Genomic DNA, 57,671 nt, shown 5'->3' with positions numbered 1-57,671 from the left:
GCACGTCCACATGGCCGATCATCTCGGTGAAACCGGCCCGCACCGAGGCCATGACCTGCGCGAAGTCCCGTCCGGGCGAGGCGTCGAACTCGATGGGCATGGTGTTGACGAACCACCCCACCGAGTGCGTCCACGCGGCCCGGCCGCGTTCGCTCACGGGCATGAACCCCCGGTAGACGCCCGGCCCGCCGGCCTCGCGCAGGCAGACGGCGACGGCGGCGAGCACACCCATGAACGGCTTGCCGTCGACGGCCAGACAGGCCTTCTCGAACACCTCGGCCTCCGCGGCGTCCAGCAGCGGCGAGGCCTCGTTGACGATCGAGTACATCCGGCCCGGATCCACGCCGAGCTCGAGCGGGAAGCGCGGGAAGAACTCGCCGCCGCCGCGCGCGACGAACTCCTTCCAGTAGCCGAGCCGTTCGTCCCCGGCGTCGATGGAGAGGTAGCTGCGGCGCTGCTCCTCGGCGAAGTCGAGGTAGCTCGGCGCGGGCGCCGCGTCGGGCTGTTCGCCGCGGCGCAGGGCCTCGTACCCGCTCTGCACCTCCTGGACCACGATCGGCATCGACATGCCGTCGCACACGATGTGGTCGAAGGCGAGGTAGACGGTCGAGGACTCCTCGCGGAGCACCGCGCCCATCGTGAACAGGGGCCAGGACAGGGTGTCGATGCTCCGTTTGAACCGCTCGACGAGGAAGCCGGTCAGCTCCTCGGTGCGGTCGAAGGAGGCCACCTCCACGGTGTCCAGCAGGAGTTCGTCGGCCGCGATCGGCGCGCACGCCAACTCTCCGGCCAGGCGGCGGAACTCACAGCGCAGCACCTCGTGGCGGCGTACGAAGGCCAGCAGCGAGCGGGTCAGGGCGTCCTCGTCCAGCACGCCCGCGACCTCGAAGGTCACGGCGATCCACGAAGCGGTGGGGTCGTCGGCCGCGCGGCTCTCCTCGGCGACGGTGAAGTGCTTGTCCTGGTTGAAGGAAGCCCTCCTGTCCGCCGCGCCGCCCAGGCCGTCGGCCTCCGCCGCCGTGGACCGCAACCGCCACTCGACGACCCGTCCGGGTGCCATGTGGTGCATCTCCAGAGGAAACTGCCGCATTCCGTCATCCCTTCGCCCCCCGAGTCAACCCCCAGCCCCTAACGACACCCGGGCCACGGAAGTGACGCGCGCCGGACGGTTCACCGGTCGATTCACCGTGCGGGACGGGGCGCGCGCCCGGCGCCCGACTCGGGTCACGGGGTCACGGGGACACGGGGACACGGGGTCCCTGGGTCACGGGGTCCCCGGGTCACGGGGCGGCGGTCAGCCCGCGGCCGCCCCCGGCGCCGCGTCGCCTCCCGCCGTGCCGCCCCGCGGCGTGTCGTCCGGTGCCGCTTCGTCCGGTGTCGTGCCGGACGCGTCGTCGGGGCGCAGTTCGATGTGGTCCGCGGCGAGGTCCACCGCCACCCGGTGCTCCATGCCCAGCGCTTCCAGGAACTTCTGGGGGAGCTGCACCCGGCCCGTACGGTCCAGCATCACGTATTCGCGCTCGCTCACCGATTCGGCGCCGTGCTCGTCGGTGACCGTGCGCCGCAGCACCTCGCTGCTCGTGCGGCCGTCGCGCATCGCCACCGTGCGGCGGACCTCGCCGGCGACGAGCGGGTCGTGGGTCACGATGACCACGGTGGCGCCGAGCTCCCGGTTGACGGTGCGGAAGGCCTCGAAGATCGCCCCGCCCGTCTCGGAGTCCAGCTCGCCGGTCGGCTCGTCGGCGAGCAGCACCGCCGGGTCGTTGGCCATCGCCACCGCGATGGCCACGCGCTGCTGCTGTCCGCCGGAGAGCTCGGCGGGACGGCGGCCCGCCAGTTCGCCGATCTCCAGGGCTTCGAGGAGCTCCGCGGTACGGACCGCGTGGCGCTTGGCCGCTCCGCGCCTCGAGCCCTTCAACTGCATCGGCAGCGCGATGTTCTGAGCCGCGGACAGGAAGGGGAGCAGGTTGCGGGCCGTCTGCTGCCAGACGAAGCCGACCGCCTCGCGCCGATAGCGCAGCCGGTCGCGCGCCGACATCTCCAGCAGGTCGTAACCGCCCACGCTGGCCGAACCGGCCGTGGGCACGTCCAGGCCCGCCAGGATGTTCAGCAAGGTGGACTTCCCGCTGCCGGACGCGCCGACCAGGGCCATCAAGTCGCCCTTTTCCACGGACAGTTCCAGGCCTTGCAGGGCCTGCACCTCCACGCCGTCCGCGCTGAAGATCCGCACCAGGCGGTCGCAGGAGATGGCCGTGTCCGCCCCGGCGCGGCGGGGCTCGGCGGCGGCCAGGGCCTGCTGCCGCAGTTCCTCGTAGGTGGGCTGGTCGCTGTGGGCCGCTCGGTTCACCGCTGGTCTCCCGCTCTCAACTCGGTCGTGATCTGTCGCCTGCCGGATATCGCCGCTTCCGCGAGCACGGCCCCCGCGACCAGGGCCGCCAGGCCCAGCGCCTGGACCAGTACGGGCCGGGCGAGGAGCCGTATGCCGCTCGGCACCTTGGCGCCGACCAGTGTCGACATGTCCATGGCCGGCCCCAGGAGGGCAACGGCGCCCACCGCCGCCAGGGCCCCGCCCAGCGCGGCGGCCAGCGCCAGGGGCACCGACTCCGTCAGGATCAGCAGCACCGCCTGCCGGGGGCGCAGGCCCATCGTCCGCAGCCGGGCGAGCAGCGCCGCGCGGTCGGGGGCCGCCCGTACCAGGGTCAGCAGGACCGCCAGCACCGCGAAGCCGGCCGCGCCGGCCAGGGAGGCCCAGAACAGCTGCTCGGCCGAGCGCTGCAGAGGGTCGGAGCCCAGCGCGGCGGCCTCGGCGGAGCTGGTGCGGACGCGGTAGAGCTCGGCGGTCGCCGTGGGATTCGCGGCGCGCACCAGCTCCTCCAGCCGGTGCTGGTCGACGGAGCCCAGCGCGTACCAGCGGTCGGGGGGGCCCAGCTTGGGCAGGGCGGCCGTGACCGGGCCGGCCGGCAGCACCACCGTGGTGGACCTGGCGCCCGGCCGGGCGGGCGTGCCGTCGATCACGCCGGCGACGGCCACCTGGACGTCGCCGGCGTCCAGGCGCAGCACGTACGAGGAGATCTCCTCGGCGGCGAGGTCCCCGCTGACGAGCGCCGGTACGGGGGAGGCGGAGGCGCCCGCGGACGCCGGGGCGCCCGGCGCGCCGCCCCTGAGCGCGGCCGGGTCGAACGTGCCGCGCCCGACGGCCCGGGCCAGCTCGGCGTACGCCACCGGGTCCGCGACCACGACGCTGACCTGGGTGCTGCCCCGCTTGGTGCCGATCAGGAAGGCGTTGTCCTCGGTCCACACGTTCGTCGACGCGCGTACGCCGGGCAGTGCGGCCGCGGCCGTCGTCAGGGATTCGGGGAGCGTGCTGCCGGGCGCGCTGATCTGCGCGTCGCCGCCGATGGCCTGACGGACCACCTCGAGCCGCGTGTCCTGCACGGCGCTCAGCACGGTGGCGCCGAAGCCGCCGGTGGTGACGGCCAGCAGCAGTGCCACCAGCGGGAGGACGGACGGGCGTGACGTGCCCCCGGTGCCCCGCGCGGCGCGCGCCAGCCCGAGGAAGCCGATCAGCCCCGGGCCCCGCCCGGCCGCCCGGGCCAGTGCCCCGACCAGGAACGGCTGGACCCGGGCCAGCAGCAGCCCGCCGCAGAGCGCGAGCAGCAGCGGTGCGGCGACCAGCAGCGGGTCGACCCCGGAGCCGGCCGGGGCGATCCCGCGCGAGCGGACCTCGAACACGGCGGCCGCGGTGGCGGCGACCACGAGCAGCTCGGCGACCAGGCGGCGCCGGGGACCGGGCCCGCGCGGCGGCGACAGCAGCACGGCGGCCCGTACGGGGAAGGCCAGCAGGGTCACGAGCGTGGCGGCCGAGGCGGCGAGCACCGTGGCCGTCACGCGGGGGGTCGGCAGCAGCATCACGGCGAGGGCCGTCGCGAGGGCGGCGGCCGGCAGGACCGTGACGGCGCTCTCCGCGAGCATCCGGCGCACGATGCCGGCCCGGGACCCGCCGCGGGCCAGCAGCAGCCGCAGCTCGGACTCCCGCCGGTCGCCGGTGAGCGCGGCCGCCAGGCAGAACACGACGAACGCCACCCCGGCGACCCCGGCCGGGCCCATCGCGGCGAGGGGCGCGGCCGCCCGCCGCCGGGCCTCGGCCTGCTTGAACAGTTCGGGCAGGCCGGAGACGAATTCCATATCGGACTTGCGGGCCTCCCCGCGCAGGCGGGACGCGGTCGGGCCGGCCATGTAGGAGGCGATCTCCGAGGTCGTGGCAGGCAGCTGGTCGGCACGCAGGTTCGTGGTGTCGACCGGGATCCGCCAGAAGTCCCGGGCCTTGCCCTCGCCCCATTCGCCGAGCCGGTCCAGCGACTCCGGGCCGATGAGGCCCGCGGTCTGCCAGTAGGTGAGCGGCGGCTTGGAGGGGGTGCGGGAGAGGCAGGCCTCGGTCAGACAGGCGAGGTCGGTCCAGTAGACGTCGTCCTCGTCGTTCGCGGCGTAGAGCCCGACCACCTCGGCATGGAGCGTTTCGGACCCGGACGCGCCGGACTCCAGCACCATGCCGAGCCGGGCGCCGATGGACCGTGCGGCGCTCTGGGAGAGCGCGACGGGGATCGGCCCGCCGGGCGCGGGGGCCCCGGGCCAGCGGCCCTCCACGAGCCGGACGTGTCCGGCCGCCTCGCGCAGGTGGTAGAGGGCGAGCCGGGGAGGTACGCCGTCGGGGGCGGCCAGTCCGGGGTTGAGGAGCGACCGCGCGTCCGCCGAGGCGCCGTGGACGGGGCCGCTGGGAGCGACGCGGAACAGCGGACCGGTACCGGCGACCAGCGTGGCCAGCACCTCGTCCATTTCCTTGGTGGACTGCTGCCCGAAGTGGAGCGGCGCGGTGGCCGTCAGGCTCGTCAGACTCGGACCGCGCGACGTCAGGAAGGACCGCAGGGCCTGGTCGGAGCCCCGGTCCTCGGCCCGCGGCAGGGCGGCGGAGAGCAGGACGGCGACGAAGGCCAGCGCTGCCCCGAGCAGGGTGGCGAGCGGGGTCGCGCGCAGCCGGGTCCGCACCCAGGGGGCGGGCGGGGGTACCGCGCGCGAGGGGGCCCCGCCCCCGGCGGTCCCGGACGCTCGCACGCCGTCCGGGGTGCGCCGCTCGGCGCTCGTCGCGGCCGGCCCGGTCATATCTCCTCCATGTGCCGCAGCCGGTCGGCTGTCTTCAAGGTGTTCCGGTTGCGCAGGCCGCTGACGACCGCCGACAGCAGCGGCACCGCGGCGATGGCGGCGGCCAGCAGCAGGGTCCGCGCCGTGGGCAGGTCCACCAGCACCTCCGGCATCGGCCGCTCGGCGGCCGGCGTCAGCACCATCAGCGGCACCACGAGATGAACGATGACCGCGCCCAGCCCCAGCCCGACGGCCGTCCCCAGGCCGACGAGTACGCAACTCTCGGCCGTGGCCGTCCGGGCCAGGTCCCGCCGGCGTGCCCCCAGGGCCAGCAGCACCGAGAACTCCCGGGCCCGTTCGCGGGAAGCCGCCGCGGCCGAGGCCGCGAAGCCGATCGCCGCCAGTACCGCGCAGGCCACCGCCAGCGCGGCGAGCGCCCCCTGCGGCCCCGCGCTGAGCGGGTCGTCCAGCAGGGTCCGGGCCACCTCCTCGCGCAGCCGCACCTGCTGGACGCCCGCGGTGGAGCGCAGCTCGGCGGCGGCGCGCGCCGGCGCCGGGTCGTCGGCGGAGGAGGCCGGCATCCACCACTCGGCGGGCGCCGGAAGTTCCCGGCCGCCGGCCGCCAGTACCCGGCTCGCCGTGGCGAGGTCGACGGTGATCGCGGTGTCCCCGGCGACCGGCAGCGAGCCGACCGCCGCGGTGACGCGCACCGGCACGGTGGCGTCGCCCAGCTTGACGGGCACCACATCACCCACGGCGCCGCCGACCGCGGCCAGATAGGCCCGGGTGGCGATCCCGGGAACCTCGGGCTCCGCGGCGGCCGCCGGGGCCAGGGTGACCAGTACGCCGCCGGCCTCGAAGGGGCCCGAACGGTAGCGCAGCCGGGCCAGCGCCGGGGCGCCGCCCGCGTCGGAAGCGGGGAGCGGCTCGGCGGCCGGGGCGCCGCTCTTGAGCGGCGGGGACGTGAGTTTCCAGTCCGAGGTGGGCGCGACGACCGGAACCGCCGTGCCGTCGCGGGTCTGTGAGACCGCGATGCTCCGCAGGGTCAGTTCGTCGAACATCTTGTCCGGATCCACAGGGGTGTCCATGCCGTCGATGCCGGGGCGCCAGCGCATCCGGTCGTACATGATCACGAGCCCGGCCACGTGCAGCGGCCCGGCGGCCGAGCCGAGCGGAGCGCCGACGAGCGAGCCGAGGTTCACCGACACGGTGGCCTCGCCGTCCGCGGGGAGCTGGGCCAGCGGACTCCGGTACGTGATGCCGAACCGGTCGCGCAGCATCAGGCCCACACCCGGCTGCCCGGCCGCGCCGACACCCCGTACGGCGACGGCGAGATCGATGCGCTGCGGGCTGCCGGGCAGCGGGATGCCGGAGGCGGCGGACGCCCCCGACTGCGACGCGGAGGCCAGCGGCGCGAACAGCTCGCGCAGGGAGCGCCCGTCCCGCAGGTCGGACCGCAGCGGGACCCGTTCGGCGACGGCGGCCGCGTCCAGCGCCATCACCTGCGCGGTGCGCCCGCCCGGCAGTTCCTGCTTCGACCGCAGCACCGGGATCACCCGGTCGCCGCCGGGCAGGGCGCCGTAGCGGCCGCCCCGGCCCATCGGGGGCAGGTCGCTGCCGGATATCAGCAGGCCTCCGGCGGTGGTGAAGTCGGCCTGGTCGCGCTGGGATCCGGACCAGGCGGTGTGCTGGCCGAGGGCGAGGACCCCGCTGGAGACGGCGAGGACGAGTAGCAGCACCGGCCCGGTGGCACGGCGCGGCCGCCGGGCGAGCTGCCAGCCGACGAGCGCCGGGCCCAGGCCCCGGCCGCGGGAGGCGATCCGCGCGCCGAGGCGCGCCGCGAACGGCAGCAGCCGCAGGACCAGCAGGGTGCCCGCGCACAGCGCGAGCGTCGGGGCGGCGACCAGCACGGGATCGACGCCGAACAGGGCGCCGGACGGAGCGGCGGACGGGTCGGCGGAACTCGACGCCGGACCGGCTCCGTTGGAGCCGTACCGGGAGAGCTGCTGGTAGGCGAGCACGGCCAGCGCCACCAGCGCCAGGTCCAGCCCGGAGCGGGCGGCGCCGGCGACGAGCGCCTGGCGGCGGCCGGCCCGCCGCAGGGCGGCCGACGCGGCGCCGCGCAGGGCGACGGGCAGGGTGGTCAGGAGGACGCAGCCGAGGGCGCAGCCCGCCGCGACCGGCCAGAGCGACGGGCTGAGGGTGACGCTGAAGGGGACGTGGGCCAGCGAGCCGTATTGGCCGAGGAGGCGGAGCAACGGCAGGGCCAGCAGCGGCGCGAGGGCGGCGGCGGGCAGCGCGAGCAGCAGCGACTGGGCCGCCGTGAGGAGGGCGAGCCGCCGGCGGGAGGCGCCGCGGGCCGTGAGCAGGACGCGTTCGCCCTCCTGGCGCTCCGTCAACAGGTGCGACACGAGCAGCAGCGCGGCTCCGGCCAGGACGGCGAGCTGGAGCGCGCCGACCAGCAGGGTGGACCGGGCCACGGTCAGGCCGGACTCCAACTCGCCGAGCAGTACAGGGAGTTCGGTGTCCGGGCGCAGTCCGGTGGTGCGCTGGAACACGTCGGCGGCCTTGGTGGCCCGTGCCCGGACCGCCGCGGTCCCGTCGACGTCGGCGGTGGCGAAGTCGGGGGTGAGGAGCACGGCGCGGCTGTCCTGCGCGAGCCCGCCGGCGGTGAACACCGAGTCGTCCGCGAGCAGCGGGCCGTACGTGGTGAAACTGCCGATCTGGAGGCCGCGGCCGCCGAGCGGGTCGAGCTTCCAGTACGGGGCGTCCGGGTCGCTCGGCGCGTAGACGCCGGTCACGAGCACGGTCAGCGGCGCGTCGGCGCCGTACCGGTCGTCGAGGCGCACCTCGGCCGGCAGCGCGTCCTCGGCCAGCCCGAGCCGGTCCAGCTCCGCCTTCGGGACGGCCACGGGAACGCGGCTGCCCCGGCCGGAAACCGGCCCCGTCACGGGCTGCGGCCACGCACCCGCGAGGAGCCGTACGCGCTCCTTGGCGAAGGCCGCCACCAGCGTCAGGTCGGAGTCCTTGCTCTGGGCGCGCAGACCGGGCAGTCCGTACGAACGGCTGCGCGCCACGCTCTCGGTGGTGGACGGGAACGGCCCGAACAGCTTGCGCGCGAAGCCCCGTACCGCCTCGTCGTCCTTGGCCCGGTCGGCCGTCGCGTGACCGCCGGTGACGAGCACGGTGCTGCGCGCGTGGCCGGGTCCCTGGAGGGCCTGGCGCAGTCCGGCCTCGCCCACCCCCCGGGTGAACGCGAAGAGCGCGGTCAACACCGTTGTCGTGATCAGGACGGTGAGCAGTACGGCCGCTGCGAGGGGCAATCGCCCGCGCAGTCGGCGCATGACGAAGCCGAGCATGTGCCTGTTCCTCCCCCGCACCCGGACGTGTGATCCCGGATAGCGGACGATGTTGCCAGATTCGAACAGATAGCGGAAGGGACTTGCGTGAAAGGTGCATTGGATGAACAAATCGACGGGTGCGGGCGCGCAAGAGCGCTGTCTTGGACGACGTCCGGCGGCCGAATCGGGTCGAAACGGCGGCCGCATCGTGCCGAAACGGCTGCCGAACCGGGCCGGAACGGGCCGGAACGCGCCGGAACGCCTGCCGAACCGGAGGCCGGACCGGTCCGGGACGGGTGGCGGAAAAGAATTCCAGGGGGAACCGCAGGATGACGCAGCAGCAGGAGTCGCAGGAGCCGCAGGAGTCGCAGCCGCGGGAGACGCAGTCGCGGGAGGTGCGGTCGCCGGAGGGGTTCCCGCGGCAGGACGCCGGCACGACGGCGACGACGACGCCACCGATGGTGGTCGTGGACGGCGTACGGCGCAGCTTCGGCACCGGACCGCAGGCCGTCCACGCGCTGCGCGGCGTGTCGTTCGAGGTCCGCCGCGGCGAACTCACCGCCCTCAAGGGGCGGTCGGGATCCGGCAAGACCACCCTGCTGAACCTGGTCGGCGGCCTCGACGCCCCGACCGGGGGCAGCATCGCCCTCGACGGCACCGACCTGGCCGGTCTGGACGAGGAGGGCCGCCTCGCGCTGCGCCGCGACCGCATCGGCTTCGTCTTCCAGTCCTTCGGCCTGATCCCGGCCCTGACCGCCGCCGAGAACGTCGGGGTCCCGATGCGGCTGTGCAGGATCCCGGCCAAGCAGCGCGAGGAGCGCGCCCGTACGCTGCTCGCTCTCGTGGGGCTCTCGGACCACACCGAGCAGCGGCCCGGTGAACTCTCCGGCGGGCAGCAGCAGCGGGTCGCCCTCGCCCGTGCCCTCGCCAACGAGCCCGACCTGATCATCGCGGACGAACCGACCGGGCAGCTCGACTCCGACACCGGACGCCAGATCATGCGGCTGCTGCGCGCGGTGGTGCGCAGCGAGGGGGTCACGGCGCTGGTGGCGACCCATGACCCGGCCCTGATGGAGCTGGCGGACCGCGTGGTGGAACTGCGCGACGGCCGCATCGTGGAGGTGGAGGTGGAGGCGGAGGCGGAGGCGGGGGCGGACACGGCGTCCGGGACCTCGGAAGCCTAGGCCGGCCGGGGCGCCCGGGACACCGGCGAGGCCCGGGGCGCCCCGGCGCTCGTCGGGCGGCAGCAGACCCGGTCGGATCGTCACGGTCACGACCCGGCCTTCGTGGACCTCCGGCGGGCGGTCCTCGGACGCCTTCGCGTCGGGGTGCGCCGTGCGCCGTGCGCCCGCTGGTCCGGCGGACGACGGCCTGAACTGCGGTGTCGTGATGAGCCGTCAGGGCAGGTGGCCCGAAGGCGTGTGGGCCGCCGTGTGTCACCCCCGGGAGGTGAACGGGGGGCCGGATCATCCTGGGGATGTACGCCGACCGACCCGGGGGAGGGATGCGGACTACGAGGGAGCCCTGCGAAGCTTGTGTCGTTGGCGATCTTCGGTGAGGGGCTGGGGGGGGGAGAGAGATGGCGGGGGTGGGCTGGTCGCTCGGGGCGGTGGGGGCCGTGGCGTGCGGTGCGCTGCTCGTCGCGTGCGCGCTGGCCGTCGCGCTCGTACGGGCACGACGCGCGCACCGGGCGGCGATCGAGGAGCGCGGCTGGCTGCTGGAGCGGGAGCGGGAGACCGCGGCCCGGAGCGCCGTGGACGCGGAGCGGGCCCGGATCGCGTCCGAACTGCACGACATAGTCAGCCACAACGTCAGCCTCATGGTGGTCCAGGCGAGCGCGGCCCGTGAGGTGCTGGAGACGCTGCCGCAGGAGGCGGCGGCCGCGATGAGCGCCGTCGAGGGCGCCGGGCGCCGGACGATGACGGAGCTGCGGCACCTGCTGGGCCTGCTGGTGCCCGCCCAGGACGGCAAGGACGAGCCGTACGGAGGCGGAGGCGTAGGCGGGAGCGGGGGCGGCGTTCTGGACGCGGTCACGGAGTTGGCGCCGCAGCCGAGCCTGAGCCGGCTCAGCGCGCTCATCGACCGCATATCCTTCGCAGGGCTGCCGGTCGAGGTCCGGATATCCGGCGCACCGCGACCGCTGCCGGACGGGATCGACGTCACCGCCTACCGGATCATCCAGGAAGCGCTGACCAACGCGCTCAAGCACGGGGACGGGGTGAAGGCCGAGGTGACGGTGAAATACGCGGACCACGCGCTGCGGGTCGAGGTGCTCAACAGCGGGCCGAGCGTGCTCTCGGGTGACCGGTCGCCGGTGACTGCACGGCCTGCCGGGCCTGTTGGGCCTGCCCGGTCCGGTGGTTCCGCCGCGTCGCCCGTGTCTGCCACGCACGCCGTGTCTGCCGCTCCCGACGGGGCCGCCGGGCCCGGCGCGTCGGGAGGGCTGGCCGCGCAAGGGGTCCGGGCCGACGGCGCCGGGCGCGGGCTGATCGGCCTGCGCGAGCGAGTCGCCGTGTACGGCGGTGACTTCGATGCCCGCCGCCGGCTCGGCGGCGGATACCGGGTCCGTGCCCGCCTCCCCCTGGAGCGGCCGTGACCACGCCCGCCGCAGAGGGCACCCGGACACCCGGACCCCGGGTGGTCATCGCCGACGACCAGGAACTGGTGCGCACCGGCTTCCGGTTGATCCTCACGGCCCGGGGGATCGATGTGGTGGGGGTGGCCGCCGACGGGGTGGAGGCCGTCTCGGAGGTACGCCGCCTGCGCCCCGACGTCGTCCTGCTCGACATCCGCATGCCGCGCCTGGACGGGCTGGAGGCCGCCCGGCAGATCATCGCCGATGCCCCGGAATGCCGGGTGATCATGCTGACCACCTTCGACCTCGACCAGTACGTCTACGCCGCCCTCGCCGCCGGAGCCAGCGGGTTCCTGCTCAAGGACGTCACCCCGGAGCACCTCGCCAACGCCGTACGGCTCGTCGACACCGGAGACGCGCTGCTGGCCCCGTCGATCACCCGTCGGCTGGTGGAACGCTGCGCCTCGGCGGCCGCCCCGCGCGGCGGAGCCTCCCCCCGGGCACCCCACCCCGGCCTGGACGCCCTCACCCCGCGCGAGCGGGAGGTGCTCACCCTCATGGGACACGGGCTCTCCAACGCCGAGCTGGCCAAGGCGTTCACCCTCAGCGAGGCCACGGTGAAGACCCACGTGGCCCGCATCTTCGCCAAGCTGGCCCTGCGCGACCGCGCCCAGGCGGTGGTCCTGGCCTACGAGAGCGGCCTGGTGACGCCGGGGTCGCAGGTCTAGGCGGGTAGGCAGCTCCGGGCGGGGTCGCAGGTGTAGGCGGGGTCGTAGGTCCGGGCGGGCCGCAGGACGGGACCGCAAGGCTAGGCGGTCGCAGGTCCGGGCGGGCCGGACTCCTTCAGGAGGTGCAGCCGCAGGGCGAGCTGGAGTTCCAGGGCGCGGGCAGGGGAGTTCCAGTCCTCGCCCAGCAGGTGACGGATCCGGTCGAGCCGCTGCACGACCGTGTTCACGTGGATGTGCAGGGCGTCCTTGGCCTTGGAGAGGCTCGCGCCGTGCGTGTAGTAGGCGCGCAGGGTGTGGACCAGTTCGGTGCCGCGCTGGGCGTCGTAGTCGATGACCGGACCGAGCACCCGGTGGACGTAACCGTCGACGTCGCCGTGGTCGCCGAGCAGCAGGCCCACGAAGCCCAGGTCGGGGAGGGCGGCGCCGTAGCCCGTGTGGCCCAGGGCGTGGAGGGCCTCCAGGCAGCGCACGGCCTCCGCGTACACGGACGGCAGGCCGGCCGGCCGGTCGGCCGGCCCGGCGGAGCCCACCGTGACGGGCGCGCCCAGGGCCTTTCCCACCTCGGCGGCCAGTGACCGCGCGAGCTCCCCGGGGCGCCCGGCCGGGGCCAGGAGCACGATGTGGCCCTCGTGCGGTCCGGCCAGGCCGTCCAGGGCGCGGGCCCGTCGGGCCGCCTCCGCCGAGAGCCGCGGCCGCAGGGCCGCGTCGCAGTGCAGCACCAGGACGGCGTGCGGGCGGGCGAGGTCGACGCCGAGTTTGCGGGCCCGGATCGTCTGGCTTCCGGAGTCGCGGGTCCGCCCCGGGCTCTCCGGTGTCAGCAGGTCGCTGAGCAGTTCGCCGCGGACCCGGTCCTCGGCGTGGGCCACCGACCGGCGCAGCAGCAGGAGGAGCGCGGTGACCAGGCTGGTGCGCTCGAACAGCCGCCGGTCGGTGTCCGAGAGGTCCGGCCGCCCCGTCAGCGCGATGCTGCCGAGGAGTTCCGGCCCGGCCAGGACCGCGCAGACCCATACGCCGTCCACCGGAACGGCCCGGCCTCCGGACCGGGAGGCGGCCACCCCCTGCGCGGGAGGCCCGATCGGCTCGGTGGCGACCCGGGCCAGCTCGGCCCCGTCCGCGTCGTGCACGACCAGCCCGCCCCGCAGCAGCGCCGCCACCTCCCGGGCCACGTCCGTGACGTCCCCGCCGCGCAGGACCAGGTCGGTGAGGCGGTCGTGGGTCTCGGTCGCCAGCCGCACCGCCTCGCTGTGGGCGCGCGCCGTCTCGGTGGCGGAGTTGAGCTCGACGAGGGCCGTGCGCGTCTCCTCCAGCAGCCGGGCGCCGTCGATGGCGACGGCGGCGTGGTCGGCGAGCGAGGACAGCAGCGCGACCGCGTCGGGGGCGAAGTCGCGCACCGACCGGTCGGCCGCGTAGAGCACCCCGATGACCCGCGAAGCGACCCGCAGCGGCACGCCGAGGATGCCCCGCAGCCCCTCCTCGCCCACCCCGGTGTCAATGGTGCTGGTGTGGCGGAAGCGGCCGTCGGAGCGGTAGTCGGCGCTGGCGTAGGGGCGGGCCGTCTGGGCGACCAGCCCGCCGAGCCCCTCGCCCATGCCGAGCCGCAGCTGCTGGAAGGCGGCGGACACGGAGCCGTCGGTGACCCGCATGAACGTATCGCCCACGACGGGGTCGTTGAGCGTGAGGTAGGCGACGTCCGTGCCCAGCAGGGTCCTGGCCCGCCGCACGATGGCCCTGAGCACCGCGTCGAGGTCGCGCAGTGCCGCGAGGTCCCCGGCCGTGTCGAAGAGGGCGGTCAGTTCGGCCTCGCGCCGGCGGTGCTGGTCGAGGGTCCGGCGGATGTCCAGGGCGACCCTGGTGGCCTCCTCGACGAGGGCCTGTTCCTCGTCCCCGGCCCCCGCGCGCCGGGCCTGTGCGCCGGGCCCGGTGAAGTCCTCGACGGGTGCGCCCTGGGCGAGCAGGTCCAGGAGCCGGCGCAGCGCGGTCACGGACTCGGTGGGTTGGGTCACGGGAGCCATGCTGGCAGCCCTTCGGTGGGGAGGCACAGACGGGGTCCGCCCGCCGCACCGGTGGCATCACCGGATACGGCGGGCGGAGACGGGGCCGGGCGGACCGGCTCAGGCGGGGTCGGACGCCGCGCCGGAAGCCGTGGCCGAGGGCCGGCCGGCGTACGCGCTGCCCGCGCCCACCGTCCCCGCCCCGGCCACCGGGCCCGCGCCCGTCTTCGGCACCGACAGGTCCCGGCCCCGGGTCTCGCGGGCGAAGGCGACGGTCAGCGTGGTGACGAGGGCGGCCGCGGAGAGATATACCGAGACCGGCACGGAGGATCCGTAGTCCTTCAGGAGCTCGACGGCGATGATCGGGGCCAGGGCGCCCGCGACGATCGAAGCGAGCTGGGATCCCATCGAGGCACCCGAGTAGCGGACCTTCGTGTCGAACATCTCGGAGACGAAGGCGGCCTGCGGCCCGTACATGGCGCCGTGCAGCAGCAGACCGGCGGTGACCGCCGCGGTGATGACGGCGAACGACTTGGAATCGACCAGCGCGAAGAACCCGAACGCCCACAGGGCCATGCCCGCCGAACCGATCAGCGTCACCGGCCGGCGCCCGATCCGGTCCGAGAGCGCGCCCCAGGCGGGGATGGTGACGAAGTGGACGGCCGAGCCGATCAGGAGCGCGTTCAGCGCGGTGGTCTTGGGGAGCCCGAGGTGGGTGGTGACGTAGACGAGGAGGAAGGAGGTGAGGATGTAGTACGAGATGTTCTCGCCGAACCGGGTGCCGATGGCGGTCAGCACCTGCCGCCAGTCCTTGCGGAACACCTGCACGACGGGAGCCTTCTCCTCCACCGCGAGGTTCTTGGCCTCGGCCTGCGCCGCGAGGAAGACGGGGGACTCGGACACGGAGAGCCGGATCCACAGCCCGACCACCACGAGGACGCCGGAGAGCAGGAAGGGGATGCGCCAGCCCCAGGCGAGGAACGTGGCGTCCGACTGCACGGCGGCCAGCAGCGCCAGTACTCCGGTGGCCAGCAGGTTCCCCCCGGGCGCTCCCGACTGCGGCCAGGAGGCCCAGAACCCGCGGTGCTCGGCACCGCCGTGCTCGGAGACGATCAGCACGGCTCCGCCCCACTCACCACCGAGCGCGAACCCCTGCACCAGGCGCAGTGCGGTCAGCAGGATGGGAGCGCCGACGCCGATGCTCGCGTGCGTGGGCAGGAGTCCCATCGCGAAGGTGGCCCCGCCCATCATGAGCAGGCTGAGCACCAGCAGCTTCTTGCGGCCGACCTTGTCGCCGAAGTGCCCGAACACCACCCCGCCGAGCGGCCGGGCCAGGAACCCGATCGCATAGGTGAGGAACGCGATCAGGGTGCCGGTGAGCGGATCGGCGGTGGGGAAGAACAGCTTGTTGAACACCAGGGCCGCGGCGGTCCCGTAGAGGAAGAAGTCGTACCACTCGATGGTGGTCCCGATGAGGCTGGCGGCGACGATCCGTCTGATGCCGGACGGGGCCTTCGGGGCGGTTCCGGGGGAGACCATGTGCACCACTTCCAGGGGTCTGCGGGGACGTCGGGTGTGGGCACAACGTAGAAGTCCCCAGGTCAGCGGTATATGTGGCGGGCCATCACAATCACCCGCACCTGGGTGTGCGCGACCGCCACACGCCTCGCCCCGACCCTCCCGGCCGCCTCCGGATGGTGATGAACACGCCTGCCGGATGTGCAGAATTCCGCCTGTTTTGGGGAGGCGGTGCTGACTCCCGTGCTGGTTTGGTGCTGGTTGCGCTGCGTTGAGCACGAAGTGTTTGCGGTTGTGGTGGTGCGAAGCGGACGCGGCAGAGACAAGGCTGGGACCGACGCTGGACCCGGACACCGAGTACGCGGCTGTGAACGAGGTCGGGCGAAGCCCGCATCGACGCCGCCAGCATAGGAGATGACGCCCGGCGATCAATCGCCTAGCCGGGGCACTCGGCGGCGAGTGACGGTGGTCGGGTTGTCGTGGCGTGAGTCATTCGAAGCTGACGCGTGGTCTGCGCCGTCTGGTCACGCGGCCGGTGGAAGCGGTCATGCGGTCCCTCCGAAGAAGCCGGACGGCTTCCCGGCGGCGAACGACGTTTGAGCGGACGGGCCCGGGAGTGTGGCGAGTTCGCCCAGGGCGCGGGCGCTCGGCGCGGGGGAGACCCGCCACTGTAGGTGGCTGCCCGCCAGTGTGCGGACGTCGTACGGGTTGTCGGGCGTCAGCTCGTTGCCCTCGCGGATCAGCCGGTCCTGAAGGGCAGGAGGCAGGCTCGTGTCATCGGCCAGGCGGATGTAGGTCTTGGGGATGCGGCCCCAGGTCGCGGCCTGCGCCCGGTCGGCGGAGCCGCCGACGTCGAGGTTCTCGTCGGGCTGGAAGGTGTTCAGGAAGGTGTGGAACTGCTCGTCGGTGCCGTCGGCGAGGAAGGCCGCCTTGAACGCCGCGAGCGCGTCCGGACTCGCGGTGCGGAAGTTGACACGGAGCAGGCCGAGGTCGGCGGGGTTTCCGGCGAGCGCCGAAGCGAAGGCGGCGGGGTCGACCGTGGCCATTTCCGGCTCGGCGTAGTAGTCGCTGACGTCGAGGTGGACCGGGCACCAGGCCGAGACGTAGACCAGGCGGTCGATCAGATCCGGGCGTGCGTTGGCCGCGGCCGTGACCGTGATGCCGCCCCGGCTGTGGGCGACGAGGATCACGGGGCCGTTCCGCTGGGCCCGTTCGAGGACCCCGATGAGGTGCGCGACGTTGTCGGCGAGCGTGACGCCCTTGATCGAGCCGGGCGCGGTGGCGAGCCCCTCGGGGTCCTGCGGGGACTGGTAGGCGCGGGTGAAGGTGGCCTGGAACCCGTGGCCGGGCAGGTCGACGGCGACCGAACGGTGCCCGAGGAGGCCGAGTTCGGCTTGGAGGGGTGCGAAGGAGAAGGAGTTCGCGAAGGCTCCGTGCACGAGTACGAAGGTCGGTTGCATCCGTGTAGTCACTTTCCGGCCGCCGCGCTTGGGCGTCGGCCATCGGGTCGGTCGGCCCTGGGCGTCCGGGCCTGAAGAATGGGTTGGCGGGCAGCAGCCCTATGAGGTCAGATCCGATGTCTGACGCAGGACGGGCCTCCTCCGCCGCGAGGTCGGAGACGGTGAGCGCCAGGATCAGACCGGCCGCCCGCTGGTCGCGCTGCTCGGGCGGGAGGACGTCCGTACCTCCGCGGAGCAGGACGACGTCTACGGCGGCGTCTTCGCGCCTCAGGGACACGAAGCCGTCGTCTGCCATGGCCATTTCGTAGCCGAGGTGGGTGCACAGGAACGCGCGGGAGGCGTCCACGTCGGCGACGGTCAGGGAGAGGGTGGAGGAGGAGACGTTCATGACAGCACCTTCGCGAAGTGAGTGAGGGGGAAGCCGGTGTCGAACGCCCGCCCGCCGAGCGGGTCTTGGGCTACGGTCACCGCCGGATCGGACCTGATAACCGTGCGGGAGGCGACGTACTGCGTCAGGTAGGCGTACGGGCTGGTGGGCCCGGCCTTCAGGACCGGGTCATGGGTCGCGCGGGCTCCGGCCCTTGCGATGGGGCGGTCCAGAGCGGCGGATATGTAGCAGATGAGCCTTCGCACGTGCTTCTCGCTTCTCGCTTCCTCGAGTCGGAGGTGGGGTGAGGCTTGGGTGGGGGTGGATGTGGGGGTGGAGATGGCGGTGGCCACGGATCAGGTCGCGGGCACGTCGAGCTGGAGCTCGCACGTGCGCCGGTAGGAGCGGAACCCCAGGCGGTGGTTGACCGCCAGCATGTGGACGTTGTCGTCGGCGTTGTCCGTCTCGATCTCGACGACGGCGGGGTACTCGGTGCGCAGCCGGTTCGCCATGGTGGCCTTGACCCACAACCCGAGCCCGTGGCCCCGGTGTTCTGGCACGATCGCCGTGTCGTACTGCTGGACCCGCGGCGGCGCACCGCGGGGGATCAGGATCTCGGTGTAGCCGGCCATGGAGCCGCTGTCGTGCACGGCGGCGACGGTCAACAGGGTGTCCCCGCGGTCGGCGACCACCGCGGCCATGGCGCGAACGCGGTCCGCGTCCCACGCCACAGTCCCGTAGTCCAGGTCACCGACGGGCATGTCGTTCATCGCGTTCTTGGCAGCGGCGAAAGCGGCGGCGAGGCCGTCCGGAACCGTTCCGGTCCAGCCAGTCAGCCGGTACCCGGGGTGCTTGGCGTCGGCGATCCGGAGCAGGTCGGCCCCGTCCGTCTCGTCGAGGCGCAGTACGAGGTGACTCAAGGCCAGTGCCCGGCGAAAGCCCCGTCGTCCGCTGAAGGCTTCGCCCGGACCGTCGGCCGCGGCCGTGGCGATCAGGCTGCGCCGGTTCTCGGCGCGGCAGGCGGCAACGACCGCTGACAGCAGGAGGGAGCCGGTTCCCAGGCGGCGGTGTGCGGGGTCGACGTGGAGTTCCAGCTCGGCCAGGTGCTCCTGGCCCGCGGAGGTGAACACCCGCAGGGCGGCGACTCCGATGGGGACCCCGTCCGTGCCGGTGGCCAGCCACATCAGCCGGCGGCTGCCCAGAGCGGGCTGGGTGAGCTGGGCGTGGACCTGTCCGGGGTCGAGGGCCGGAACGCCGGGCAGGTCGTGGGCCGTCGAGGCCGCGACGACCCGATGCCAGGCGATGGCTTCGGCGGTCGAGACGTGCTGGAGCGGGTTGACTCGTGCTGATGTGGGCAAGGTGATGGCCTTCGTGGTCGAGTCGGGTGTACGTCGGATACTTGGAGTACTTCGGATGCTTGGGGCATTTCGCGTGCTTGGGGCGTTCGTCCAGTCGGTGTGGCGCACGAGCGGCCAGTCGACGTCGACACGGGCTGCCGTGGCGAGGTAGTTGGTGAACACGTTGAGAGCGACATGGGCGATGACCTCGACGATCTGCCCATCGGACAGGCCGGCGCGCCGGGCCGCGGCCAGCTGCTCGTCGGCGACGGTTCCGCGGTCGCGAACCGTCGCGGCGGCCAGCTCCAGGACTGCGGCGGCCCAGGGGTCGTCGGCCTTGCCCCGGCGTGCGCTGGTGGCCTCGGCCGCACTCAGCCCGGCCGCCACGGTCCCGCGGAACGCATGCACGGACAGGCAGTAGTCGGACCCGTTCTCCTGCGCCACGAGCAACGCGATGCTCTCGCGCACTTCCGCCGGCAGGGTTCCCTCCGCGCTCAGCGTGGTGATGACGCCCAAGTACCCCTTCAGTGCGGCCGGGCTGTTGGCCATCACCCTGGCCAAGTTGGGGATGACCCCCAGGGCCCGGTGCGTGGCGGTGAACAGAGCTGCGGTTTCACCGGTCGCGATCTCCGGTTCAACGGTGTGGAGTGACATGCCGATAACCATGCGGCTTGATCTTGATACATTCGCGATGCTTCTTCGATGCACGCACTGGTGACCCCGGGAGTAACGGCATGCGGTTCACGATCCTCGGCCCGGTGGAGGCCGTGGCTCCCGGTTCGGATGTGCCCGGCCTGGCACCCCGTCATCGTGCGGTACTCGCCTACTTGTTGCTGCACGCCGGGGTCGCGATCAGTACGGATCGCCTGATCGACGCGATGTGGGGGCCGCTGCCACCGGATTCCGCCCGCGCACAGATCCAGACCACGATCGCCGCGATCCGACGGATGCTGCGCGCTTCGCAAGCAGACGGGATGCTGGTCACGCGACCGGCCGGGTACGTGATCACCCCCGAGCCGGGGCAACTCGACCTGGACGAGTTCACCAGCCTGACCGCCAGAGCAGCGGCCGTCTCCGACGAGCCGGGGGACGCCGCGGACCAGATACGTGCTGCGCTGGTGCTGTGGCGGGGGGAGCCGCTGGCCGACATCACCGCCCATTACGTCCAGAGCGCCAGAGTGCGGCTCAACGGCCAACTACTGACCGCCGTCGAGCGCCTGGCCGAGTTGGAACTGGCCCGGGGGCGTCACGCAGACCTGATCGACGAACTGTCCGTCCACGCGGCCGCCAACCCCTTGCGGGAACGGCTTTGCTCGCAGCTGATGCTCGCCCTGCACCGCGCCGGACGCCAGACCGACGCGCTGGACGTGGCAAGGACCTTCCGGGCGACCCTGGCCGATCAGCAGGGACTGGACCCCGGCCACGCGTTCGGCAAGCTCGAACAGGACATCCTGCGGGACGCCCCCGGTCTACGGCCACCGGTCACCGCGTCGGCGAAGCCGCAGGGGATCAACTTCCTGCCCTACGACGTCCCGGACTTCACCGGACGCGAGGGCGAGCTGGACGGCTTGATCCGCCTATGGTCGGGCAACAACGGTGGCGTCGTGACGATTTCGGCGATCGACGGAATGGCCGGGGTAGGCAAGACGACGCTCGCGGTCCACGCGGGACACCGCCTCGCGGACCACTTCCCGGACGGACAGCTCTTCATCGACCTGCAGGCGCACACCGCCGGACAGGCGCCACTCGACGCCGGTACCGCGCTCGAGATACTCCTGGGACAACTCGGCGTGCCCACCCAGCAGATACCCGCGTCGGTCGCCGACCGCGCCGCGCTGTGGCGGTCCGAACTCGTCGGCCGCCGCGTGCTGGCCGTGCTGGACAACGCCCTCGGCGCCGACCAGGTACGCCAGTTGCTGCCCGGCTCTTCCCGTGCCCTCATCCTGATCACCAGTCGCCGGCGGCTCACCGACCTGGACGGGGCACATGCCCTGTCCCTGGACGTGCTGCCCGCCGCGGACGCCTTGGAACTGTTCACGGCGATCGTCGGCCAACGGGCGGCGGCCGAACCCCTGGCCGTTCTCGACGTCCTGCAGCTGTGCGGATTCCTGCCGCTGGCCGTCCGGATCGCCGCCGCCCGCCTGCACCATCGCCCGCGCTGGACCGTCGCCTACCTGGCCGACCGGCTCCGGGACCAGCGCCGCAGGCTCTCCGAGCTGGCCACCTCGGAGCGAGGAGTGGCAGCGGCGTTCACGCTGTCCTACGAGCAGCTGACCGCGGACCAGCAGCGGATGTTCCGGCTTCTGGGGCTCCAGCCAGGACGCGATATCAGCCCCGAGGCGGCGTCCGCGCTGGCCGCCCTCCCGCTGGAGGAGGCGGAGACGCTCCTGGAAGACCTCCTGGACGCCCACGTCCTGACCCAGCACCAGCTCGGTCGCTACACCTTCCACGATCTGCTGCGCGAACACGCCCTCGCCACCGCGGCCGTCCAGGAACCGCCGGGCGCCCAGCGCGAGGCCCTCGACCGGCTGTTCCACCACTATCTCCACACGGCGTGCGCGGCCATCGACCACCTCTACCCCGAGGGCAGGAACCGCAGGCCGCGAATCCCCGCGCCGGACACCCCGGCCTGGCCCCCGCGGGACGAGGCGGAGGCGATCACCTGGCTGGACGGCGAACGCGCGAACCTCATGGCGTCCGCCCAGTACGCGGCCGAGCACGACTGGCTCCCCCACGTCGGCCAACTGGCCGCCACCTTGCACCGCTACCTGCTGGGCCACGCCCACCAGGCCGACGCCCTGGCCCTCAATGGCCTGGCGCTGCGAGCCGCCCGCCGGAGCGGCGACACAGCCGCCGAAGCCCGTACGCTCATCGACCGCGGGCAGGTGTACTTCTGGTGGCGCGGTGACCACGAGCAAGCGGCCGAGCACTTCCGGCACGCCCTGGACCTCGCGCGCGAGATCGGCGACCAGGGCCCCGCGGCCAGCGCACTGGCGGCCCTCGGCACCGTCTCCACGCGGCGGCGGGAATACGACCGGGCCCACGACCAGTGCGCGCAGTCGCTCGTGCTCTTCCGGGAGCTCGGCGATCGCGGTGGCGAAGCCAGATGCCTGACCGACCTCGGCATCGTCCATGAACGACAAGGACGTTACGAGGACGCCCACGAGCACCACCGGCAATCGCTGATCGCGTACCGCGAGACGGGGTCCCGCATCGGCGAAACCGTCGTGCTGAACAACATCGGGCTGCTGTACCAACGGCAAGGCCGCTACGACGAGGCCCGGCACCATCACCGCCAGGCCCTCGACCTGAGCCGCAGGTTCGACTTCCCCGGAGACGAGGCCGAGTCGCTCAACGCCCTAGCGGAGGCCGCCCGGTCCATGGGCAACCTTGCCCAGGCCGAGGCCGAACACCACAACGCGCTGACCATCGCTTGCGAGTTCAGCTACCGCCCCGAGCAGGCCCGCGCCCACGACGGCCTGGCGCACGTCCACCGCGACGTCGGCCGCATCGACCTCGCCCACGACCACGCCCGACAGGCCCTTGGCCTTTACACTGCCCTCGCGGTCCCCGAGGCCGACGAGATCCGCACCTTTCTCACCGGGCTGCCGCCGACTCCGAGCGAGCCCGAACCGTCGGCATCCACCACCGACCAGCCGTCTTGAACGCCATCAACCAGCACCTCGAACGCGCGTTCAGCATCCGTGGAGCGGCATGGACCGCGCGGGGTGCTCACCGTCGCTTTTGCGAGTAGTGGCCCCCGGGAGTGATTCCCGCGGTCGCCTGTGCGGCCAGTCCCCGGCGTTCCCGAACCGGTGAGCGAGATCCGCCGGAAGGGGGCTTTCGCGATGGTGCCGGGCCGTCTCGGGGCCGTCAGTCGGTCGGTTCGCCCGGGAGGGAAAGCCGATCGACGGGCTTTCGCGCAGGGTCGTGGCTGTTCGGCATGAGGTAGGTGTATACCCGGCGGCAAATCACCGCCGTCGCCCGGGGCCGGGCTCACGGACGCCAGGAGCCGCCGCTCCGGCTCGCCCGGGCCTCCACCGTGTAGCCCTGCTCCCCGTCGAATGCCCAGGACACGGCGAGATGGGAGGTGGCGCCGTCGATCTGCTTGGTGAAGCAGAGGCCGATCCGGTCGCCGGCCGGGTCGTGGCGCGAGGCGGGCTGGTCCGGCTCGGGCGGTGCCGGCAGCCAGCCGTCGTGGGTGGCTGCCGCCCGGTAGTAGGCGACGACGTCCGCTCGGCGGGCGGGCTCGGGGTACCCGAGGCCGAAGTACGCGAAGCGGTCGTCGTCGTCGCAGCCGACGCTGCGCCTCAGGAGCGTTCCTCAACTCCTGAGGATCTTCCCGCCGGGTCGGCGGCGGCGGTGTGTCCCGGTCTCCCGCCGGGGGAGTTCAGCCGCGGGAGGCCGAGGACAATGTGGTCGGGTCGACCCCGGAGAGTTCGACGATCCGGTGCGCCGGTACACCGGCGGCGAGGGCCCGGCGCAGCAGGACGTCACGGTTGTCCTCGCTGTCGCGGAACGCGATCAGCTCCTCCTCGATGCCCGCCACGCGGTCCGTGGCCGTGGCGCGGCGGACCCGTTCCAGCTCCTCCTCGCTCAGCGGGACCGGGAGCCGCTCGGCCTCCTTCGGCATCAGTCCGGTCTGCTCCGGGGGAACCACGCGGACGGCCGGGGACGCGGGGCTCACGCCCTGGGCCGTGAACCAGGCCCGGACGGCCGGGGTTTCCAGGCACTCCAGGCCCCCGACGAGGGCCAGCGGCGTCCCCTGCCAGCCGTCCGAAGTCATCGCGAGAAAGAGGTAGGCGTCATCCGTCATCGCGGGCACTCTCCTGACACGCTGTAGCCGTACACGTTCGTCCCGCTCCTACCCTCCCCTTCCGCGGCCAAGCTGACCCATTCGGGTCGGGGTTGAGGCCGGGGTCGGCGACGGCCGGGTCGGTGTCCGCGTACTGGATCTCGTCCGCACGAACGGCCCTCGGACCATCCGTGCCGGACGTCGCACATACGGGTGGGATGCAGGCGCTGTGGGCGGGAATGCCCGTGGCCGGTACGTCCACCGGTCTAGGGTCGTGGACCGATCCCTTACGCCGCCCTTCACACCGCCGGTGAGGTCCCATGTCCAGCGCGACGTCCGACAAGTCCGTGCCCTCGTACATCGATCCGACCAGGCCTAGCATCGCCAGGGTCTACGACGCCTTCCTGAACGGGACGGACAACTACGAAGTCGACCGCGAGGTGGTTCGGGGGGTGCAGAAGGCGGCTCCGGAGGCCGCGGACCTGGCGGTCGAGAACCGCGGCTTCCTGATCCGGGCCTGCCGGTTCCTGGCCCGGCAGGCCGGCATCACCCAGTACCTGGACTGCGGCTCGGGCCTTCCGACCGCGGAGAACGTCCACCACGTGGTGCAGCGGGTCAACCCGCACGCGCGCGTCGTCTACGTGGACAACGACCCGGTGGTCCTGGCCCACGGCCGGGCCCTGCTGGAGGAGAACGAGAACACCGTCTTCGTCGCCGCGGACATCTTCGAGCCGGAGAAGCTGCTGACGAACGACGTCGTGCGGACCGAGCTGGACTGGACGGAGCCGATCGCACTGCTGCAACTGGGCACCCTGCACCACTACAACGGCGAGGACACCCGCACCCGCGAGGACATCATGCGGGCCTACATCGACGCGCTGCCGTCCGGCTCCTACGTGGCGATCAGCCACTTCCTGGACCCGGAGGACGAGTACAGCGCGACCGCCCGGAAGATGGAGGACATGTTCCTGCACAGCATGATGGGCAGCGGCACCTTCTCCACCAGGGCCGAACTGCAGGAACTCTTCAACGGTCTGGAGATGGTCCCTCCGGGACTGGTGCGGTGCGCCGACTGGTGGCCCGACGGCCCTCAGCTGAACGAGCTGAACGCGGCCCAGCGCAGCATCGCCGGCGGCATCGCCCGCAAGGGCTGAATCGCCCGCGCAGGGGCGAACGCCGGGCCTCGCGTCACGGCGACCCCGCAGGGCCGAGGGAGGACGCGGCCGACTCCGCCGGGTTACTCGGAGGGGTACTCGCCTTGTGCCACTTCCACGCCTCGGTGCAGCCAGACGGCTCCGCCGAGGGACGAGGCACCCGCTGCCCCGCAGAGAAGGGCCATGGCCAGCACCGTGGGTACGACACGCCGCGCCGGAGCCTGCGCGAACAGGGCTTTGACCCGTGCCGGTACAGGGCCGGTGGTTCCTCGGGCCGCGATGGCCGGCGCCCGCAGGCCGTTACGGCAGGCCGTCGAGGCCAGGGCGGCCCGTCCGATGGCGCGTGCGGTCAGCCGCCGGTCCCCGCAGGCGCGGGCGGCGGCTTCGTCCGCCGCGCGTTCGGCGGCGAGGGAGACGACAGGAAGGACGGACGCCAACGCCGGATGACACCACCCGGCGAGCTGCGCGATGGCCAGGAACAGATGGTGGTGGCCGGCCAAGTGGGCGCGCTCGTGTCCCAGGAGTGCTTCGCGCTCGCCCGGGTCAAGGGCCCGGAGCATGCCCGAGGTCACCACGATCCGGCCCGTTCGGCGTGTTCCTCCCGGCAGGGCGAACGCGTCGGGCCGGTCGTCCTCGAGTACGCAGAGGCCGCCTGCCGCGGGGATCCCTGCCACGAGGTCCCGGGCCGCGCGCAGGCGCCCCACCTCTGCCCTGACGCCACGGGCCGTGGCGGTCGCGGCGACGGCGAGCGCGCCACTGGCCAGCATCGAGATGCAGGCCACGAGTGCCGCCGGGCCGGCTTGGAGGGGGTGGAGCAGGTGGGCGAGTGCGGCGAGTACGGGCAGGCTGAGGGCGAGCGGAAGGAGCAGGGCGCCCAGGCAGGTGACGACGCCGAGTGCCAGTACGGCCGCGCCGACGGTAACCGCCCACAGGGCCATGTCCGGTCGCACCCTCTCGATGGTCCGCCGTGCGAGCGGAGGCAGGATCCAGGGCAGCAGGAGCGGAGCCACCAAGAGCATGATCACGGGTGGTCCTCCTGCAGGAGCCTCCGCAGTTCGGCTTCGTCGTGTGGAGCGAGGCCTTCGACGAACCGCGCCAGCACCATGCTCCGGTCGCCGCCCCCGTCGAGCTCACGGTGCATGCGACGGGCAGCCAGTCCGTGGGTGTCCTGCACGGCGAAATAGACGAACCCGCGGCCGCCGGGTCGACGCCCCACCAGACCCTTGTCACACAGGCGCCCGAGGAGGGTGGCCACTGTGGTGCGCGCCAGATCCTGGGGTATCGCCGCTCTGACCTGGGCGGCCGATTGGGCTGTCCCGGCGGCCCACAGCGCGGCGAGCACGCTGGACTCCAGCTCTCCGGCGGGTCGTCGATCGCCCTCGTCTGCCATGGATCCCCCTTGACCGGTGCGGTGGGTGCCGCGACGTGAGTCGACTACTCCGTTGTAGACAGAGTAAGGGGTTCCCGTTCGGTCGGGCGCGTCGGTGCCGAGGGCTGACGGAGCCCGTCCGGCGCGGGCACCGGGTCGAGGCCCTCTTCGTGCGACCCTCCCAGGATCACGTTCCGCAGCGGATGGCCGTCCTCGACCACGAGCATGCGGCTGTCCACCTCACTCCTCCTCAAGGGCCGGGGCCGGAGCCCGGCGCAGGTATGCCCAGGCGGCGAGGGACACCCACCCGAGGGCGAAGAGCCAGCCCGCCAGCACGTCGGTGAACCAGTGGACACCGAGGTAGACGCGCGTCAGCCCCACCGAGATTCCCCACGCGGCGATCACGACGACGGCGAGGCGGGACGTGCCCCTGCCGCCAAGGGCCAGCGCGGCGAGAACGAGGGCCGCGGTCATCGCCCCGGTGGTGGCGTGACCTGAGGGGAAGGACCACCCCGAGGCGTGGGCGGCCCAGTCGCCGACCGGCGGGCGCGGCCGTGCGACCAGCGACATGAGCGCGTACCGCAGTGCCTGCCCCGCGGCGAGGCACAGCATCAGCGCGAGCGCGACGGTGCACCGCTGGCGAGCGGTACGCCCCAGGTACATGCCGACCGCCAGCAGCACGGCGTACGGGATGACGCCCGTGCCGGTGTCGGTGACCGCGCGGGCCGTAGCCGCGGCGCCGGGCGGACGGTGCGCCACGGACCAGCGGTGCAGGCCCGCATCGCCCGGCAGGAGGTGGCCGGGGGTCCGGGTCACCCAGAGCGCGAGTGCGGCCAGGAGGACGAAGGACGCCACGGCCGCCCCTCCGGCCCGGCGGGCCGTGGCCGGACCGGTGGGGCCGGATGCGCGGGGGTGGTTCACGCGGTGGTCAGCAGCGGGCGCAGGCGGCCGCCGGCGAGCCGGTCGGCCAGTACGCCCTGCCTGCCGCGGACGGATCGGGCGCAGACGGCGGCCACCAGGGCGCCGAGCGCGAATCCGGCGAGGACGTCGTGGGGGTAGTGCACGCCGACCCACACCCGGGAGGCCGCCATCAGCACCGCCGCGACCAGGGCGACGGCGCCCAGGCGGCGCGAGACGAACAGCAGGGCGACCGCGGCGGCGGACGCGATGGCGGCGTGGTTGCTGGGGAACGACCAGTCCCCGGGGGCGGGGCAGGACTCCAGCACGGCCACGTGCAGGCTCTGGCAGGGCCGGTCCTCACGGACCGCGAGCTTGAGCAGCAGATCGACGCCGAAGCCCGCGAGCGTGATCAGGGGAACGGCCAGCGCGGTGACGGCCGACGGTGATCCGGCGCGGCGGGCCCGCCACCACGCCACGAGCATCAGTACGGCGAACAGCGCCAGGCCGTAGAGGGACCAGCCGGAAATGACGTCGTTGAGCCAGCCCGGGGTCCGGTGGGCGATGTCGGTGACGTCGATGTAGGCGTTGCCGTCGATGTCCGATCCGTTGTAGCCGGGGGTCATCGCGCTGTTCCGTTCTGGTGCTTGCCGCTCCGCCGGGAGCGGAGGAGTCCGATCGCCACGGGCAGCAGGGAGACCGCGACGATCAGGCCCACGATCGGCAGGAGGTACGTGTCGACGCTGGGGATCGACGAGCCGAGGGCGTAGCCGGCCAGGACCAGTCCCACCGTCCACAGCAGGCCGCCCGCGACCTGCCAGAACGTGAAGACACGGGCCGGGATGTTCAGGACCCCCGCGAGGGGATTGAGGACCGTGCGGACCACCGGTACGAACCGCGCCAGCACGATCGCCTTGGCGTGCCCGTACTTCGCCAGGAGCTCCTCGGCCCGTGCGGCACCCTCGTGGAGCTTCTTGGAGCGGCTGCGGGCCAGGAGGGCGGGGCCCGCCCTGCGGCCGATGAGGTAACCGCACTGGGCGCCGGCCAGCGCGCCGGCCACGGAGGCGGCCAATACCGCCGGCAGGGACAGGGCCGTGCTCTTGTCGGTAGTGCCGGCGCACAGCAGGCCCGCGGTGAACAGGAGCGAGTCGCCGGGCAGGAAGAAGCCGACCAGGAGCCCGGTCTCGGCGAACATCACCACCGCGATGCCGATCACGCCGAACGTCGTGAGCAGTGCATGGGCATCGAGGAGGTTCACCGCGAGCGCGGGGGAAGCGGACGTGGCCATGGACGGAATCGGCCTCTCTCGCTGGTTCGGACACAGAGGGGCGGCCCGGAGGCCCCCCTCAGTGACTACAGTCAAGTAGACGGTCTACTGCACTGTAGACGATCGAGGGGGTGGAGACGACCGAGCCCGGGCCGAGTGCTCCCGTCGCGGGCAAGGTCGCCGCCGGAGCGGCAGCTGCGGCCGCGACCGCCGCAGCCATGGGCGCCGCGTACGACACCGATGGCGCAGGCTCACGGGCGGCGCGGACGCCGCGCGCCTCGTACGCTGGCAGGAACAGCCGCGACCAGCGGAAGGACGGGCACGAGCCCCGTGGTGACTCGGATCGACTACCAGTTGTTGTTCGCGGCGACGCCCAGCCCGTATCTCGTGCTCGATGCCGCGCTGGTGATCGTCGATGTCAACGATGCCTACCTGGGAGCGACCGCGCGGAGCCGGCACGAGCTGGTCGGGCAGTACGTGTTCGACGCCTTCCCGGACAATCCCGGGGACCCGAAGGCGGACGGGGTGCGGAACCTGGGCGCCTCGCTGCACCGGGTCCTGCGGACGAAGGACCCGGACACGATGGCGGTGCAGAAGTACGACATCCCCGTCGTGTCCCGGCCGGGAAGCTTCGAGGAGCGGTGGTGGTCCCCGATCAACACCCCGGTGCTCGGGCCGGACGGGGAGGTGGCGTTGATCATCCACAGGGTGGAGGACGTGACCGAGTTCGTCCACTCCCGCCCGGGCCCCCGGCGGAGCGGCACGCTGGGGAAGCGCGAGGCGATGGAAGCCGAGCTGTACGCCCGGGCCCGGGAGCTGCAGCGGCTGAACGAAGAACTCCGCCAGGCGCACGCCCGTGAACGCCAAGTCGCCCTGACGCTCCAGGAGGCGATGCTGCACTCGCCCGACCTGGACCGGCACGGGAACGTCGCGGTGCGCTATCTGCCCGCGGTCGGCTCGCTGAACGTGTGCGGCGACTGGTACGACGTGGTCGACCTGCCCGGTGACTGCTTCGGTGTCGCGGTCGGCGACGTCGTCGGCCACGGCCTGGAGGCCGCCACCGTCATGGGCATGCTCCGCAGCGCGCTGTCCGCCGCGGTCCGGGCCCTCCACGAGCCCGCCAGGTCGCTCGAGGTCCTCGGTCTGTACGCCCGATCGGTCGAAGGGGCGCTGGCCACCACCGCCGTCGCGGCCGTGGTCGACACCCGCCGCCGTCGGATCACCTACAGCAGCGCCGGCCACCCCCCACCGCTCCTGCTGCGTCCCGACGGCACGTGCGGCCTTCTGGACCAGGCGACCGACCCGCCCCTGGGTGCCCGTCCCGAACACGTCACCCGCCCCCAGGCCGCCCTGTCCTACATCCCTGGCGACACCCTCGTGCTGTACACCGACGGGCTCATCGAACGTCGCGGCGAGGACATCGACGTAGGCCTGCACCGGTTGACGGAGGCCCTGGCCCGCAGTGTCCGCCTCGGCCCCGATCGCCTCGCCGACGCCCTGCTGGCCCGTCTCGACGTGGCCCGGGGTGCGCACGACGACATCGCCCTGGTCGTCGTGCGCCTGTGACCCCGCAGGCCGCCGCTCCCTGAGCCGTGGACCACCTCGGTCTCACAGGCCGAGCGTGAGGTGCGCGGCAGCCAGGGAATGCCCCTCCGGCGCGGTGGCCAGGGGGAACTCCGTCCAGACGGTCTTGCCGTCCCGGGTGTAGCGGGTGCCCCACCGTTCGGTGAGCTGGGCGACCAGGAAGAGACCGCGCCCGCCCTCGTCGGTGGTGCGCGCCCGCCGTAGGTGCGGAGCGGTGCTGCTGCTGTCGGAGACCTCGCAGATCAGGCTGCGGTCGCGGATGAGCCGCAGGGTCAGCGGCTCGCCGCCGCCGTAGCGGTAGGCGTTGGTGACCAGTTCGCTGACGACGATTTCGGCGGTGAAGGCCAGTTCTTCCAGTCCCCACCCCGTCAGTGTGGCCTCCGTCAGGTGCCGTGCCCGGGCGGCGGCGGTCGGCTCCGCGGGCAGTTCCCAGGCGGCGACCTGTTCCGGCGCCAGCACGCGGGTGCGGGCGACGAGCAGTGCCACGTCATCGCGCGGGTGTTCGGGCAGCAGGGCGTCCTGCACCGCCGTGCAGGTCTCCTCCAGCGAGTGGCCGGGCCGGGAGAGGGCTTCTCGCAAGCGCTCGAGACCCTCGTCGAGGTCGTGACCACGGGCCTCGACCAGGCCGTTCGTGAACAGCGCCAGCAGGCTTCCCTCGGCGAGTTCCCATTCGGCGGACTCGAACGGGAGTCCGCCCAGGCCCAGCGGTGGCCCCTCGGGAAGGTCGGGCAGGCTCACCGTGCCGTCGGAGGTCACGACGGCGGGGGGCAGGTGGCCCGCGCGGGCCATGGTGCAGCGCCGCGAGACGGGGTCGTAGACCGCGTAGAGGCACGTCGCGCCGACGATCTGCCGGCCCTGCGAGAGTTCGTGAGCGGGCTCCTGCTCGTCGGCCAGGCGGTTGACCAGGTCGTCGAGGTGGGAGAGGACCTCGTCCGGCGCGTAGTCGAGGCCGGCCAGCGTGTGCACGGCCGTGCGCAGGCGGCCCATGGTGGCCGCGGCGTGCAGGCCGTGGCCGACGACATCGCCGACGACGAGGGCGACACGGGCTCCGGACAGGGGGATGACATCGAACCAGTCGCCGCCCACGCCGGTGGCGGGATCGGCCGGCAGATAGCGGTACGCGACCTCGACGGCGCTGTGCTCGGGCAGTTCCCGCGGCAGCAGGCTGCGCTGCAGGGTCAGGGCGGCCAGATGCTGCTGGGTGTAGCGGCGGGCGTTGTCGATGCAGAGGGCGGCGCGCGCGGCGAACTCCTCCGCGAGCGTGAGGTCGTCCTCCTCGAACGGTTCGGGCCGCCCGGACCGCCACAGGCTGAGCAGGCCGAGGAGCAGGCCGCGGGCCTTCAGCGGGACGACGATCAGTGAGTGAGCGCCCAGGCCGAAGGCGCGCCGGGTGCGCTCCGCGTCCTGGAAGTACCAGCCGGGGCTGGTGTGGAGCACGGGTTCGAGGATGGGCTGCTGTTCCGCGAGGCACCGGGCCTGCGGGGTACGGGGATCGAAGTCGAAGACCGCCCCGGTGGGGTGCATCACCTGGAGTGCCTCCGCGTCGACCGAGTGGACGGCCATCCGGCGGACCAGTCCGCCCGCCTGCCCGGCGGCCTCCTCACCGCCGGCCACCGGCTCCAGCAGATCCACCGAGACGGCGTCGGCGAGGTCGGGGACGGCGACGTCGGCCAGCTCCCGGGTCGTCCGGCCGAGGTCCAGCGTGGTCCCGATGCGGGCGCTGGCCCGGTTGAGCAGGGCGAGCCGCCGCCGGGCCCGGTAGCGGTCGGTGACGTCCTCCACCAACTGGGTGACTCCGAGGATCTCGGCGGAGGAGTCCTGCATCCGGAACGCCGACACCGACACCACCCGCTCGTGGCCGGGGTCGCTCCTCAGGCGGCAGGGCTGCTCGGTGAAGATCAGGGGCTCGCCCGTCCGCAGCACCCGTCGCAGCCGGGTCTCGATGATCTCCACGTCCGGACCGATGAGGAAGTCGCCGATGCCCAGGCCCCGGACCTCCGCCGCGGGAAGGTCCGTGAACCGGGCCAGCGCCCGGTTGATCCGCAGGATGCTCAGGTCGGGGGCGTGGACGGACAGGCCGATCGGGGAGCGCCGGAACAGACCGTCCAGGACGGACCGGTCCGTTTCCCACTGGAGCACCTCCTCCGCCGGGGCGACGACGAGGAACCACTCGCGGGCCGAACCGGCGCGGATGACGGCGCGGGCGCGGAAGCCCAGCTCCACCCGGCGCCCGCTGCGGTGCAGCACGGGCAGGACACCGGACCAGCTCCGGTCGCGGACGCACGCGGCCACCGCGGCCAGGACCGCGTCACGGTCACGCGTGTCGAACAGGAAATCGCCCGCCGCTCGGCCCAGCACCTCCTCGGGCGGGTAGCCGAGGTGCTCCTGCGCGCGCTCGCTCCAGCCGACGACCCTGCCGTGGTCGTCCAGTACCGCCGAGGCCGAGTTGTGCAGCGCGAACGGATCCTCTGGCCGCTCGCCCCGGCCCGGAGCTGGTGCGTCCATCGCTACCACCCTTCGACCTGCCGGACGGAACGCTCAACAGGCGGTCCCGCTGCGACTACCCAGGGTGATCACGGGCCCGGGGGGTCGAGCGGTCGGCTCCAGGTTTCAGTATCGCCGCACCGCTGCCCGTCGGCAGGGGCTCGCCCCTCGGACGGCCGCTACGCGCCGACCGGTGGCCAGGTGGCGCGGTCGTGGAGGTGGTGGAACTCCGTCAGCTCGGAGGCGAGGACGTCGAAGTGCGGGAGGGGAGCCCAGAGGCTGCGTTCGCCGATGACGTAGAGGCGGCGTCTGGCGCGGCTCGCGGCGACGTTGAGCAGGTGCGGGGTGCGGGCCGCCCAGTCGCGGGCGCCGGGCCGGCCGCCGCCGAGCACGAGGACGACGACGTCGGCTTCCTTGCCCTGGGCCTTGTGGACGGTGGCGCAGCGCTCCTCGATCAGTGCGGACGTCCAGCCGTCACGGCCGCGGCAGACCTTCTGGCATGCGGCGACCAGGGCCCGGAAGGGGGCGATGACGCGCACGCGCTCGACGCCGACGCCGTGCCGGTGCAGTACGTCGAGGACGAACTCGAACGCCCGGCGGTCGCGGTCGCCCCACGGCGCCTCGGACGGCCGGGCCGGGTCGTCGGTGTTGAGCCAGCGGCTGGGGAGCAGCCCGTCCCGTCCCGCGTCGGGGAACGCCCCGGGTGCGGTGCCGTGGACCATGAGGCCGCTGTACGCGACCTCGTTGCTGACCGTGAACATCGGGTTCTCGCAGCGCCGGTGCACGCGCAGCGGTGAGCCCACCCAGACGGGCTCGTCGTCGGCGCCCGGGGCCGGCAGGTAGGTGCCGTAGCGGTTGGTCCGGTCGGCGACGGCCTGGGCCGAGGTGGCCGAGGGCAGCCAGTGCTCGTCGACGCCGTAGGCGCGCAGCAGCCGGCGCTGCAGGGCCGTGGGCATGGTGACGACGGGTTCCAGCTGGAGCGGGTCGCCGACCAGAACGGCACGGCGGGCGCGCCACAGCGCGCCCGCGGCGGCCTGCGGGGTGGCCTGCCCGGCCTCGTCGACGAGGACCCAGCCGATCGACTCCCGGCCGAGGCGGGCGAACATGCTGCCGATGGAGGAGAACGTGGTCGAGACGACGGGGACCAGCAGGAACAGGGTCTGCCAGGCGTGCTCGACCTCCTCGTCGGGGACGTTCCCGTTGGTACCGGCCATCAGCTCCATGAGGACCTGGAGGTTGCCGCGGACCCTCTGCGCGGCCCCGGCGACGAAGGCGCGGTGCAGGTCGAGGGCGCGCAGGAACAGGTCGCTGCGCGCCGTGGACCACGCCTCGTCGGACCAGGGCGAGCCGAGCTCCTGCTCGGCTTCGTCGAGGTGCCGCCAGCCGAGGGGCAGGGAGGGCAGGGCGCGCGCGGCCTCCCGCAGCGCGCGGTCGTGGGCGTCGAGCTCCGCCACGGCGGCCCGCAGGCCGCGCCGGGAGGAATCGGCGGCCTGCCGGGCGTCCCGCAGGGCGGTGGCCGCCGCGGCCTCCCGCGCGCTCGCGGCCCGTTCGTGCGCGAGGGCGGCGGCGAGGCCGGCAGCGGCCCCGTCGACGACGGCGCCGGACCGGGCCTGCCGGCCGGCGGCCAGGGACTCGGCGCGCACGGCCGCGGCGACCTGCTCCAGCGAGTCCTCGAGCGCGGCGCGCTGCTGGACGAGGAGGTACGCGATCTCGGCCTGGGTGTGCTCCTGGCGCTGTTCGGCGGCCTGCCGGTCGGCCGCGCTCTGCAGCAGGCGGCGCAGCCCGCCGCGCAGGCCCCGCTCGACGGCCGGGGGCGCGTCGTGGCGGGTGGCGAGCGCGGCCGCGTACGCGCGGTGGTGCGCGGCCCGTTCACGGGCGGCCGACAGGTCCGCGCGGGCGGCGGCCAGCTCCTGGCGGGCCCGCGGCACCTGCGCGGAGGCCGTCCCGTGTCCGGCCTCGGCCGCCGCGGTGGCGGTCCGGGCGTCGGCGGTGGAGGCGGCGGCCCGGTCCAGGACCGCCGTGGCGGCGACGACCTGCCGGTCGGCCCGGGACACCGCGGCTTCCAGGTCCGCGATCCGCTGCCCGGCCGCCGGGGACTCCACGGCCGCCAGGGTCCCGGCGAGCTGGGCACGTCCGGCGCGCAGCCGCTCCACCTCGGCCTGGGCGCTGCGGAACGCGGCGACGGCGCCGGTCCACGAGGGCACGGGCCGGGCGGGCCCGGCCGCCGCGGCCTGGTCCGCCGGGGTGAGGGGACCACGGCCACCGGGCTGTGGCCGGGGCGGGATCCAGTCGCTCAGGACCTCCCACATGCCGCGCAGCGGCGGCAGATCCGCGGCCTCGCGGGCTTCGGTCTCCTTCTTCGGCAGCCGCCCCCACCAGAACCGGTCCCCGAACTCCTTGCGGTTGGCCCTGTTGCCGAGCACCGCCGCGACCAGGCCCCAGGCCGGCCCGCCGAGGAGCGCGGAGGCGAGGTCGGAGAAGTGGTCGGGGCCGCCGCGCCAGTGCGCGCCGAGCGCGTCGATGCCGGGCAGTTCGGCGGTGATGTTCTCCACGGCGCCGTTGTTGGAGGAGGTGACCACGATCTCGAACCCGGTCAGCCGCGGGTCGAGCCGCGACACGAAGCGGGGGTGCCTGCCCTGGCGGTCCCTGCCCCGCCACGCCGGGCCGGTGAACGCCTGACCGGGCCGGTCGAACCCGGCCAGCACCGCCGCCCGCTCGACGACCAGGGCGGCGACCAGGTCGCGCAGCATCGTGGTCTTGCCCGTGCCCGGCGGGCCGTTCACCGAGAACATCCCGCCCTCGGTTCCCGCCCGGTCGGCGAGCATGCGGTCGACCGCGAACTGCTGGCTCAGCGCGAGCGGGAACCGTGCCGGTGCGGGCCAGCGGCCGGCCGGGACGAGGTCCGGGGCCACCCCTCGCAGGACGGCCTCGCGTTCCCGGCGCACGTCGGTCCGCGCCCCCACGGCGACGGAGCCGAGCTCGGTCAGGTACGCCTCCAGCGCCGGGCCGATCCCCTTGTCGAGAGCCTTGGACACCCGGGCCAGATCGGGCGGGAGCAGACTGTTGAGGAACGGCGCCGCGGCCGCGGCCTTCGTCCGCGGGTCCCGCGGCACGTGGACCAGCCTGCTGCGCACCCGGATCACCCGCGGTCGCAGCCGGTCCTGGACCCCGCACAGGTCGGCGATCTGCGCGGTCAGCGCGACCACGTCGGTGAGCTCGAGCCCGCGGGGACCGGCGTCGGCCCCGTGGTCCCCGGGAGCGTCCGGCTCCTCGGCCCGCCTTCCCGGGGGAGTGCCCCAGGTACCCTCCGGCCGCCCGGGCTCCGCCTGCTCCTCGGCGGGGCGGCGGGTCGCGACCCATTCCGCGGCGCGGCGGATCAGGGGCTCCGCCGCGCCCTGCAGCGCGGCGCCGGCGACCTCACCGAGCAGGGCCCCGACCGCGCCGACCGCGGCGCCGCCCAGGATCTCGGCGAGCAGCAGCTGCCAGCTCCCGCCGCCGGCCCCGGCGGGCGTTCCCGTCCCGCCCCCGGAGCCCGGCCGCCGCGCGGACGCCGTTCCGGCGGCCTGCGCGGTGGGGCCGTAGGAGATCGCGGTGGCCGTGAGCTCGTCGATCGCCCCGCCGAACGCCTCGTCGAGCTCCTCGAACCCGTCCAGCCACCCGGGTGCGGACGGTCCCGGATCGAACAGGCGGCCGGTCGCCCAGGCGCACGCGGAGATCACGGACGTGTCCTCGAGCGGTCGGCCCTCGTCGTCCAGGACCAGCGCGAGCATCGCGCTCTGGCCCGACAGCACGAGCTCGGTCTGCGGTACGCCGGGGTCGGGATCGGTTCCCGCGGGCAGGACCGCGATCATCGCCTGGCGGAGCAGCTCCAGGTCGAAGACCCCGCAGTAGACGTCGTGCCGCCACATCCAGCCGTGCGGTGCCCGTCGTGCCGCCGTCCGCGGATGGTCCGCAGCCCACGGCAGGAGCGGTGGGGCCTGGCCCGGCTCCGGCGTCAGGTCGACCACGTACTCGTCCCTCGGCCCGGAGCGCGTGGAGGGGCGTCGGCGGGGGAGCGCCGGAATGGCCGGCGGACTGAACAACTCGATCGCGCGCCAGCACTCCAGCAGCTCCTGCCGGCGCCGGTCCCGCGTGTGTCCGCTGCGCACCCACTGCCCCCGTGTCGCGACGCGCGGCGTCCTGCCGCTCCCTTGAAGATCAGTTGCATCGCCGAATCTACCGGACCGTCAGCTGGGCGGTGCCCGGCCGGCGGGGCGTCCGGCACCGGAACGCCCGCGCGCGCGGGGCCGGTTCGCACGAGTCTCGGCGACGATGTCGAGAAGCCGTGGCCTGCTCCGTCCCCGTGGTGAGAGCGACCGGAACGGGTCGCACGTACCGAGGAGAAGCGTCATGGCCAAGTACCTGCTGCTCAAGCACTACCGCGGCGCCCCGGCCGCCGTCAACGACGTCTGCATGGACCGGTGGACCCCGCAGGAGATCTCGGACCACGTGCGGTTCATGCACGAGTTCGCGGCCCGGCTCGAGGGGACCGGCGAGTTCGTCGACGCCCAGGGGCTCGCTCCCGAGGGGACCTGGGTCCGGTACGACGGCGAGGGGCGGCCGCCGGTCACCGACGGTCCGTTCGCCGAGACCAAGGATCTCATCGCCGGGTGGATGGTGATCGACGTCGACGGTTACGAGCGCGCCGTCGAGCTGGCCGGAGAGCTGTCGGCCGCCCCCGGCGCGGGCGGGAAGCCGATCCACGAGTGGCTCGAGGTGCGCCCGTTCATGGCCGCGCCGCCCACCATCACGGAGTGACCTCGGCGTGGGGCGAGGGACGGGGCCCCGCTCCGGCCCTCGCCGGGCGTGCGCGCCCTCCCCGTCCGCACCGGTGCCCGGGCGGGGCCTCCCCCCCGGGCACCGGTGGTGTCCGCGGTCAGTCCGCCGACAGCCGGGTGTGGAGGCGGACGGTGGTGCCGGTCTGGGGCGTGGAGCGGATCTCGACGAGCTCGCACAGCTGGTGCACCAGCCACAGCCCGCGGCCGCCGGCGCCCTGATGGGTGGGACGGATGCGGCCGGCCAGCGGATTCTCGATGTGGCCGGCGTCGCGGAACTCGCAGACGAAGGAGGAGTCCTGCGTCCAGGTGCGCAGAGTGCCGCGGCCTCCGCCGTGGCGGATGCTGTTGGTGGCGACCTCGGTGGCCGCGAGGAGGAGCTCGCTCAGCCGGGACCCGGTGAGGTTCGCCTCGGCGGCGCACGTGGAGATCCTGTCGCGGACGGCCGCCAGGCCTCCACGGGTGTAGGCCAGCTCGTCGAGGGGACCGCAGGGATCGGTGAGGTCTTCGAACGCATAGGGGGTGTCCCGGCGGTAGTCGACGCTCGGTTCGGCGGACCCGTCGCGGCGGATCAGGGGATGGCAGCGGGCCAGTGCCTGGAGCGCGGTCGGGTCCTCGTCGGCCGTGTCGAAGGGGCACAGCAGCCACCAAGCGGTGCTCTGCGCGAAGGCCAGGTTCAGGAGCCACTCGTGATAGCGCAGCTCGGCGGCCTCCGCGGGGGTCCGTGCCTGACGCCAGGCGGACTCGCCGATGCCGCGCAGCGGCCGCCCTTCGGCGGCGTGCCGGGCGATCTCGTCCTGCCAGACGGCGAGGAGCCGGCCGGGGTTGCGCCCGGGAGTCGCCGCGTCCACGAACGTGACGGATTTGGAGTCCGGGAGCTCGGCCCGCAGCAGGGCCTCGCGGTCGCCGGGTACCGAGACGATGACTCCTTCCCGGGCGTCGAGGGCCTCCTGGATGAAGCCCAGGGCGCCGCCCAGGAACGCGTCCTCGCCGAGGTAGGGGTAGAGCTCGTGCCGGAAACCTTCCTGCGGCTGTTCCGGCTTGACGGAGGTGGTCATCCGAGCACCTCCACCGGGATCTCGGGTACGGCGTAGCCGGACAGCTCCCAGGTCAGTTTCACGATCCGGTTGGCGCCTTCGACGGTGACGGAGCGGTCGGGCAGGTGCAGCGCGGCGTCGACCAGGGCGCGCATCCCGGCGGCGTCCATCAGCTCGACGTCGTCGAACCGGAGCCGGATCGCGGGGGTGTGGAGCGCCGCGGCCCGAAGGACGGACCCGAACGCGTGTGCCCCGTCCGAGTCGATCACGCCTGTCACCTTCCAGCCCTCGCTTCCCGCGCGGAACATGTGGAATCCGGGCAGTTCCGGTCGGATGCCCAGGGTCTGCGGGTGTACGCACGTGACTTGCTCCCGCTCCCGGGCGTCCCACGTACCGGGAAGGTAGGCGCACACCACGGTGGCACCACCGAGGGCGGCGACCTCGTCCAGGCCCAGCTCGCTGTCCAGCAGCGCCGGCATGCCCGGTGCGGCACCGTCCCCCGATTCGCGGCAGGCGAGGACACGGACGGAACGGAACCCTTCGCGGCTGGCCCGCTTGAGCTCCTGGTCCACCGCGGCGACCACGGACACGGCCGTCTTGAGGGGGTCGATCACCACGGCGGAGGAGGGGAACGAGCGCAGCCCGCGGACTTTGGCCAGCGGCCCGGGAGAGCCGACCAGCACGATCCGGTCCCCGAAGAGCGCTCCGTCCGCGACGAACGGGGCGGAGTCGGTGGACAGACCCCGGGCCTCGTCGATCATCCAGCAGACGTGATCTCCCACCTCGACCTCATCCAGCGTAGTCAGCGCTCGCGCCGCTCTCACTCTGCCTCCTCACCGCTTGCTGCAAGGATACGCCGCCCGCTGATCTTCCTAGGGGCCCGGCCGCGGCTACCAGGGCAGGCGCGCGCAGACGATCTTGCCGCCGTCCGGTCCGGGCCGGACGCGGACCTGGCTGGCGAGGCGGTCGAGCAGGAACCATCCCCATCCGCCCGTTCCGTCGGTCTGCGGGGTCCGGGGTTCGGGGGGCCGGGGGCTGTGGTCGGCGACGCTGACGTAGATGGAGTCGCCCAGGAGTTCCAGGCGCAGCGCGCAGGGGCCGTTGGTGTGCCGGATCGCGTTGGCGACGAGCTCAGCCACCACCAGGAGCACGTGGTCCGTGCTCGCGCCCTGGGCGGGGGCCCGCACGCGGGTCGCGCGGGCGAGGAAGACGCGGGTGGCGTCACGCGCTGACGCGCAGGGCCGGCCGCTCCGGGACAGCGGCTGGTCCAGGACGGCTGTACTCACCTGTTCCTCCTTCCGTCGGGCGGGCCTGTCCGTCGCTTGCCCCGTTATGTACGCGGAAACCCGGGTGCGGCCACGAGATCGCCGCCTCCGGGTGAGGCGGCGAACAGGCCTTCTGACCGCACGGGCCGCGCACCGTCCGTATCGGGTCAGCTCGAGCGCCCGACGCGCTCGAGCCACTCCATGAGGAGGGCGCGCAGCAGATCCGGCTGCTCATGCGGAAGGGCGTGCCCCGCGTCGTCGACCACGGCGAGCGAGGCGTGCGGGTACTGGCCGAGGAGATCGGCGGCGGCGGCGTACCCGACCGTCGAGTCCACCCGCCCCGCCACGATCGCGGTCGGACCCGCGTAGACCGGCGCGTGATCGGGGGTGAGCGCCCACCGTTCGCCGATCCGCTCGAGCGCCGACTCGTCGACGAGCGCCGCGGCCGGGGCGACGTGGCGCTCGTACCGTTCGAGCATCTCCGGGGTCTGGATCACGAAGTAGCTCCGGAAGACGTCGTCGCCGATCCCGCCCCCGGCGACGACGCGGTGCCGCGGCACGTCGCGCACCCCCGGCAGCAGCGGACACACGAGCGCCAGACCGGCGACCTCCGCCGGGCGACGCGCGGCCATCGCCCGCGCGTAGTACGCGCCCGCGGAGTGACCGATGAGCAGGTGCGCGGTCCCGCCGGTGACCTCGTCCGCGAAGGCGAGCAGCGTGTCGAGGACCTCGTCGGCGCTGCGCAGCGTCTCGGGAGCGGCGGTGCGGCCCATTCCTGGGAGGTCGGGATAGATCCGCCGCAGCCCCGGGACACCGGCGAGAACCGGCTCGAAGCAGGCCTCCGCCTCGCGGTGGTCGACGCCGGCGCCGTGCAGGACCAGCACGGGGCGACCGGTCCCGTGCTCCACGCAGTGGACCACCACCTGCCCCACACGGATCTCCATCCGCGCATGCTAGTGCCGCGGGCGGCGCGGATCCGGCTCCCGGGCCCCGGAGCGGCGCTACGGTGGGGTCACAAGCCAGAGCCAGCCCAGGAGCCCCGGATGAGCCAGCAGTCGGTCACCGCGCCCGTGCTCGACCGTCAGCCCCGCGAGGCCCCCGCGGGCCGCCCCGCCGACGGGCGGCCCCGTGTCGCCTGAGCGCGCCGCGCGCCGCTCGCGCGTCGTCATGGTGGAGCCCGCGCTCACGCAGCTGGCCGAACTCACCGCGCAGGAGACGCACCGCCTGGACCGCGCGATCGTCGCCGTCAGCGTCAACCCCGAGCTCGGCACCGAGGTGCCCGGCGCCCTGCTGCGCGACTACGCGGACGAGATCGACGGGGTCCGGGTGATCTACTACGTCACCGCCCTGCGGACGGTCACGATCGTGGCGTACGTCGAGTCCTGAGAGCCGCGCGGGAGCGCCGCGACAACGCGGCGGCCCGGGCCGCGGCATGGCCCGAGCGGGGCGGGGCAGGCGCGGGACACCGGACGGCCGATCGACAGGTGGCGACATGCGAAGCGTCGGGGTGGAAGAGGAACTGCTGCTCGTGGACGCGCGAAGCGGCGCTCCGCTCGCGGTCTCGGGGGCGGTCCTGGCGGCGGCGGAGCGGTTCGCCTGGCGGCGCCCCGGCATCGGCGGGCGGCCGGACCACGAGTTCGAGAAGGAACTGCAGAGGGAGCAGGTGGAGTTCGCGACCAAGCCGGTCACCGAGATGGGCGAGCTCCAGGAGGAGATCGTCCGCATCCGGGGCCAGGCGGCCCGTCACGCGGCGAGCGCCGGCGCCGTGGTGGCGGCGGTCGCGACGTCGCCGCTGCCGGTGCAGCCCTCCCTGACCGCCGGGCCGCGCTACCGGTGGATGGGCGAGCAGTTCGGACTGACGGCACAGGAGCAGCTGACGTGCGGCTGCCACGTCCACGTGTCGGTCGCCTCGGACGAGGAGGGCGTCGCGGTCCTGGACCGCATCAGGCCGTGGCTGGCCGTTCTGACGGCGATGAGCGCGAACTCGCCCTTCTGGCAGGGCGAGGACAGCGGGTACGGAAGCTACCGGAGCCGGGTGTGGAACCGGTGGCCCTCCGCGGGCCCGGTCGACCTCTTCGGCTCCGCCGACCGCTACCACGAGCAGGTCAGAGCCATGATCGAGACCGGGGCGCTGCGCGACGAGGGCATGATCTACTTCGATGCCCGCTTGTCGGCCCGCTACCCCACGGTGGAGGTCCGGGTCGCCGACGTCTGCCTCGACGCCTCCACACCCGTCCTGATCGCCGCCCTCGTCCGCGGTTTGGCCGAGACCGCGGCCCGCGCCTGGCAGGACGGGCAGCCTCCGGCCCGGACCGGTACGAGTCTGCTGCGCCTGGCCTCCTGGCGGGCCGGCCGCTCGGGCCTGGACGGACCACTGCTGCACCCCGTCACCATGCGGCCGACCTCCGCCGAACAGGCCGTCGAGGCCCTGTACCGGCACGTGCGCGAGGCGCTGCGGGACCACGGCGACGACGAGCGGGTCCGGGAAGCCCTGGCGCACCTGTGGGAACGCGGGAACGGCGCCCGCGTGCAGCGGCGGCTGCACGCCGACGGACGGTCCCTCGCGTCCGTCGTCACCCGATGTGCGGAGATGACGACCGGGCCGTGAGCCGGCGCACGGGCCCACGGGACGTACGAGGCCTGCGGGGGCGGTACGAGGGCGGTACGAGGGCGGTACGAGGGCCGGGCCGTACGCGAGCCCTACGTCAGACGCGCTGGGCGCGGTGGAGCACGGGGCGCAGTCCGTGGGGCCGCAGGGCGGCCCGGGCGGCGTTCGCGCCGGGTGCGCCGTGGACCCCTCCGCCGGGGTGGGCGGCGGCGGAGGCCAGGTAGAGGTTCTTGACGGGCGTCTCGGGGCGGCCGGTGCCGGGGGTGGGGCGGAAGACCAGCTGCTGGTGCAAGGAGGTGGTGCCGTTGTTGATGGCGCCGTTGTGGAGGTTCTCGTTCATGGACTGGAGGGTGGTGGGGGCCAGGACGCGGCGTGCGCCGATCAGCGCGCGGAAGCCGGGTGCGAAGCGCTCCACCTGTGCTTCGATCCGGTCGGCCATGGCTTCCCGCTCGCGGGCGTCCCACGTGCCGCTGATGCCGTCGGAGCCGGCGTCGGCGGTGATCCGCTGCGGGAGATGGGTGTAGGCCCAGGCCGATTCCGTACCGGCGGGGGAGCGGCTGGGGTCCGCGGTGGTCATCTGGCCGAAGAGGGCGAACGGCTCGTCGGGGACGCGGCCCATGGCGATCTGGGAGGCGAAGCGGGTGAGACCGTCCACGCCGTCGGCGAGGTGCACGGTCCCCGCCCGGGCCGCACCGGGCGCCGTCCACGGCACCGGGCCCGTGAGGGCCCAGTCGACCTTGAACGTCGCGAAGTCCCACTGGAAGCGTTCCAGGTCCCGCAGGAGGCGGGAGGGAAGGTGCTCCTCGCCGACGAGGTCCCGGTACAGGGCCGGCGCCGAGGTGTCGGCCAGTACGGCCCGGCGGGCGGCGACCGTCTCCCCGCCCGCGGTCCTGACCCCCACCGCGGTGCCACCGCGTACGACGACGGACGCGACGCGCTCCCCGCAGCGCAGGACGCCCCCGCGGCGCAGCAGCCGGTTCACGAGCGCGCCGGTCAGGGCGCCGGAGCCGCCGACGGGGACGGGGAAGCCGTGGCTCTGGCCGAGCATCGACATCAGCCACCCGAAGCCGCCGCTGCCCGCCGCCTCGGGGGCCATGTCGGCGTGGAGGGCGTTGCCCGCCAGCAGGAGCCGGCCTCCTTCCCCGGCGAACTCCTCCTCGCCGAGGCGGCGCACGGGCAGAGCCAGCTTCCGGGCCAGCCGCAGCCCCCCGGAAGCGCGGAGCCTCGCGGCCAGCCGGAGCCCGGACCGGACCGGCGGGAAGGGCGTGAACAGGGCCTGTACGAGATCCGGCCCGACCCGGCTCCAGGTCCGGTACATGCTCTGCCAGGAGTCGCCGTCGGGGGCCGCGAACCGGGCCAGCCCGGCGCAGGTGTCCCGCAGCCGGCGCTCCAGCACCGCGCACCGGCCGTCCAGCAGGGGATGGGCCAGTACGGCGGGGGCGTGGCTCCAGCGCAGGCCCTCCGCGGCGAGGTCGAGGCGGGCGAGGACCGGGGAGGCGGCGGCGAGCGGGTAGAAGGCGCTGAAGACGTCCGAGACGTAGTCCGGGTGCACCCCGCGGTCGCTCTTCACGGCGCCGCCGGGTTGCTCCTGCGCCTCCAGGACCTCCACGCTCCATCCGGCGTCGACCAGCAGGTTCGCGGCGACGAGGCCGTTGGGTCCGGCGCCGATCACCACCGCGTCAGGCATGGAGCACCTCGTGGGGCCGCTCCTCCACGAGCCTGGCCAGGCGGGCCAGCATGCCCCGGTGCCTGAGCTGGAGGGCCGCTTCGCTCACGGGGTTGTGCAGCACCCCTCCCAGGCCGCGCAGGGGGTGTTCGTCGCAGACGACGAGCGTCTCCTCGCCCCACGGCCTGAGCTGGAGGAAGATCCTCGCCGTGCCGAGGGCCTTGAACCGCGCCTCCAGCTCCAGCTCCCGGCCGGTCTCCTGGTGGCGGACGGTCGTCGTGCCCTCGGCGGACCACGGTCCCAGCCGGATCGTGTAGCGCAGCCGGGAACCCAGGGCGGGCCAGGTGTGGTCGAGCGGCGTGGACTCGGACGGGCCCACCACCCACTCCCCGTACAGGGCCGGATCGGCGAGGACCGCCCACACCGTACGGGGGCTGCGCCGGATGAGCTGATGACGGACGGCCACGGGGGTTCCTCCTCCTGCCGAAGCGGTACGGGCGCTGCCCGGCGACGGGTGCGGCCCGGTGCGCGGCAGGGCCCGTCCGTTCTCGCGCTGGCGCCGGGGCGCCGTGGAGCGGCCCTCGACGCCGCGCTCCTTCATGGTGCGTGTACCCCGATCAGGCCGCATGTCACGCGGGCCCGGTCCCGCGAAGGGCCTTCCTCGCGCGCGTCTGGCAGGCTCGCAGGGCGGCCATCGCGGCGCGCGGCGCGCTGGCCGCGCACGTCCTCGGGGACCGCACCGGTCGACCGTCCCGGAGAGAGGCCGCATGCAGACGTTCCTCCCGTTTCCGTCGTTCGACGCCTCCGCGGCCGTGCTCGACGTGCGCAGGCTCGGGAAGCAGCGGGTCGAGGCCGTGCAGGTGCTGCGCGGCCTGGTCGTTCCGGGCTACGGATGGCGCAGGCACCCGGCGGTGCGGATGTGGGCGGGGTACGAGGAGGCCCTCGTCCGGTACGGGCTGGAGATCTGCGGGGTGTGGACGGCCGAGGGGCGCGCCGATACCTGCGCCGCCACCCTCGTCCGGGACTTCGGGGCGTGGCCGTCGGGGGGATGGCCGCGCACGCAGGAGCAGCTGGCCGCCGCCGGGGACCTTCCGCCCTGGCTGGGGGCCGCGGACTTCCACCGGAGCCATCGGTCAGCGCTCGTGCGCAAGGACCCGGACTTCTACCGGGAGCGCTTCCCCGGTGTGCCGGACGACCTGCCGTACGTATGGCCCCGGTCCGACCGGGAGGCGGACGGGGCGTCGTGAAGGGCGGGCAGGGGCACCGCCGACCGCCTCGGCGACCAGGCCGGCCGGCCGCCGTCAGAAGGCGTAGCGGATCCGCAGCCACGGCGCGTGGGAAGCCACCAGGCGGCGGACGGTGTCGACGGCCGCCGCCTTGTCGGCGTTGCGGTAGCGGACGTTCCAGCTGCCGTTCTCGGAGCGTTTGGCCTGCTGGAGACCGGGTCGCCACAGCATGTCCTCGGCGCGCGGGTGCCAGGCCAGGTTCAGCTCGTGGAGCTCCTTGTTGTGCGTCAGCATGATCACTTCCGCCGCGGCCTGCTCCTTCACGGCGCGGGGCAGGACGTCGTCCATGTGCCGCAGCAAGCGCGTCCAGTCCTCTTCCCAGCCGGGCCGGATGACGACGGGAGAGAGGTTGAAGTGCACCTCGTACCCCGCCTCCAGGAAGTCCCCGGCCGCGTCGAGGCGCTCCTCCACGGGGCTGGTGCGGATGTCCAGCACCCGGGAGTCCTGCGGGGGCATCACCGAGAACCGGATCCGGGTGCGGCCGCGCGGCTCGAGCAGCAGCAGGTCGGGGTTGACGAACTTGGTGGCGAAGGAGGCCTTGGCCGTGGGCCAGCGGGAGAACGCGTGCACCAGATCGGCGGTGTTCTCGCTGATGAGGGCGTCCACCGAGCAGTCGTTGTTCTCACCGATGTCATAGACCCAGGCGGTCGGATCGCACTGGTTCGGTTCCCGCTTGTGTCCCTGCCGTGCGACGTGCCGGCCGAGGTGGGCGACGATCTGCTCGATGTTGGTGAACACGGTGACCGGGTTGGCGTAGCCCTTGCGGCGCGGTACGTAACAGTAGGCGCACGCCATCGCGCACCCGTTGGCCGAACCGGGGGCGATCCAGTCGGCCGACCTCCCGTTCGGCCGGGTGGTGAGGGTCTTCTTCTCGCCCAGGACGAGGACCTCGCTCTTGACGCGGACCCAGCGTTCGAGGTTGCCCGCGTTGCCGTGGAGTTCCGGGATGCGCCAGTGCGAGTCCACGGGGACGACCCGGGCCCCGGGGAAGCGGGCGAGGATCTGCCGCCCGCGGGGACTCGTGGCCTCGGCGGCGCGGCCCCGTCCGGGCCAATGAATGCGGCCCCTCCGGGCCACTGAATGCGGCCCGTCACCGGGCGGCGCTGATGCCTGCGGGGACGCCCGGGGTGCGTGCGGCGCGGGTCCGTGGCCGCTCACGGCGTCCGCATAAGGGACGCGCGGGCGGGCAGGCGCCCCAGTGTCGATCACCCGTTCGGGCTGCCCCGACCAGTGGCGGCCGAACCGGTACAGGAGTGTAGTGATGGCGTACGTGACCTGGTCGTCCACGGAGAGTGAGGTCCCCCAGGTGTGGCATCCCCGAGGTACCGCCGTGACCGTGGCAGGTGCTCCGTGTGCGGCTTGAGCGGTGAGGTGCGTTTCGACGGCAGGCGGCCCGATCTGGCCGCCGTCGAGAGAATGACGGACGTCCTGGAACCACGCGGCCCCGACGGCCGAGGGGCCTGGTCGCAGGGCGCGGTGGCCCTGGGCCATCGGCGCCTGAAGATCATCGACCTTTCCGAGCGCGGCGCCCAGCCCATGACCGACGCGCAGCTCGGCCTCACCGCCGTCTTCAACGGCTGCATCTACAACCACCGTGAGCTGCGCGGACGCCTCGAAGGACTCGGACACCGCTTCTTCTCCGGCTCCGACACCGAGGTGGTCGTCAAGGCCTACGCCCAGTGGGGGTGGGAGTGCGTCGAGTTCCTCATCGGCATGTTCGCCTTCGCCATGGTCGAGCACCACACGGGCCGTGTCGTCCTGTGCCGCGACCGGCTGGGCATCAAGCCCCTGTACGTCACCGAGGACGGCGAGCGCCTCCGCTTCGCCTCGACCCTGCCGGCCCTGCTGGCGGGCGGGGGAGTCGACACGTCCCTCGACCGGGTGGCGCTCCACCAGTACCTGAGCTGGCACGGCACGGTCCCGGCGCCCCGCACCGTGCTGAACGGCGTGCGCAAGGTCCCGCCGGCCACCGTCCGCGTCATCGAGCGGGACGGCACCCGCCGTGACCACTGCTACTGGCAGCCCCCGTACACCCGGCACTCCGAGCTCGGCGACGACCCGGAGCTCTGGCGGGAAGCGGTGCACGACGCGCTGCGCACGGCCGTTCGGCGGCGCACGGTCGCGGACGTCCCCGTGGGCGTGCTCCTCTCCGGTGGGCTGGACTCCAGCATCATCGTGGCCCTGCTGGCCGAGGAGGGGCAGGAGGACCTGGCGACCTTCGCGATGGGCTTCGAGTCGGAGAACGGTGAGGAGGGGGACGAGTTCGCGTACTCGGACCTGGTCGCCCGCAGGTTCTCCACCGACCACCACCAGTTCATGATCCCCTCCGACCGGCTCCCCTCGGCTCTCGAAGCCGCGATCGGCGCCATGAGCGAACCGATGGTCAGCCACGACGCCGTCGCGTTCCACATGCTGTCGGAACAGGTCTCCAAGGAGGTCAAGGTGGTGCTGTGCGGCCAGGGCGCGGACGAGGTGTTCGCCGGCTACCACTGGTATCCGCAGATCGCCGCGGCCGCCCGGCCGGACGCGGACGAGGCCTACGCGACCGCGTACTTCGACCGGACGCACCCCGATCTCACGGCCATGCTGCACCCCGGGTTCGCCGTCGGCCACGACGCCTCGACGGACTTCGTCCGCACCCACATGGCCGCCTCCGGCGCCGAGACCGCGCTCGACGCGGCCCTCCGGATGGACGTCCACGCGCTCATGCCCGACGACCCGGTCAAACGCGTCGACAACATGACGATGGCCTGGGGCCTGGAGGCGAGGGTGCCGTTCCTGGACCACGAACTCGTCGAGCTGGCCGCGGCCTGCCCGCCCCGGCTGAAGCTCGCGCAGGGCGGCAAGGCCGTGCTCAAGGACATCGGCCGTACGCTCCTGCCGCGGGAGGTCGTCGACCGTCCGAAGGGCTACTTCCCGGTGCCCGCGGTCCGCAACATGGCCGAGCCCGTGCTGGTCCGCGTGCGCGACGCGCTCACGGCCCCGGAGGCACGCCGACGCGGCGTCTTCGACCAGAGCTTCGTCGAGGAGCTGCTGGCCGAACCCAACCGCCGGCGCACCAAACGCGGGGCCAACACCCTGTGGCAGGTGGCATCGTTGGAGATCTGGCTGCAAGCGCACGGTGTCCGCTGAGCGCCGGCATCCGGAACCGGAAGCGGAAGCCTGAGGAGCGACCCATGCCCCGGAGCACATGAAACCTCCCCCGGAACACGCGCACGCCACCGCCCGCGGGGCGGCGGTCCGTGCTGCCGCGTCGCCCGCACCGGCGCCCGTCCCCGTGCGGATGCCGGACCACCACGGCGACGACCCCCCGACCCTCCTGACCGCCCACGGGTGCTGGTACCCGGCGGCCGACCCGACGGGTGAGCGGGTGGCGTTCATCTGCGACCGTGCCGGTGTCCCCCAACTGTGGGTCGGGCCCGCCCGGGAGGGCGACGCCCACGTGCTGGACGACGACCCCGACCCGGTGACGGAGGTGTCCTGGTCACCCGACGGGCGCTGGATCGCCTACACCTCGGCGCCGGGCGGCGGCGAACACACCCGGGTCCTGGTGGTGCGCCCGGACGGATCCGGGCGGCAGGTGCTCGCGGGCGCCGAACCGGGCAGTTCGGCGCACCTCGGGTGCTGGACGCGGGACGGCACCGCCCTCGCGGTCACGGTCGCCCACCCGTCCCCGGCGGGCACGGAGCACGGCGGACCGGGGCATCCGTCCGGACCGGGGCGCCCGTCCGGAGCGGCCCCTCAGGCAACGGCCGGTGCGCCGGTCGCCGACCTCGGCACGGCGCGCCGTGGCGGTCTGGCCGCCTACCTGCTGGACCCCGACGGAGCCGCCGGACCGGTACTCCTGTTCAGCGAGGAGGGAGCGGCCTCCCTCCGGGTGTGCGACACCAGTTCGGATGGCCGCTTCGCGCTCGTCCGCCGTGGCCCGCGGGGCCGCCGTGAGGCCCTCGTGCTCGACACGGTCTCGGGCCGCACGACCTTCGCGCTGCACGTCGCCGACGGGGACCCCTGGATCGGCCGGTTCTCCGCCGACACCCGGACGCTGTGGCTGCGCAGCGACGCGGAACGGGAGTTCGCGGCCCTGCTCCGGGCCGGCCTGGACGAGGGCGGGGCCTGCCAGGACCTGTCCGTCGCCGCCGAGCGGGAGGACTCCGCCCTCGACCTGCTGAGCGTGCCCGACCACGGCCGGTGGGCCCTCCTGGCCTGGAACGCGCACGGCGCGACCGAACTGGAGAGCGTGGGGCTCCCCCCGCGCCCCGTGGACGGCGCCGTCGTGCGGCGCCACCATCCCGTCCTGCCCCACGAGGTGGTGACCCGCATCGCGGCCCTGGAGCGCGGCGGACTGTTCGCCGCGCAGTCGGGCTCCCGGCGCAGGCCCGGCATCTGGGCACTCGACGAGGCCTACGCACCCGCGCGCACCGGCTGGTCGGCACGGGACGAGGACGCGGTCCCGCCCGGGCGGCCTCCCGTACGCCCGAGCCCCCTGCGCTGCGAGGCCCGCGACGGGCTGGTGCTCGGAGGCTGGTACTACCGTGCGCCCGGCCGGGACGCGGGCCGGCCCGGCCCGTGCGTGATCCACCTCCACGGCGGCCCGGAGGAACAGGAGCGCCCGGTGTTCAACCCGCTCTACCACGAGCTCCTCGGCCGGGGCCTGGACGTGTTCGCCCCCGACGTGCGCGGTTCGTCCGGCTGGGGCCGGTCCTTCGTGGACGCCGACCTCGGCGCCGGCCGGTTCGCCGCGATCGACGACGTCGCGGACTGCGCCGCGCACGTGGTCGCGCTGGGGTACGCCGACCCCTTGAACCTCGGGGTGATGGGCCGCTCGTACGGCGGCTACCTCACCATGGCTTCCCTGGTGTGGCATCCGGAACTCTTCCGGGCCGGGGTCGCCGTCTGCGGGATGTCGGACTTCGCCACGTTCTTCGCCGGTACGGAACCGTGGATCGCACAGTCCGCCGCCGCGAAGTACGGGCACCCCGAACACGACCGGGAGCTGCTCCGCGCCCTGTCCCCGATGAGCCGTATCGACCAACTGCGCTCTCCCGTGCTCGCCGTTCACGGCGAACACGACACCAACGTGCCGCCGGCGGAGTCGGAGCAGTTCGTCCGGGCGGCCCGCGACCGCGGCGTCCCGGCGCGCCAGTTGACGCTGCGCGACGAGGGCCACGAATTCCTGCGGGCGGACAACCGGCGGCTCTACCGGCGCACCGCCGCGGACTGGCTGGAACAGCACCTCGGCCCGAGCCGGGCCCGGTGACCGGGCAGCCCGGCCACGCGGCGGCCGGCCCGACGCCGGCTCCGCTCCCCGCGGCTTCGCACCGGCCGGGTTCCTCTCGGAGGGTGACAGCGGTGCGACGCTCCGTCCGCCGGACGTCCCGCCGCTCGCGCCATGGGCCGAAGGGGTTCACCCCTCACCGGACGGGCCGGACGCCCCGGGGCGGCACTACGCCGGACCGGGCCGGTCGGGGGTGATCATGGAGCGCACGGGTACCCGTATGAGGTGATCACCTTGGGAGTCGAAGAAGAATATCTGCTGGTCGACCCGGTCACCGCCGTACCGACTCCGCTGGAGGAGGAGGTGTGCCGCACGGCCGGTCTCGGGCCCCTCGCGGAAGCGGGGGAGGTCCAGGACGAGCTGCTCCAGGCGCAGATCGAAGTGGCCACTCCCGTCTGCTGGAACCTCGACGAGATCGGGGGCCACCTGCTCCGGCTGCGCCACGCGCTGGCCTCGGCCGCCGAGGCCAACGGCTGCCGGATCGCCGCGACGGGCGCGGCGCCCGTGCGCGGGACCCTGCCCGTGCCCGTCACCCGGACGCCCCGGTACCTGAGGATGGAGGACGAGGCGCGGCAGCTGGTGGACGAGCAGCTGATCTGCGGGATGCACGTCCACGTCGGGATCCCCGACGCGGAAACGGGCGTGGCCGTACTGAACCGCATCCGGGTGTGGCTGCCGACGCTGCTGGCCATGTCCGCGAACTCGCCCCTGTGGGACGGGCGGGACACCGGGTTCGCCAGCTGGCGGACCATCGTCTTCGGACGGTGGCCGGTCAGCGGTCTGCCCCCGCACTTCGCGGGGCTCGCCGACTACGAACGGCGCCTGGAGGCGCTGGTGTCCTCCGGGGTGATCGCCGACCGGGGACAGGTCTACTGGCAGGCGAGACTGTCCGACCGCTACCCCACCGTCGAGGTGCGCTGCCTGGACGTGCAGCTGCGGGCCGACGACGCCGTGATGCTCGCCGGCGTCGTCCGGGCCCTCGTCGCCACGGCGATCGCCGAGGAGAAGGCGGGCATGCCGCCGGCCACCCCGGCCGATCCGGAGCTGCTGCAGGCCGCGAACTGGCACGCGGCCCGCTACGGGCTCAACGGCACCCTCGTGGACGCGGAGGGCCGCCCGCGCAGCAGCGGCGACGTCCTGGCCTCCCTCATGCGGCACATCACGCCGGCCCTGGAAGGCGCCGGGGACTTCCGGGAGGTGGGCGCCCTCGCGCACCGGTTGCTGCAGGAGGGCACCCCCGCGGACCGTCAGCGACGCGCCGTGGCCGACGGCGGGATGCCGGGGCTGATCGGTCTGATCACCGGCGCGGCGCTGTCCGACTGACCGCCGGCCGCGCCACCACTCGGGTGCGGAGGCGACCGGGTGCGGAGGAGCCGGGGGTGGTGGAGATCCGCGCCCGGTGCGTAGGAGGACTTCCGGCGGGTAGGGGCGCGACACTGCCCGCCAGTGGAGGAGGACCCGCATGCCGGCCCGTCCCGTCCCCGCGAAGGGAGCACCTCCCCGCCCCGACGCCCTGCTCGGCGGCCGCTACCGCCTCTTGTCCCCCCTAGGGTCCGGCGGTACGGCGGACGTGTTCCGCGGCGTCGACCAGCTGCTGGGGCGCGAGGTGGCCGTCAAAGTGTTCCGCGAGGGCGCGCAGACGGTCACCGCCGACCGCTTCTGCGACGAAGCGCGCACGCTGGCCCGCCTGTCCCACCGCGCCCTCGTCACCGTCTACGACGCAGGCCGCCACGGACGGGGCGCGTTCATGGTCACCGAGTTGATCCGCGGCGTCACCTTGCGCACCCGCATGGACGCCGGGCCGCTCAGCCCGGTCCACGTGACGCGCCTCGGCGCCGAGCTCTCCTCGGCCCTCGACCACGTCCACGCCCACGGCATCATCCACCACGACGTGAAACCCTCCAACGTCCTGCTGCGCGAGGACGGCTCCCCGCGCCTGGCCGACTTCGGCCTGTCCAGGACCGTGTACGACCAGCCCCACGGCGCACCCGACGTACTCGTCGGCACGCTCGCCTACATGGCCCCCGAGCAGCTCCTCGGCCGGGGAGCGGGCACGGCCAGCGACATCTACGGCCTGGGAGTGACCCTCCTCGAGGCACTCACCGGCCACCGCGCCCGCCGGGGCACGGCCGTGGAGGCCGCCACCGCCCGGCTCCTGCACCCGCCCCGGATACCCGAGGGGCTGCCGGGCGACCTCGGCCGCGTGCTGGAGGCGATGACCCATCGGGATCCCCTGGCGCGCCCCGACGCCGCAGCCGTCCACCTCCGCCTGCGGGACGCCCTGACGGCGCCCGCACCCCGGGCCGGGACGAGCGCGGCCCGCACCGACAGCCCCACGCACCGCTCGCCGGCGACGCCCCCCACCGGGAGCCCGGCCGCGGAGCCCTCACGGCGGCCCGCACCGGCCCGCCACAGGTCCCCGGCCCGCCGGCGCCGTGCGGCCCTCACGGGCCTCGCGGCGGTGGGTGCGGTCAGCGCCTGCGCCCTCCTGATGGGTGGCGTCCGGGCAGGACGAGAGGCCGCCGGGGATTCCCCCCTCGGTCATCCGCCACCCGCGTCGAGGGAGGCCGAGGGGGCGGGCCCCCGGCCGACGCCGCCCCTTCCCGCGTCCCCGGCGAGCACGACGGGGCTCCCGGTGACGGACCCGTCCGCCGTCCCGGAACCCGAGGCGTCCACCGGCCCCGTCGGCTCGTCCTCCCGCCCGCCGGGCGGTGAGCGCCCGGCGAAGGCGGCGGAGCCGACCGGGACCAAGGAGCATCCCGGGCAGGCGAAGCCCAAGAAGGACAGGGGACGGTGATCGGCCCTCCGTCCCGGGGAAGGCGCCGGCACCCCGTGCGCAGAGCGCCCGCCCCGGCCCGCGTCACTGTTCCTGTGGCGGCTTTCCCTCCGCCGCGGAGACCTCGACGAATTCGACCTGGCCCTTCCCGTTGAGGCGCAGGATCGGGACGGCCTTGTTGCGGGGATTGCCGTTGTTCTGGAAGGAGATGAACCCGCTGGCCCCGGCCACCTGCTGGGTGCCGTCCATCTGGTGGAACATCCGCGCCACCGCGTCGCCCACGACCTGCCCCTGCCAGCGGGCGGCCATCTGGATGCCGTGGGCCGCGGCGAGGACCGCGTCGTGGCCCATCAGCGCTCCGCCGTCCTCGCGGGGGTCGTGGGGGAACCACTGGTCCAGCAGCCCGCCCGGCTGGAAGTTCTTCGCGGACGGCGCGGACACCGCCTGCGGCGCCGAGCGGTACATGTCGGGGTGGGAGAGGCCGGTGTAGAGCACCTCGATGCCCGTCCCGGCGGCGCGGGCGAGTTGCTCGGCGTTCAGGTTCGTCGTGTCGTCCCCGGTGAACACGGTGAACTGCTGGTCGGTGCAACTGCGGTTGGCGAGCGCGTCCAGGAAGTGGGTGAGGTGCTGGCCGCGGCCCGCGAAGTAGACGACCTGGGGACGCTGCTGGCACAACTGGCCTGGCATGTACCGCAGTTCGTTCTGCCAGGCGCTGCTGACGGAGGAGTCGTACGTCATGCGCTCCGCGACGAGCCGGTGCGCGGTGCCGTCCTGGAAGGCCTTGGTGAAGGCGGTGCCCAGGGTGGAGGCGTAGAGGTCCCCCTCCGCCACGTCCTGGATGACGACGGCGGTCGCGACGCCGCGCCGTTTGAGGTACCCGGCCCCCGCGTACGCCTCGTCCTCGTTGGTGGGGGCGATCCGGACGAAGCCGTTGATGCCCTGGATGTTCGTGGCGGTCAGGGTGGCGCCGACCATGGCGACACCGTGTTCGGAGAGGCGTTCTATCGCCGCGAGGTTCTCGTCGGTGCTCGGTCCGAGGCCGGCCACCGCGACGAGCCGGTCGGGGGAGTCCTTGCGGGCGATCAGCTCGTCGACGGTGTGCTTCCACTGGGCGGACTGGCTGCCGGGGTTGGCTATCAGCAGGCGGATCTTGGGGGTGGCGGCGAGATCGCCCTGGTTGTGCCGGTACTGGGCGAGGTAGGCGCCCTGGAGTTCGTGGCGCACGCCCTCGGCGGAGTTGCTGTCCTCGGCGGTGGTCGTGAAGGAGGTGAAGTAGGCGACGCTGACGTACGGTTCCTTGTCCGCGTTGGCGAGGACCCGGCGGTTCTCTTCCTCGATCTTCTTGCTGACGGCGTCGAGGTGCGGCGCGAAGACGTACGAGCCGTCGCTCACTCCGACGCACTCGTCGTCCGGTCCCCTCTCGACGATCCCGTCGGCGCATCGGGCCTGACGTTCCTGTAACCAGCCGACGCCCAGCCAGAGCGCCGAGACCAGGACGACGGCCGCGGTGGTGGCGAGGGCCACGCGGCGTACGACGTGCAGGGGCCATTCGAGTCTGGGCACGCGTTCAGCCCTCCCAGCCGGCGGTCTGGGGATCGCGCCAATGACGGTACCGCTCGGACTCGTTGAACAGGGCCACGATGTCGTTCCTCCGCAGTTGGGACAGCTGGGTGTAGCCGTCGGCGATCATGGCGCCCAGTCGCATGGCGGGGTCGGCGAGCGGATCGCTCCACACCCAGCGGGTGGTCACCAGGGTGTGGATCACGGACTCGGTGTCCATCACGCGCCCCGGCCGGCGCGGGACGAGCCCGGCGAGCAGCTCCAGCGGTCCGCCGTCGGCGGGGAGCCGGTTCGGCGCGGCGGTGATCGCGTCGAACTCGGAGATCCACTGCGCGGCCGCTACGGCGGTGAACCGCCCCGTCAGGTGCGCGGTGACCTCCCCGGTCCGCCCGCGGGCGAGCTGGTGGTACATCTCCTGCACCGGTTTGCCCTCGGCGCGGTAGTACTCCGCGAGGAGTTCGTGCGCGGCGTCCCACTCGTCGGGGCGTGCGGCCAGCCGCCACAGGAGCAGCCGGCGCAGCCACGGATGGAGTACGGGGACGACGGCGACGGGTCCCGTCAGCAGCCAGCGGGCACGGATGTCGCCGAACAGGGAGTCGTCGGGAGTGAGCAGCCGCGTGGCGACGGAGAAGTCCCGGGCGGCCGCGCACGCGGCGAGGGCGGCGCGCTGGGTCCCGTCGAAGTCGCGCAGGAGGTGGCCCAGCGCGGTGTCGGCGAGGGTGGCGGAGTTCTCCCCGGTGCGCAGCTGCCGGTCGGGCAGGGTCCGCAGCCAGAGGTCCTGCTGGGGGCCCGAGTCCGGGGGCGGGCCGGCCTGGCGCAGTACGTCGAGCACCTGGTGGACGGCGCGCGGGAGTCCTCCGGTGAGCCGGTGCACGAACGGGGTGAGACGGGTCAGCGGGGCCAGGTCGCTGTGCCCGCCGAGCTGGAGCTCGATCCGGATCCGCACCTCGTCCAGGTTGAGGTCGCGCAGCCGTAACGGGTACCACCAGGTGTCCTCGCTGTCGCGCGTCGGCCGGTGGGCGTTCCAGTCGGCCAGGGAGGCCCGGTCGGGGCCGCGCAACTGCCAGGGCCAGGAGTCCCCGGTGGCCGGACCCCAGCGGGGCAGCCAGCGGTTGGAGCTGGCGACGACGGTCAGCGGGTCGCTGGCGTGACCGGCCACGACCGTCTCGTCGTGGCGGGAGCGCAGCAGCAGGTCGAGGAAGCGACGGCCGTACTCGGTGTGGGAGTTGTCGAGCAGCAGCAGGTAGGAGCGGGGCATGAAGTTGCGGGCGGTGTTGCGCCTGAGGTCCTCCAGGAAGGCCGAGAAGAGGACGAGGTCGAGCCGCTCCTGTTCGTTCTCGTCCCCCTCATGGCGCCAGAGGTTGAGCTCCACGAGGGCTTCCATGGGGTCCGCGCTGCGGGTCATGGGGTGACGTCCGTACCAGTGGGATCCGGCCGTGAGCCGGTTGCCCAGCCTGCCGCCGAGGAGTCCGGGCACCGTGCGGCGGCCGCGCCGCAGGGCGTCCTGGAAGAGGGCGAGGGCGGCGGTGGAGGCACCTTCGGGCATGCCGACCGCGCCCATGCCCACCTCGAAGAAGGCGGCCAGGTAGTCGCCGTGCCGGGCCTCGTTCTCCTCCTGGAACCGGTCGAGCTGGCGCTGCACCGCGCGCCGGCCCTCGGCGAGGCTGCGCATGCGCAGCTCCTGGTCGGAGGCGAGCAGGCCGAGGCTGAGCAGCGGGAAGTGGGAGCGGCCGTAGCGGGGCAGCTTGCGTTCGAGCTGGCGGGCCAGGAGTCCGAGGGCGTAGCGGGGCAGCAGGGACTGGGCCCCGCCGAAGTTGACGAAGGCGAAGGGGTAGTCGGGCCCGAAGCGCTCCATGAGCGCGCTGTGCGCCTCGCTGGCTCCGCTGCCGGCCGGGCCGAGGAGCATGGTCAGGGGCCGCTCGGCCGCCGGCTCCTCCTTCAGGCACACGTCGACGAGCGACAGGATGCCGCTGCGGCCCCGCAGGCCCATGCCCGTGCCCGGCTCCATCACGTGTGATCCCCCCCAGGACTACGTTTCCGAGGAGTAGAGACTGCCATCCGAAGCCGCAGTCAGACAGGGGTTTCGGCACCTTGATTCCTTCGGATCCGTGCCGCCCGCCGGGCAGCCGTCTAGGGGCGGGGTCCGCGCGGCGGCACACGGCGACGGCGGGCGCGCCCCGAGCGCGCGGGCGGGAGCGCCGATGGGGCGGGGCCGGACCCTCGAGGGTCCGGCCCCGCCCCATCGGCGCGAACGGTCGGCGCGGGCGCGCGGTCAGCGCTTGAAGACGTCCTTGACCTTCTCCTTGGCCTCGCGCGCGTCGCCCTTCATCTGCTCCCCGCGGCCCTCGGCCTCGAGCCGCTCGTTCCCGACCGTGCGGCCCGCGATCTCCTTGATCTTGCCCTTGGCCTGCTCGGTCTTGGCCTTGTTCTTCTGCTCACCCGACACTTCTGATCACTCCCTGTGCGCTCGGAAACGTCTTGCGCCACCTCTTGTGACCCGTCTGCCCGAGGACAAACACCCGCGGTGCGCCGGATCTTTCGCGGCCGGGCCGGTCCACCGGGGTTTCCGGGCGCGGGGACCGGGCAACCGGCCGGTAGTGGATCGTCGGCCTCGGACGAGGGAGTTGCCGGACGCCCCCGAGTTCGACCGGGACGAGCACCTCGGCAGCGCGGACTACCGCTCCGCACTCAGCACGTACTACGGCTTCGGCGCGTCCCTCGCCGGCAGCCCCGCCGCGGGCGCGGCCTGAGGCGCGCCGTGCCGTGACCCGCGCGAATGAGTCGCCGGGGGCGGGGCAGGAGGAGTTCAGGCGGACACACCATCCGCCGTGCAGGACATCGGAAAAGGATGGACGGCGAGGAATTGACTTCCGTCCGCCACTTACCGGAGGAGTTGTTTTTCGCGTGACTGAGCATGCCTGGAGTTACAAGTCGACGGCGGGCCACCTGGCCGGCACCGATCTGACCGGCTACAAGGTCGAGGCGACCGACGGAAGCATCGGAAAGGTCGACAAGCACTCCGACGAGGTCGGTGACGCCTATCTGGTCGTGGACACCGGCGTATGGATCTTCGGCAAGGAGGTCCTCCTGCCGGCGAGCACGGTGATCCGGATCGACCCGGAGGACAAGAAGATCTTCGTCGACCGGTCCAAGGAGCAGATCAAGAACGCTCCCGAGTTCCACCGGGACAAGCACCTCGGTGACGCGGGCTACCACGCCGAACTGGGCACGTACTACGGGAGCGGCGCTCCCTTCGGCGGCCGCCCCGCCTGACCCGTCGCGGGGGGGGGGGGGGGGGGGGCGGGCTGGGGGGCGTCGATGCCGTGGGGCGGTCGGGTGGATTAGTCTCGGCCGAGGGCGTCATGTGAGGGCGGGCCAGAG

At 73.6% G+C, this 57,671-nt stretch carries 43 protein-coding genes (1 of these 43 cut by a window edge); 16 read left to right on the top strand and 27 right to left on the bottom strand.

What is annotated here, in order from left to right:
• The 4 genes from ACWF9Z_RS06325 to ACWF9Z_RS06310 form a co-directional block, all read right to left on the bottom strand.
• On the bottom strand, positions 1–1,090 hold the 5' portion of the coding sequence (locus tag ACWF9Z_RS06325; protein ID WP_453598034.1) for a condensation domain-containing protein. 395 nt of this gene lie to the left of the window's left edge; 1,090 of the gene's 1,485 nt are visible here — the first part of the coding sequence; the start codon lies at positions 1,088–1,090; its stop codon lies off the left edge, out of view.
• A gap of 204 nt (positions 1,091–1,294) precedes the next feature.
• Complete coding sequence (locus ACWF9Z_RS06320) at positions 1,295–2,347, bottom strand: ABC transporter ATP-binding protein (protein WP_453598032.1); 1,053 nt, start codon at positions 2,345–2,347, stop codon at positions 1,295–1,297.
• On the bottom strand, positions 2,344–5,157 hold the full coding sequence (locus ACWF9Z_RS06315; protein ID WP_453598030.1) for a hypothetical protein: 2,814 nt from the start codon (positions 5,155–5,157) through the stop codon (positions 2,344–2,346). Before ACWF9Z_RS06315 ends, ACWF9Z_RS06320 begins: the two co-directional genes overlap by 4 nt.
• The gene (locus ACWF9Z_RS06310; protein WP_453598028.1) at positions 5,154–8,495 is read right to left on the bottom strand and encodes an FtsX-like permease family protein; all 3,342 of its coding nucleotides are present in this window, start codon (positions 8,493–8,495) and stop codon (positions 5,154–5,156) included. Before ACWF9Z_RS06310 ends, ACWF9Z_RS06315 begins: the two co-directional genes overlap by 4 nt.
• Positions 8,496–8,935: 440 nt before the next feature.
• Between ACWF9Z_RS06310 and ACWF9Z_RS06305 the strand changes: the two genes are divergently transcribed.
• From ACWF9Z_RS06305 to ACWF9Z_RS06295, 3 genes are all read left to right on the top strand, one after another.
• Positions 8,936–9,661: an ABC transporter ATP-binding protein gene (locus ACWF9Z_RS06305; protein ID WP_453598309.1), complete on the top strand. Its 726-nt coding sequence runs from the start codon at positions 8,936–8,938 to the stop codon at positions 9,659–9,661.
• Between the two features lie 395 nt (positions 9,662–10,056).
• The gene (locus ACWF9Z_RS06300) at positions 10,057–11,073 is read left to right on the top strand and encodes a sensor histidine kinase (protein WP_453598026.1); all 1,017 of its coding nucleotides are present in this window, start codon (positions 10,057–10,059) and stop codon (positions 11,071–11,073) included.
• The gene (locus ACWF9Z_RS06295) at positions 11,070–11,780 is read left to right on the top strand and encodes a response regulator (protein ID WP_453598024.1); all 711 of its coding nucleotides are present in this window, start codon (positions 11,070–11,072) and stop codon (positions 11,778–11,780) included. The genes ACWF9Z_RS06300 and ACWF9Z_RS06295 overlap by 4 nt, the downstream gene beginning before the upstream one ends.
• Before the next feature lie 80 nt (positions 11,781–11,860).
• On the opposite strand, the gene ACWF9Z_RS06290 is transcribed toward ACWF9Z_RS06295, so the two are convergent.
• The 5 genes from ACWF9Z_RS06290 to ACWF9Z_RS06270 form a co-directional block, all read right to left on the bottom strand.
• Entirely contained in the window at positions 11,861–13,792 is a 1,932-nt protein-coding gene (locus tag ACWF9Z_RS06290) for a helix-turn-helix domain-containing protein (protein WP_453598022.1), read from the bottom strand.
• Positions 13,793–13,891: 99 nt separating this feature from the next.
• Positions 13,892–15,310, bottom strand: coding sequence for an MFS transporter (locus ACWF9Z_RS06285; RefSeq protein WP_453598020.1), 1,419 nt, complete (start codon positions 15,308–15,310; stop codon positions 13,892–13,894).
• Between the two features lie 524 nt (positions 15,311–15,834).
• Positions 15,835–16,749 carry an alpha/beta fold hydrolase gene (locus ACWF9Z_RS06280; protein WP_453598019.1) on the bottom strand — a complete coding sequence of 305 codons (915 nt, stop codon included), beginning with the start codon at positions 16,747–16,749 and terminating at the stop codon, positions 15,835–15,837.
• A 384-nt stretch (positions 16,750–17,133) separates the two neighbouring features.
• Positions 17,134–17,382 (bottom strand): hypothetical protein, encoded by a 249-nt coding sequence (locus ACWF9Z_RS06275; RefSeq protein ID WP_453598017.1) that lies wholly within the window; start codon positions 17,380–17,382, stop codon positions 17,134–17,136.
• A gap of 90 nt (positions 17,383–17,472) precedes the next feature.
• Positions 17,473–19,107, bottom strand: a complete 1,635-nt coding sequence (locus ACWF9Z_RS06270) for a GNAT family N-acetyltransferase (RefSeq protein WP_453598015.1) — start codon at positions 19,105–19,107, stop codon at positions 17,473–17,475.
• Between the two features lie 80 nt (positions 19,108–19,187).
• Here ACWF9Z_RS06270 and ACWF9Z_RS06265 point away from each other — a divergent pair, with 80 nt between their 5' ends.
• A complete protein-coding gene (locus ACWF9Z_RS06265; protein WP_453598013.1) occupies positions 19,188–22,118 on the top strand; it encodes a BTAD domain-containing putative transcriptional regulator in 2,931 nt (976 codons plus the stop codon).
• A 725-nt stretch (positions 22,119–22,843) separates the two neighbouring features.
• Here ACWF9Z_RS06265 and ACWF9Z_RS06260 read toward each other — a convergent pair.
• A complete protein-coding gene (locus ACWF9Z_RS06260) occupies positions 22,844–23,269 on the bottom strand; it encodes a DUF6003 family protein (RefSeq protein WP_453598011.1) in 426 nt (141 codons plus the stop codon).
• A 299-nt stretch (positions 23,270–23,568) separates the two neighbouring features.
• Here ACWF9Z_RS06260 and ACWF9Z_RS06255 point away from each other — a divergent pair, with 299 nt between their 5' ends.
• Positions 23,569–24,402: an SAM-dependent methyltransferase gene (locus ACWF9Z_RS06255; RefSeq protein WP_453598009.1), complete on the top strand. Its 834-nt coding sequence runs from the start codon at positions 23,569–23,571 to the stop codon at positions 24,400–24,402.
• 83 nt (positions 24,403–24,485) lie between these two features.
• On the opposite strand, the gene ACWF9Z_RS06250 is transcribed toward ACWF9Z_RS06255, so the two are convergent.
• The 5 genes from ACWF9Z_RS06250 to ACWF9Z_RS06230 form a co-directional block, all read right to left on the bottom strand.
• Complete coding sequence (locus ACWF9Z_RS06250) at positions 24,486–25,421, bottom strand: M48 family metalloprotease (RefSeq protein WP_453598307.1); 936 nt, start codon at positions 25,419–25,421, stop codon at positions 24,486–24,488.
• Positions 25,422–25,423: 2 nt separating this feature from the next.
• A complete protein-coding gene (locus ACWF9Z_RS06245; RefSeq protein WP_453598007.1) occupies positions 25,424–25,792 on the bottom strand; it encodes a BlaI/MecI/CopY family transcriptional regulator in 369 nt (122 codons plus the stop codon).
• 219 nt (positions 25,793–26,011) lie between these two features.
• Positions 26,012–26,626 carry a phosphatase PAP2 family protein gene (locus ACWF9Z_RS06240; RefSeq protein WP_453598005.1) on the bottom strand — a complete coding sequence of 205 codons (615 nt, stop codon included), beginning with the start codon at positions 26,624–26,626 and terminating at the stop codon, positions 26,012–26,014.
• Between the two features lie 62 nt (positions 26,627–26,688).
• A complete protein-coding gene (locus ACWF9Z_RS06235; RefSeq protein WP_453598003.1) occupies positions 26,689–27,294 on the bottom strand; it encodes a phosphatase PAP2 family protein in 606 nt (201 codons plus the stop codon).
• Positions 27,291–27,956: a DedA family protein gene (locus ACWF9Z_RS06230; protein WP_453598001.1), complete on the bottom strand. Its 666-nt coding sequence runs from the start codon at positions 27,954–27,956 to the stop codon at positions 27,291–27,293. Before ACWF9Z_RS06230 ends, ACWF9Z_RS06235 begins: the two co-directional genes overlap by 4 nt.
• 309 nt (positions 27,957–28,265) lie before the next feature.
• On the opposite strand from ACWF9Z_RS06230, the gene ACWF9Z_RS06225 reads away from it, so the two are divergent.
• Entirely contained in the window at positions 28,266–29,501 is a 1,236-nt protein-coding gene (locus tag ACWF9Z_RS06225; RefSeq protein WP_453597999.1) for a PP2C family protein-serine/threonine phosphatase, read from the top strand.
• A gap of 42 nt (positions 29,502–29,543) precedes the next feature.
• Here ACWF9Z_RS06225 and ACWF9Z_RS06220 read toward each other — a convergent pair whose 3' ends face one another.
• Entirely contained in the window at positions 29,544–32,024 is a 2,481-nt protein-coding gene (locus ACWF9Z_RS06220; RefSeq protein ID WP_453597997.1) for a SpoIIE family protein phosphatase, read from the bottom strand.
• 158 nt (positions 32,025–32,182) lie between these two features.
• Entirely contained in the window at positions 32,183–36,151 is a 3,969-nt protein-coding gene (locus ACWF9Z_RS06215) for an AAA domain-containing protein (protein ID WP_453597995.1), read from the bottom strand.
• Positions 36,152–36,392: 241 nt separating this feature from the next.
• On the opposite strand from ACWF9Z_RS06215, the gene ACWF9Z_RS06210 reads away from it, so the two are divergent.
• Positions 36,393–36,800, top strand: a complete 408-nt coding sequence (locus ACWF9Z_RS06210) for a YciI family protein (protein WP_453597993.1) — start codon at positions 36,393–36,395, stop codon at positions 36,798–36,800.
• Between the two features lie 118 nt (positions 36,801–36,918).
• Here the strand turns inward: ACWF9Z_RS06210 and ACWF9Z_RS06205 are convergent, their stop codons facing one another.
• The 4 genes from ACWF9Z_RS06205 to ACWF9Z_RS06190 all read right to left on the bottom strand — a co-directional run bounded on the left by ACWF9Z_RS06205 (position 36,919) and on the right by ACWF9Z_RS06190 (position 40,063).
• A complete protein-coding gene (locus tag ACWF9Z_RS06205) occupies positions 36,919–37,875 on the bottom strand; it encodes an anti-sigma factor RsbA family regulatory protein (protein ID WP_453597991.1) in 957 nt (318 codons plus the stop codon).
• The gene (locus ACWF9Z_RS06200; RefSeq protein ID WP_453597989.1) at positions 37,872–38,636 is read right to left on the bottom strand and encodes an MEDS domain-containing protein; all 765 of its coding nucleotides are present in this window, start codon (positions 38,634–38,636) and stop codon (positions 37,872–37,874) included. Before ACWF9Z_RS06200 ends, ACWF9Z_RS06205 begins: the two co-directional genes overlap by 4 nt.
• Positions 38,637–38,744: 108 nt before the next feature.
• Entirely contained in the window at positions 38,745–39,140 is a 396-nt protein-coding gene (locus tag ACWF9Z_RS06195) for an ATP-binding protein (RefSeq protein ID WP_453597987.1), read from the bottom strand.
• A gap of 146 nt (positions 39,141–39,286) precedes the next feature.
• Positions 39,287–40,063, bottom strand: coding sequence for an alpha/beta fold hydrolase (locus tag ACWF9Z_RS06190; protein WP_453597985.1), 777 nt, complete (start codon positions 40,061–40,063; stop codon positions 39,287–39,289).
• Between the two features lie 184 nt (positions 40,064–40,247).
• On the opposite strand from ACWF9Z_RS06190, the gene ACWF9Z_RS06185 reads away from it, so the two are divergent.
• Positions 40,248–40,505, top strand: coding sequence for a hypothetical protein (locus ACWF9Z_RS06185; protein WP_453597983.1), 258 nt, complete (start codon positions 40,248–40,250; stop codon positions 40,503–40,505).
• Positions 40,506–40,611: 106 nt separating this feature from the next.
• Entirely contained in the window at positions 40,612–41,727 is a 1,116-nt protein-coding gene (locus ACWF9Z_RS06180) for a glutamate--cysteine ligase (protein WP_453597981.1), read from the top strand.
• 97 nt (positions 41,728–41,824) lie between these two features.
• On the opposite strand, the gene ACWF9Z_RS06175 is transcribed toward ACWF9Z_RS06180, so the two are convergent.
• Together ACWF9Z_RS06175 and ACWF9Z_RS06170 are read right to left on the bottom strand one after the other, a co-directional pair.
• Positions 41,825–43,414, bottom strand: a complete 1,590-nt coding sequence (locus tag ACWF9Z_RS06175; RefSeq protein ID WP_453597979.1) for a phytoene desaturase family protein — start codon at positions 43,412–43,414, stop codon at positions 41,825–41,827.
• Complete coding sequence (locus ACWF9Z_RS06170; protein ID WP_453597977.1) at positions 43,407–43,994, bottom strand: SRPBCC family protein; 588 nt, start codon at positions 43,992–43,994, stop codon at positions 43,407–43,409. The genes ACWF9Z_RS06175 and ACWF9Z_RS06170 overlap by 8 nt, the downstream gene beginning before the upstream one ends.
• A gap of 166 nt (positions 43,995–44,160) precedes the next feature.
• On the opposite strand from ACWF9Z_RS06170, the gene ACWF9Z_RS06165 reads away from it, so the two are divergent.
• Positions 44,161–44,640: an MSMEG_6728 family protein gene (locus tag ACWF9Z_RS06165; RefSeq protein WP_453597975.1), complete on the top strand. Its 480-nt coding sequence runs from the start codon at positions 44,161–44,163 to the stop codon at positions 44,638–44,640.
• Between the two features lie 54 nt (positions 44,641–44,694).
• On the opposite strand, the gene ACWF9Z_RS06160 is transcribed toward ACWF9Z_RS06165, so the two are convergent.
• On the bottom strand, positions 44,695–45,837 hold the full coding sequence (locus tag ACWF9Z_RS06160; protein WP_453597973.1) for a spore photoproduct lyase family protein: 1,143 nt from the start codon (positions 45,835–45,837) through the stop codon (positions 44,695–44,697).
• A gap of 192 nt (positions 45,838–46,029) precedes the next feature.
• On the opposite strand from ACWF9Z_RS06160, the gene ACWF9Z_RS06155 reads away from it, so the two are divergent.
• The 4 genes from ACWF9Z_RS06155 to ACWF9Z_RS06140 all read left to right on the top strand — a co-directional run bounded on the left by ACWF9Z_RS06155 (position 46,030) and on the right by ACWF9Z_RS06140 (position 52,751).
• Complete coding sequence (locus ACWF9Z_RS06155; RefSeq protein ID WP_453597971.1) at positions 46,030–47,811, top strand: N-acetylglutaminylglutamine amidotransferase; 1,782 nt, start codon at positions 46,030–46,032, stop codon at positions 47,809–47,811.
• Between the two features lie 58 nt (positions 47,812–47,869).
• Positions 47,870–49,936: a S9 family peptidase gene (locus ACWF9Z_RS06150; protein ID WP_453597969.1), complete on the top strand. Its 2,067-nt coding sequence runs from the start codon at positions 47,870–47,872 to the stop codon at positions 49,934–49,936.
• Positions 49,937–50,179: 243 nt separating this feature from the next.
• A complete protein-coding gene (locus ACWF9Z_RS06145; protein WP_453597967.1) occupies positions 50,180–51,277 on the top strand; it encodes a carboxylate-amine ligase in 1,098 nt (365 codons plus the stop codon).
• Positions 51,278–51,416: 139 nt separating this feature from the next.
• Positions 51,417–52,751: a protein kinase domain-containing protein gene (locus ACWF9Z_RS06140; protein WP_453597965.1), complete on the top strand. Its 1,335-nt coding sequence runs from the start codon at positions 51,417–51,419 to the stop codon at positions 52,749–52,751.
• 63 nt (positions 52,752–52,814) lie between these two features.
• On the opposite strand, the gene ACWF9Z_RS06135 is transcribed toward ACWF9Z_RS06140, so the two are convergent.
• The 3 genes from ACWF9Z_RS06135 to ACWF9Z_RS06125 form a co-directional block, all read right to left on the bottom strand.
• Positions 52,815–54,293, bottom strand: a complete 1,479-nt coding sequence (locus tag ACWF9Z_RS06135) for a branched-chain amino acid ABC transporter substrate-binding protein (RefSeq protein WP_453597963.1) — start codon at positions 54,291–54,293, stop codon at positions 52,815–52,817.
• Between the two features lie 4 nt (positions 54,294–54,297).
• Positions 54,298–56,298, bottom strand: a complete 2,001-nt coding sequence (locus ACWF9Z_RS06130; protein WP_453597961.1) for a hypothetical protein — start codon at positions 56,296–56,298, stop codon at positions 54,298–54,300.
• A gap of 264 nt (positions 56,299–56,562) precedes the next feature.
• Positions 56,563–56,736 carry a CsbD family protein gene (locus ACWF9Z_RS06125; protein WP_453597959.1) on the bottom strand — a complete coding sequence of 58 codons (174 nt, stop codon included), beginning with the start codon at positions 56,734–56,736 and terminating at the stop codon, positions 56,563–56,565.
• 178 nt (positions 56,737–56,914) lie between these two features.
• On the opposite strand from ACWF9Z_RS06125, the gene ACWF9Z_RS06120 reads away from it, so the two are divergent.
• Together ACWF9Z_RS06120 and ACWF9Z_RS06115 are read left to right on the top strand one after the other, a co-directional pair.
• Positions 56,915–57,040 carry a hypothetical protein gene (locus tag ACWF9Z_RS06120; protein ID WP_453597957.1) on the top strand — a complete coding sequence of 42 codons (126 nt, stop codon included), beginning with the start codon at positions 56,915–56,917 and terminating at the stop codon, positions 57,038–57,040.
• Positions 57,041–57,194: 154 nt separating this feature from the next.
• On the top strand, positions 57,195–57,563 hold the full coding sequence (locus ACWF9Z_RS06115; RefSeq protein WP_453597955.1) for a PRC-barrel domain-containing protein: 369 nt from the start codon (positions 57,195–57,197) through the stop codon (positions 57,561–57,563).
• The last annotated feature ends 108 nt before the right edge of the window (positions 57,564–57,671 follow it).

Source organism: Streptomyces sp. NPDC054961, from assembly GCF_053609145.1.
This window is presented reverse-complemented; position numbering and strand designations above follow the sequence as displayed.

Bases quoted from the DNA above. Each gene is read 5' to 3' on its own strand.
- ACWF9Z_RS06315 (WP_453598030.1), bottom strand. From the start codon at position 5,157: ATGACCGGGCCGGCCGCGACGAGCGCCGAGCGGCGCACCCCGGACGGC.
- ACWF9Z_RS06310 (WP_453598028.1), bottom strand. From the start codon at position 8,495: ATGCTCGGCTTCGTCATGCGCCGACTGCGCGGGCGATTGCCCCTCGCA.
- ACWF9Z_RS06305 (WP_453598309.1), top strand. From the start codon at position 8,936: ATGGTGGTCGTGGACGGCGTACGGCGCAGCTTCGGCACCGGACCGCAG.
- ACWF9Z_RS06300 (WP_453598026.1), top strand. From the start codon at position 10,057: ATGGCGGGGGTGGGCTGGTCGCTCGGGGCGGTGGGGGCCGTGGCGTGC.
- ACWF9Z_RS06290 (WP_453598022.1), bottom strand. From the start codon at position 13,792: ATGGCTCCCGTGACCCAACCCACCGAGTCCGTGACCGCGCTGCGCCGG.
- ACWF9Z_RS06285 (WP_453598020.1), bottom strand. From the start codon at position 15,310: ATGGTCTCCCCCGGAACCGCCCCGAAGGCCCCGTCCGGCATCAGACGG.
- ACWF9Z_RS06280 (WP_453598019.1), bottom strand. From the start codon at position 16,749: ATGCAACCGACCTTCGTACTCGTGCACGGAGCCTTCGCGAACTCCTTC.
- ACWF9Z_RS06270 (WP_453598015.1), bottom strand. From the start codon at position 19,107: ATGTCACTCCACACCGTTGAACCGGAGATCGCGACCGGTGAAACCGCA.
- ACWF9Z_RS06265 (WP_453598013.1), top strand. From the start codon at position 19,188: ATGCGGTTCACGATCCTCGGCCCGGTGGAGGCCGTGGCTCCCGGTTCG.
- ACWF9Z_RS06260 (WP_453598011.1), bottom strand. From the start codon at position 23,269: ATGACGGATGACGCCTACCTCTTTCTCGCGATGACTTCGGACGGCTGG.
- ACWF9Z_RS06255 (WP_453598009.1), top strand. From the start codon at position 23,569: ATGTCCAGCGCGACGTCCGACAAGTCCGTGCCCTCGTACATCGATCCG.
- ACWF9Z_RS06250 (WP_453598307.1), bottom strand. From the start codon at position 25,421: ATGCTCTTGGTGGCTCCGCTCCTGCTGCCCTGGATCCTGCCTCCGCTC.
- ACWF9Z_RS06245 (WP_453598007.1), bottom strand. From the start codon at position 25,792: ATGGCAGACGAGGGCGATCGACGACCCGCCGGAGAGCTGGAGTCCAGC.
- ACWF9Z_RS06235 (WP_453598003.1), bottom strand. From the start codon at position 27,294: ATGACCCCCGGCTACAACGGATCGGACATCGACGGCAACGCCTACATC.
- ACWF9Z_RS06230 (WP_453598001.1), bottom strand. From the start codon at position 27,956: ATGGCCACGTCCGCTTCCCCCGCGCTCGCGGTGAACCTCCTCGATGCC.
- ACWF9Z_RS06220 (WP_453597997.1), bottom strand. From the start codon at position 32,024: ATGGACGCACCAGCTCCGGGCCGGGGCGAGCGGCCAGAGGATCCGTTC.
- ACWF9Z_RS06210 (WP_453597993.1), top strand. From the start codon at position 36,393: ATGGCCAAGTACCTGCTGCTCAAGCACTACCGCGGCGCCCCGGCCGCC.
- ACWF9Z_RS06205 (WP_453597991.1), bottom strand. From the start codon at position 37,875: ATGACCACCTCCGTCAAGCCGGAACAGCCGCAGGAAGGTTTCCGGCAC.
- ACWF9Z_RS06190 (WP_453597985.1), bottom strand. From the start codon at position 40,063: ATGGAGATCCGTGTGGGGCAGGTGGTGGTCCACTGCGTGGAGCACGGG.
- ACWF9Z_RS06180 (WP_453597981.1), top strand. From the start codon at position 40,612: ATGCGAAGCGTCGGGGTGGAAGAGGAACTGCTGCTCGTGGACGCGCGA.
- ACWF9Z_RS06175 (WP_453597979.1), bottom strand. From the start codon at position 43,414: ATGCCTGACGCGGTGGTGATCGGCGCCGGACCCAACGGCCTCGTCGCC.
- ACWF9Z_RS06170 (WP_453597977.1), bottom strand. From the start codon at position 43,994: ATGAAGGAGCGCGGCGTCGAGGGCCGCTCCACGGCGCCCCGGCGCCAG.
- ACWF9Z_RS06165 (WP_453597975.1), top strand. From the start codon at position 44,161: ATGCAGACGTTCCTCCCGTTTCCGTCGTTCGACGCCTCCGCGGCCGTG.
- ACWF9Z_RS06150 (WP_453597969.1), top strand. From the start codon at position 47,870: ATGAAACCTCCCCCGGAACACGCGCACGCCACCGCCCGCGGGGCGGCG.
- ACWF9Z_RS06140 (WP_453597965.1), top strand. From the start codon at position 51,417: ATGCCGGCCCGTCCCGTCCCCGCGAAGGGAGCACCTCCCCGCCCCGAC.
- ACWF9Z_RS06130 (WP_453597961.1), bottom strand. From the start codon at position 56,298: ATGGAGCCGGGCACGGGCATGGGCCTGCGGGGCCGCAGCGGCATCCTG.